The 56,365-nt window shown below is 65.9% G+C and carries 46 protein-coding genes, 2 tRNA genes, 3 rRNA genes and 1 pseudogene (1 of these 52 cut by a window edge); 30 read left to right on the top strand and 22 right to left on the bottom strand.

Going from position 1 to position 56,365, the window contains the following annotated elements:
• The first annotated feature begins 38 nt into the window (after positions 1-38).
• The 3 genes from zds to H8F24_RS02345 are packed head-to-tail and all read left to right on the top strand — an operon-like array spanning position 39 to position 2,526.
• Complete coding sequence (zds, locus tag H8F24_RS02355; protein ID WP_197170789.1) at positions 39-1,541, top strand: 9,9'-di-cis-zeta-carotene desaturase; 1,503 nt, start codon at positions 39-41, stop codon at positions 1,539-1,541.
• An 18-nt stretch (positions 1,542-1,559) separates the two neighbouring features.
• Positions 1,560-2,039, top strand: coding sequence for an SRPBCC family protein (locus tag H8F24_RS02350; RefSeq protein WP_197158615.1), 480 nt, complete (start codon positions 1,560-1,562; stop codon positions 2,037-2,039).
• Complete coding sequence (locus tag H8F24_RS02345; RefSeq protein WP_197158616.1) at positions 1,960-2,526, top strand: hypothetical protein; 567 nt, start codon at positions 1,960-1,962, stop codon at positions 2,524-2,526. Before H8F24_RS02350 ends, H8F24_RS02345 begins: the two co-directional genes overlap by 80 nt.
• Before the next feature lie 9 nt (positions 2,527-2,535).
• On the opposite strand, the gene H8F24_RS19045 is transcribed toward H8F24_RS02345, so the two are convergent.
• The 5 genes and pseudogenes from H8F24_RS19045 to H8F24_RS02325 all read right to left on the bottom strand — a co-directional run bounded on the left by H8F24_RS19045 (position 2,536) and on the right by H8F24_RS02325 (position 6,929).
• Positions 2,536-3,306 (bottom strand): uroporphyrinogen-III synthase, encoded by a 771-nt coding sequence (locus H8F24_RS19045; RefSeq protein WP_370594809.1) that lies wholly within the window; start codon positions 3,304-3,306, stop codon positions 2,536-2,538.
• An 885-nt stretch (positions 3,307-4,191) separates the two neighbouring features.
• Positions 4,192-4,536, bottom strand: a pseudogene (locus tag H8F24_RS20060) (glycosyltransferase family 2 protein); the annotation flags it as partial.
• Positions 4,537-4,627: 91 nt separating this feature from the next.
• Positions 4,628-6,304 (bottom strand): glycoside hydrolase family 3 N-terminal domain-containing protein, encoded by a 1,677-nt coding sequence (locus H8F24_RS02335; protein WP_197170787.1) that lies wholly within the window; start codon positions 6,302-6,304, stop codon positions 4,628-4,630.
• Positions 6,301-6,720, bottom strand: a complete 420-nt coding sequence (gene rbfA, locus H8F24_RS02330; RefSeq protein WP_197170785.1) for a 30S ribosome-binding factor RbfA — start codon at positions 6,718-6,720, stop codon at positions 6,301-6,303. The genes H8F24_RS02335 and rbfA overlap by 4 nt, the downstream gene beginning before the upstream one ends.
• Before the next feature lie 2 nt (positions 6,721-6,722).
• Positions 6,723-6,929: a DUF751 family protein gene (locus H8F24_RS02325; RefSeq protein WP_197158619.1), complete on the bottom strand. Its 207-nt coding sequence runs from the start codon at positions 6,927-6,929 to the stop codon at positions 6,723-6,725.
• A gap of 127 nt (positions 6,930-7,056) precedes the next feature.
• Here H8F24_RS02325 and H8F24_RS02320 point away from each other — a divergent pair, with 127 nt between their 5' ends.
• Positions 7,057-7,776, top strand: a complete 720-nt coding sequence (locus H8F24_RS02320) for a glutathione S-transferase family protein (protein WP_197171934.1) — start codon at positions 7,057-7,059, stop codon at positions 7,774-7,776.
• On the opposite strand, the gene H8F24_RS02315 is transcribed toward H8F24_RS02320, so the two are convergent.
• Entirely contained in the window at positions 7,733-8,434 is a 702-nt protein-coding gene (locus H8F24_RS02315) for a DUF6816 family protein (protein ID WP_197170783.1), read from the bottom strand. The genes H8F24_RS02320 and H8F24_RS02315 overlap by 44 nt on opposite strands.
• Between H8F24_RS02315 and H8F24_RS02310 the strand changes: the two genes are divergently transcribed.
• The gene (locus H8F24_RS02310; RefSeq protein WP_197158621.1) at positions 8,433-8,699 is read left to right on the top strand and encodes a chlororespiratory reduction protein 7; all 267 of its coding nucleotides are present in this window, start codon (positions 8,433-8,435) and stop codon (positions 8,697-8,699) included. The genes H8F24_RS02315 and H8F24_RS02310 overlap by 2 nt on opposite strands.
• Positions 8,700-8,721: 22 nt before the next feature.
• Here H8F24_RS02310 and H8F24_RS02305 read toward each other — a convergent pair whose 3' ends face one another.
• On the bottom strand, positions 8,722-9,426 hold the full coding sequence (locus H8F24_RS02305) for a shikimate kinase (protein WP_197170781.1): 705 nt from the start codon (positions 9,424-9,426) through the stop codon (positions 8,722-8,724).
• A 76-nt stretch (positions 9,427-9,502) separates the two neighbouring features.
• On the opposite strand from H8F24_RS02305, the gene H8F24_RS02300 reads away from it, so the two are divergent.
• From H8F24_RS02300 to H8F24_RS02290, 3 genes are all read left to right on the top strand, one after another.
• Complete coding sequence (locus H8F24_RS02300; RefSeq protein WP_197170779.1) at positions 9,503-10,495, top strand: 6-carboxytetrahydropterin synthase; 993 nt, start codon at positions 9,503-9,505, stop codon at positions 10,493-10,495.
• 11 nt (positions 10,496-10,506) lie between these two features.
• Positions 10,507-11,241, top strand: coding sequence for a dihydrofolate reductase family protein (locus H8F24_RS02295; RefSeq protein ID WP_231598044.1), 735 nt, complete (start codon positions 10,507-10,509; stop codon positions 11,239-11,241).
• Positions 11,242-11,345: 104 nt separating this feature from the next.
• Entirely contained in the window at positions 11,346-12,299 is a 954-nt protein-coding gene (locus tag H8F24_RS02290) for an IS1595 family transposase (RefSeq protein ID WP_197170777.1), read from the top strand.
• On the opposite strand, the gene H8F24_RS02285 is transcribed toward H8F24_RS02290, so the two are convergent.
• Positions 12,290-12,766, bottom strand: a complete 477-nt coding sequence (locus tag H8F24_RS02285; RefSeq protein WP_231598043.1) for a hypothetical protein — start codon at positions 12,764-12,766, stop codon at positions 12,290-12,292. The genes H8F24_RS02290 and H8F24_RS02285 overlap by 10 nt on opposite strands.
• 69 nt (positions 12,767-12,835) lie before the next feature.
• On the opposite strand from H8F24_RS02285, the gene H8F24_RS02280 reads away from it, so the two are divergent.
• Together H8F24_RS02280 and H8F24_RS02275 are read left to right on the top strand one after the other, a co-directional pair.
• On the top strand, positions 12,836-14,017 hold the full coding sequence (locus H8F24_RS02280; RefSeq protein ID WP_197158624.1) for a GNAT family N-acetyltransferase: 1,182 nt from the start codon (positions 12,836-12,838) through the stop codon (positions 14,015-14,017).
• Between the two features lie 9 nt (positions 14,018-14,026).
• A complete protein-coding gene (locus tag H8F24_RS02275; protein WP_197158625.1) occupies positions 14,027-14,425 on the top strand; it encodes a DUF4346 domain-containing protein in 399 nt (132 codons plus the stop codon).
• A gap of 55 nt (positions 14,426-14,480) precedes the next feature.
• Here H8F24_RS02275 and H8F24_RS02270 read toward each other — a convergent pair whose 3' ends face one another.
• Positions 14,481-16,088: a B12-binding domain-containing radical SAM protein gene (locus H8F24_RS02270; protein ID WP_197158626.1), complete on the bottom strand. Its 1,608-nt coding sequence runs from the start codon at positions 16,086-16,088 to the stop codon at positions 14,481-14,483.
• Between the two features lie 152 nt (positions 16,089-16,240).
• Between H8F24_RS02270 and H8F24_RS02265 the strand changes: the two genes are divergently transcribed.
• The gene (locus H8F24_RS02265; RefSeq protein WP_197158627.1) at positions 16,241-16,333 is read left to right on the top strand and encodes a cytochrome B6; all 93 of its coding nucleotides are present in this window, start codon (positions 16,241-16,243) and stop codon (positions 16,331-16,333) included.
• A gap of 37 nt (positions 16,334-16,370) precedes the next feature.
• Here the strand turns inward: H8F24_RS02265 and H8F24_RS02260 are convergent, their stop codons facing one another.
• Together H8F24_RS02260 and rimO are read right to left on the bottom strand one after the other, a co-directional pair.
• Positions 16,371-17,591, bottom strand: a complete 1,221-nt coding sequence (locus H8F24_RS02260) for an MFS transporter (protein WP_197159063.1) — start codon at positions 17,589-17,591, stop codon at positions 16,371-16,373.
• A gap of 101 nt (positions 17,592-17,692) precedes the next feature.
• Complete coding sequence (gene rimO, locus H8F24_RS02255; protein ID WP_197158628.1) at positions 17,693-19,087, bottom strand: 30S ribosomal protein S12 methylthiotransferase RimO; 1,395 nt, start codon at positions 19,085-19,087, stop codon at positions 17,693-17,695.
• A 138-nt stretch (positions 19,088-19,225) separates the two neighbouring features.
• Between rimO and H8F24_RS02250 the strand changes: the two genes are divergently transcribed.
• Positions 19,226-20,140 (top strand): vitamin K epoxide reductase family protein, encoded by a 915-nt coding sequence (locus H8F24_RS02250; RefSeq protein WP_231598042.1) that lies wholly within the window; start codon positions 19,226-19,228, stop codon positions 20,138-20,140.
• Positions 20,141-20,252: 112 nt separating this feature from the next.
• On the opposite strand, the gene nadB is transcribed toward H8F24_RS02250, so the two are convergent.
• The 3 genes from nadB to H8F24_RS02235 all read right to left on the bottom strand — a co-directional run bounded on the left by nadB (position 20,253) and on the right by H8F24_RS02235 (position 23,255).
• Positions 20,253-21,896 carry an L-aspartate oxidase gene (gene nadB / locus H8F24_RS02245; protein WP_231598208.1) on the bottom strand — a complete coding sequence of 548 codons (1,644 nt, stop codon included), beginning with the start codon at positions 21,894-21,896 and terminating at the stop codon, positions 20,253-20,255.
• A 153-nt stretch (positions 21,897-22,049) separates the two neighbouring features.
• Positions 22,050-22,427 (bottom strand): photosystem II complex extrinsic protein PsbU, encoded by a 378-nt coding sequence (psbU, locus tag H8F24_RS02240; RefSeq protein WP_197158631.1) that lies wholly within the window; start codon positions 22,425-22,427, stop codon positions 22,050-22,052.
• Between the two features lie 165 nt (positions 22,428-22,592).
• Complete coding sequence (locus tag H8F24_RS02235) at positions 22,593-23,255, bottom strand: DUF3120 domain-containing protein (RefSeq protein ID WP_231598207.1); 663 nt, start codon at positions 23,253-23,255, stop codon at positions 22,593-22,595.
• Positions 23,256-23,489: 234 nt separating this feature from the next.
• Here H8F24_RS02235 and H8F24_RS02230 point away from each other — a divergent pair, with 234 nt between their 5' ends.
• The 10 genes from H8F24_RS02230 (at position 23,490) to rrf (ending at position 36,299) form a co-directional block, all read left to right on the top strand.
• Complete coding sequence (locus tag H8F24_RS02230) at positions 23,490-24,368, top strand: undecaprenyl-diphosphate phosphatase (protein ID WP_197171926.1); 879 nt, start codon at positions 23,490-23,492, stop codon at positions 24,366-24,368.
• Positions 24,369-24,436: 68 nt separating this feature from the next.
• Complete coding sequence (locus H8F24_RS02225; protein ID WP_370594785.1) at positions 24,437-25,864, top strand: TIGR03279 family radical SAM protein; 1,428 nt, start codon at positions 24,437-24,439, stop codon at positions 25,862-25,864.
• A 255-nt stretch (positions 25,865-26,119) separates the two neighbouring features.
• Positions 26,120-27,694, top strand: coding sequence for a TolC family protein (locus tag H8F24_RS02220; RefSeq protein ID WP_231598041.1), 1,575 nt, complete (start codon positions 26,120-26,122; stop codon positions 27,692-27,694).
• Positions 27,695-27,711: 17 nt separating this feature from the next.
• The gene (locus H8F24_RS02215; RefSeq protein ID WP_197158632.1) at positions 27,712-29,106 is read left to right on the top strand and encodes a BCD family MFS transporter; all 1,395 of its coding nucleotides are present in this window, start codon (positions 27,712-27,714) and stop codon (positions 29,104-29,106) included.
• On the top strand, positions 29,103-29,906 hold the full coding sequence (locus H8F24_RS02210) for an inositol monophosphatase family protein (RefSeq protein WP_197170769.1): 804 nt from the start codon (positions 29,103-29,105) through the stop codon (positions 29,904-29,906). The genes H8F24_RS02215 and H8F24_RS02210 overlap by 4 nt, the downstream gene beginning before the upstream one ends.
• A gap of 870 nt (positions 29,907-30,776) precedes the next feature.
• Positions 30,777-32,262: ribosomal RNA gene (locus H8F24_RS02205) — 16S ribosomal RNA — on the top strand.
• Between the two features lie 262 nt (positions 32,263-32,524).
• Positions 32,525-32,598: transfer RNA gene (locus tag H8F24_RS02200), tRNA-Ile, on the top strand.
• A gap of 9 nt (positions 32,599-32,607) precedes the next feature.
• Positions 32,608-32,680: transfer RNA gene (locus H8F24_RS02195), tRNA-Ala, on the top strand.
• 467 nt (positions 32,681-33,147) lie between these two features.
• Positions 33,148-36,029: ribosomal RNA gene (locus H8F24_RS02190) — 23S ribosomal RNA — on the top strand.
• Between the two features lie 153 nt (positions 36,030-36,182).
• Positions 36,183-36,299, top strand: a 5S ribosomal RNA gene (rrf, locus tag H8F24_RS02185).
• The 16S, 23S and 5S rRNA genes sit together here with 2 tRNA genes alongside, the layout of an rRNA operon.
• A gap of 188 nt (positions 36,300-36,487) precedes the next feature.
• On the opposite strand, the gene mtnC is transcribed toward rrf, so the two are convergent.
• The 4 genes from mtnC to H8F24_RS02160 form a co-directional block, all read right to left on the bottom strand.
• Positions 36,488-37,498 carry an acireductone synthase gene (mtnC, locus tag H8F24_RS02180; protein WP_370594784.1) on the bottom strand — a complete coding sequence of 337 codons (1,011 nt, stop codon included), beginning with the start codon at positions 37,496-37,498 and terminating at the stop codon, positions 36,488-36,490.
• The gene (gene mtnB, locus H8F24_RS02170; RefSeq protein ID WP_231598040.1) at positions 37,491-38,171 is read right to left on the bottom strand and encodes a methylthioribulose 1-phosphate dehydratase; all 681 of its coding nucleotides are present in this window, start codon (positions 38,169-38,171) and stop codon (positions 37,491-37,493) included. The genes mtnC and mtnB overlap by 8 nt, the downstream gene beginning before the upstream one ends.
• A gap of 84 nt (positions 38,172-38,255) precedes the next feature.
• The gene (locus tag H8F24_RS02165) at positions 38,256-39,104 is read right to left on the bottom strand and encodes a DNA-formamidopyrimidine glycosylase (RefSeq protein WP_197170765.1); all 849 of its coding nucleotides are present in this window, start codon (positions 39,102-39,104) and stop codon (positions 38,256-38,258) included.
• Between the two features lie 369 nt (positions 39,105-39,473).
• Positions 39,474-39,683, bottom strand: a complete 210-nt coding sequence (locus H8F24_RS02160) for a photosystem I reaction center subunit IV (protein WP_197158835.1) — start codon at positions 39,681-39,683, stop codon at positions 39,474-39,476.
• A 129-nt stretch (positions 39,684-39,812) separates the two neighbouring features.
• Here H8F24_RS02160 and H8F24_RS02155 point away from each other — a divergent pair, with 129 nt between their 5' ends.
• From H8F24_RS02155 to H8F24_RS02125, 7 genes are all read left to right on the top strand, one after another.
• The gene (locus H8F24_RS02155; protein WP_197170763.1) at positions 39,813-40,844 is read left to right on the top strand and encodes a hypothetical protein; all 1,032 of its coding nucleotides are present in this window, start codon (positions 39,813-39,815) and stop codon (positions 40,842-40,844) included.
• A 391-nt stretch (positions 40,845-41,235) separates the two neighbouring features.
• On the top strand, positions 41,236-42,801 hold the full coding sequence (ggpS, locus tag H8F24_RS02150) for a glucosylglycerol-phosphate synthase (protein ID WP_197158837.1): 1,566 nt from the start codon (positions 41,236-41,238) through the stop codon (positions 42,799-42,801).
• Positions 42,802-42,833: 32 nt separating this feature from the next.
• Positions 42,834-44,093, top strand: coding sequence for an ABC transporter substrate-binding protein (locus H8F24_RS02145; protein ID WP_370594685.1), 1,260 nt, complete (start codon positions 42,834-42,836; stop codon positions 44,091-44,093).
• Positions 44,090-44,965, top strand: coding sequence for a carbohydrate ABC transporter permease (locus H8F24_RS02140; protein ID WP_197170761.1), 876 nt, complete (start codon positions 44,090-44,092; stop codon positions 44,963-44,965). The genes H8F24_RS02145 and H8F24_RS02140 overlap by 4 nt, the downstream gene beginning before the upstream one ends.
• A gap of 168 nt (positions 44,966-45,133) precedes the next feature.
• Positions 45,134-45,895 carry a carbohydrate ABC transporter permease gene (locus tag H8F24_RS02135; RefSeq protein ID WP_370594699.1) on the top strand — a complete coding sequence of 254 codons (762 nt, stop codon included), beginning with the start codon at positions 45,134-45,136 and terminating at the stop codon, positions 45,893-45,895.
• A 62-nt stretch (positions 45,896-45,957) separates the two neighbouring features.
• A complete protein-coding gene (locus H8F24_RS02130) occupies positions 45,958-46,941 on the top strand; it encodes an ABC transporter ATP-binding protein (RefSeq protein WP_197170754.1) in 984 nt (327 codons plus the stop codon).
• 138 nt (positions 46,942-47,079) lie between these two features.
• Positions 47,080-48,699, top strand: coding sequence for an alpha-amylase family protein (locus H8F24_RS02125; protein WP_231598355.1), 1,620 nt, complete (start codon positions 47,080-47,082; stop codon positions 48,697-48,699).
• Between the two features lie 22 nt (positions 48,700-48,721).
• On the opposite strand, the gene H8F24_RS02120 is transcribed toward H8F24_RS02125, so the two are convergent.
• Positions 48,722-50,317 carry a glycerol-3-phosphate dehydrogenase/oxidase gene (locus tag H8F24_RS02120; protein ID WP_197170750.1) on the bottom strand — a complete coding sequence of 532 codons (1,596 nt, stop codon included), beginning with the start codon at positions 50,315-50,317 and terminating at the stop codon, positions 48,722-48,724.
• Between the two features lie 96 nt (positions 50,318-50,413).
• Positions 50,414-51,943 carry a glycerol kinase GlpK gene (gene glpK, locus H8F24_RS02115; protein WP_197170748.1) on the bottom strand — a complete coding sequence of 510 codons (1,530 nt, stop codon included), beginning with the start codon at positions 51,941-51,943 and terminating at the stop codon, positions 50,414-50,416.
• Positions 51,944-52,119: 176 nt separating this feature from the next.
• On the opposite strand from glpK, the gene H8F24_RS02110 reads away from it, so the two are divergent.
• Positions 52,120-53,703, top strand: a complete 1,584-nt coding sequence (locus H8F24_RS02110) for an ATP-dependent DNA helicase RecQ (RefSeq protein WP_197170746.1) — start codon at positions 52,120-52,122, stop codon at positions 53,701-53,703.
• Positions 53,704-53,727: 24 nt separating this feature from the next.
• Here H8F24_RS02110 and H8F24_RS02105 read toward each other — a convergent pair whose 3' ends face one another.
• Both H8F24_RS02105 and H8F24_RS02100 read right to left on the bottom strand, forming a co-directional pair.
• Complete coding sequence (locus H8F24_RS02105; protein ID WP_197158845.1) at positions 53,728-55,032, bottom strand: LysM peptidoglycan-binding domain-containing protein; 1,305 nt, start codon at positions 55,030-55,032, stop codon at positions 53,728-53,730.
• A gap of 129 nt (positions 55,033-55,161) precedes the next feature.
• Positions 55,162-56,365 carry the 3' portion of an aldehyde dehydrogenase family protein gene (locus H8F24_RS02100; protein WP_231598039.1) on the bottom strand. 197 nt of this gene lie beyond the right edge of the window, so 1,204 of the gene's 1,401 nt are visible here — the last part of the coding sequence; the start codon falls outside the window, past its right edge; its stop codon occupies positions 55,162-55,164.

The following is a 56,365-nucleotide window of genomic DNA, read 5'->3' as shown; positions in this document are numbered from 1 at the left end:
CGTCTCCATAGAGTCGGCCCAGTTTGGGAATTCAGAGGGTGAGGGTCGCCATCGTGGGAGCGGGGCTGGCGGGACTCTCCGCGGCAGTGGATCTGGTCGATGCCGGTCACCAGGTGGATCTTTACGAGGCCCGGCCCTTCATGGGTGGCAAGGTGGGCAGCTGGGAAGATCCCGAGGGCAACCACATCGAGATGGGGTTGCATGTGTTCTTCTTCAACTACGCCAACCTCTTCGCCCTGATGCGCAAGGTGGGGGCGTTCGAGAACCTCCTGCCCAAGGACCACACCCACCTGTTCGTGAATGCGGGTGGGGATCTGCGCGAACTCGATTTCCGTTTTCCGATCGGCGCCCCCTTCAACGGTCTCAAGGCCTTCTTCACCACCCCCCAGCTCGACTGGATCGACAAGCTGCGCAATGCCCTGGCCCTGGGCACCAGCCCGATCGTGCGCGGACTGGTGGATTACGAGGGGGCGATGCAGGTGATCCGCGATCTCGATCGGATCAGCTTCCAGGAGTGGTTCCTCGGCCATGGAGGCAGCCTGCGCAGCATCGAGCGCATGTGGAATCCGGTGGCCTACGCGCTGGGTTTCATCGATTGCGCCACGATCTCGGCTCGCTGCATGCTCACCATCTTCATGATGTTCGCGGCCAAGACCGAGGCCTCCAAGCTCAACCTGCTCAAGGGGTCGCCCCATCGCTGGCTCACCGGCCCGATCCTGGCCTATATCGAAGCCCGTGGCGGCCGCCTGCACCTACGCCACCGCGTCAAGGAGGTGCACTTTGAGGAGGCACCCGCAGAGCCCGGTGATCCCGCCGTTGCTCCGCTCACCCGGGTCACGGGGCTCACGATGGGAACACCGGCGGGGGATCTGAACGTGCAGGCCGATGCTTATCTCGCCGCCTGTGATGTGCCCGGCATCCAGCGCCTGCTGCCGCAGGCCTGGCGCTGCCACGAGGCTTTTGATGCGATCTACCGGTTGGAGGCCGTGCCGGTGGCCACCGTGCAGCTCCGCTACGACGGCTGGGTCACCGAATTGGGCGATTCCGCCGAGGCGACCGGTCGCCGGGCCGACCTCGCCCATCCGGCCGGTCTCGACAATCTCCTCTACACGGCAGACGCCGATTTCAGTTGCTTCGCGGATCTGGCCCTGGCCAGCCCGGTGGACTACCGCAGGCCTGGCCTGGGCTCGCTGCTGCAATGCGTGCTCACCCCGGGCGATCCCTGGATTCCCAAAAAGACCGAGGAGATCGTGGCCGCCACCGATGCCCAGGTCCGCAGCCTCTTCCCCTCGGCCCGCAACCTGACGCTGGTGTGGAGCAACGTGGTCAAGCTGGCCCAGTCGCTCTACCGCGAGGCGCCAGGGATGGAGCCGTTTCGCCCGGATCAGCGCACCCCGGTGTCCAACTTCTTTCTGGCGGGCAGCTACACCCGCCAGGACTACATCGATTCGATGGAAGGCGCCACCATGAGCGGGCGTCTGGCTGCGGCCGCGATTCTGGACCGCCCGGTTCAGCTCGCCAGCAATGCGGCCGTGGCCTGACCCCTTGCACCTTTCCCCATGGGCCGTTGGCTTGAGCACAGCGTCACCACCGAGATCCAGGCCCCCGCGGATCGGGTCTGGGTGGTGTGGAGCGATCTCGAGGCGATGCCGCGCTGGATGCGCTGGATCGAGTCGGTCAAGACCCTTGATGACCCCGATCTCACCGACTGGACCCTGGCGGCCCAGGGATTTCGTTTTCATTGGAAGGCTCGCATCACCCAGCGGGTCGAGGCCCAGCAGCTGCACTGGGAATCGGTGGGGGGATTGCCGACCCGGGGGGCGGTGCGCTTCTATCCCCAGGGTCCCGGATGCACCACGGTCCGGCTCAGCGTCAGCTATGAGCTGCCGGGGGTGCTTGCACCCCTGATGGAACCCACCATCCTGGGGGGCATTGTCACCAAGGAACTGCAGGCCAACCTTGACCGTTTTCGCGACCTGGTCGAAATCTCCAGCGGCCCTGGCGCTGACCTTGCTGCTGACGGGCTGTCAGGGGATTGAGCTTCCCTTCTCGATCCCCGGCTTTGGCGGCGGCCCTGCATCTGAGGCGCCTGCTCCCGATCGCCAGCCGCCAGCCCGGGAGAACCCTCTGTCCGAACCTCCGCTCGACTCTGCCGGCCTGACTCCCCTGCTCAAGCCCCAGGCCGTGGTGGCTTCCATGGTGGTCGGCCGCCTGGATCCCTTTAGTTCGCCGTTGCTCAGTGCCAACGGCCAGCTCATCTCTGGCCTTCCAGGAGCTCCTGGAACGGAGGTGCGACCTCCACTGCTGTTGCCCGAAGCCTTCCGCTTCAATGGTGTGGTGGCATCCAGTGGTCGGCCGAAGGCTCTTGTCCAGTTCGAATCTGTGAGCGGCAGTCTTGCTCCCGGGGATCAGGGTGGCCGCTCCACCGATCTTCTGCCGCCTGGTTGGTCTGTGCAGGCGGTGGACGTGCAGCAGGGGCGTCTGGTGCTGCGCCAGGCCGACCGCACGATCACGGCTGAGCTTTGAGGGGTTGCCTCAGCCTTGTTCGCTGAGGGCCCTGCAGCAGGCCGCCACCAGTCCGTTGAGGTCATGGGGGTCCGCTTCGGCGTCCACCCGGCCCAGCTCCTGGCGGCAGCGGGCCGTGGTCTGGGGGCCGATCGAAATCACGGCCACGCTGTCCAGCCGCTGGCGCCAGTCGCTCCCGAAGTGGCGCTGCAGCAGCTGGCAGGTGTGGCTCACCGTCTTGCCGCTGCTGAAGGTGATCGCATCCAGGTGGCCGCGCTCCAGAGCCAGCAGGGTCTGCGAGGGCAGGGCCTCAGGGCAGCGCGTTTCGTAGGCGGCCACTTCCACCACCCGGGCACCGGCTTCGCCGAAGGCCTCCGCCAGCACGGTGCGGCCGCCGCTCTGCACCCGTGGCAGCAGCAACCGCAGGCCCCAGGCTGAGACAGGGAAGTGCTCGATCAGGCTGTCGGCGACATAGGCAGGAGGTACGAAGTCTGCAGGGGCGCCGAGATCCTCCAGCTGCCGGGCCGTCTTGCGGCCCACCGCGGCGATGTTGAGGCTGCCGGGGAGGTGCGCCAGGTCGCCGCCGCGGCGGCGCAGCCGCTGCTGCACCGCCTCCACCCCGTTGGCGCTGGACAGGATCAGCCAGTGAAAGTGCTCCAGTTCCGCCAGGGCGTCGTCGAGCGGACCCCATTCATCGGGGGGACCGATCACGAGGGCCGGCAGATCCACGACGCGCGCTCCCATCGCCTCAAACAGAGCGCGAGCTTCCCCCAGCTGTTGCTCCGCCCGGGTCACCGCCACGGTGCGGCCCGTCAACGGGCTGGCAGGCTCCAGCTTCACCAGCGAGGACGCCTGCTGGCGCAGGGCCTCCGCTGCCGAGGTCTTGCCCTGGCTGGTAAGCAGGGCGATCGCCTGACGGAAGCCCTCGCGGGCTGCGGGGATGTCGCCCATCAGCAGGGAAACCACTCCCAGGTTCTGGTGGGCCCCTGCCTGGCTGCTATCGCAGGTGATCGCTCGGCGGTAGGCCGCGGCGGCGGCCTCCAGGTGACCGCAGCGCCGTTCGATCAGACCGAGCTGGATCCAGCCCGGCGCCAGTTCGGGAGCGGCGCCGGTGGCGGCACGGGCCAGTTCGAGGGCTTCGCTCAGGTCGGATGGCGTGGCTGAGGGTCCAGCGTTCTCGGCTTGTTGCAGCAGCAGCGCCGCCAGATTGTGAAAGGCCGCCAGTCGGACCCGCGCCGGCAGGGGCTGGGTGAGGGCTTCGCGATACAGCGTGGTGGCCCGCTGCGGCTGGGATGGCGCCGTGGCGATGGCGAGATGGAGCAGCAGCTCGTAGCGCTCCGCCACCGCTTCAGCGGGGCACTGGGCCAATCCCTGCTCCAGCAGGGACAGCCCCCGTGCCGCGTTGCCGTCACTCACCTCGAGGGCGCCCAGCTTGGCGCAGGCGTAGGGGTCGCCGGGCTTGCGGCGCAGTTCCTGCTCCATCGCCTGGCGCAGGCGCTGGGCCTTGCGTCCATCGGCCAGCAGTTCCGGCCGGTAGCCGTCGTGCAGCAGGGCCGGTTCCGGACAGTCGGCAATGCGCCAGTGGGGTTCCTGCGCCATCAGCGCCATCACGCTGTCGTCCACCAGGGAGTGGTAGGCCTGGCTCCAGTGGATCGCCGGATGGCGGCGGAACAGGCGGCTGACACTGGAATAGGGCGACTGACTGGCCCCCTGCTCCCGTCGCAGCAGGTTGATCAGCAGCAGGTCGGGCTGCTCCATCAGTTGCCGCAGAGCGGGAATGGCCTCGGGGAGCAGCACCTCGTCCGCATCGAGAACCAACACCCACGCGCCCCGGACCCACTCCAGGGCGCGGTTGCGTGCCGGTGCGAAATCGCCGGGCCAGGTGATCGGGTGCACCACGGCGCCACACCGCTCGGCGATCGCCACCGTGTCATCGGCTGAGCCGGTGTCCACCACCACCATCTCGTCGACGAAGTCCCGTACCGAGGCCAGGCAGCGCTCCAGGCAGGCGGCCTCATCGCGCACGATCATCGAGAGGCTGAGCTGAGGCTCGGTGCCCATGGCGGTGGGTAGGGACTTGGTCACGGTTGGTCTGGAGCGAGGCGGAGGGTTGCCAAGGCGCTCAGTCTGTGAAGGACCCAGCCTGGCTTCCTTCTCCCAGGCCGATGGCCTCCAGGGCGTAGCGCTGGGCCAACGGTGTCTGGGCGGGGCAGTAGGCGGCTGGAATCTGCGGGTCGAGCTCCGCCACCAGGCTGTCCCAGCGATAGGGGCTGCCGTAGACCACCAGGGCAGCCAGCCGGCCGAGCTCCTGAAGTTGCTGGATCGCCTTCTCCCACGGCTCCTGACCGCCGGCGCCGCCGGTGAAGGGATTGCCGCGCAGGAACAGCTGCAGCAGCACCGCTCCACTGCCCAGGCTCTCCAGGTTGAGCGGATGGCGGGGATCCTGGCTCCAGGGGGAGGGGCTGCGAGGTTCGAGCAAGCGGCTCCGGAAGCCCGCTGCGGCCGGCAGGTTCAGGGCTGGTGCCCCCAGCGGCAGGGCAGGGCATTGCAGGGCGTTGTCGATACGAATCAGGTTGCAGCCTGCCGCGCTCGGTGTGCCCTGCGGGCGGACTGTCAGGCGGCCGCCGCGATGCTGCAGACCGCCCTGCACCAGCTCCCTGGCCAGTGCCCGGTGCTCAGCCCGGGGCCCCTCACCCAGGCGCTGGAGTGGCAGGGCCGCGTCTGCGGCGGACGTCTGCTGAGCCGCGGGTTCCGCGACCGAGGCCAGGGCGCGTCGCCGCCGTTGCTGGCTGGCTGCCAGCCGCTCTGGCGACAGGCGGCCCTGCTGCACGGCCTCCAGGATTGCGTCGATGGCCGCGTCGGCGTTCTCCGGCATCAGCACCAGATCCGCCCCGGCGACCAGGGCCAGCACGGCGGCCTCGGCCCCGCCGGTGCGGGCCGCAATCGCCTCCATCACCAGGGCGTCGGTCACGATCAGGCCCTTGAAGCCCAGCTCCCGGCGCAGCAGTCCGTCCAGGACGGCCGGCGACAGGGTGGCAGGCTGCTCCCTGTCCAGCTCGCTCAGCAGCAGGTGGGCGGTCATCACCGAGGCCACACCAGCGTTGATCGCGGCCCGGAAAGGCGGCAACTCCACCTGCTCCAGCCGGGTGCGCTCGTGGTCGAGGCGGGGCAGTTCCAGGTGGGAATCCACGGCCGTGTCGCCGTGCCCCGGGAAGTGCTTGGCGCAACACAGCACCCCCTCGGCCTGGGCGCCGCGCAGGAAGGCCGTGGCCAGGGCCGCCGCGGTGGCGGGAACCTCCCCCCAGGCGCGCAGGTTGATCACCGGGTTGGCGGGATTGTTGTTGACATCGCACACCGGCGCCAGCACCCAGTTGAGGCCCAGCTCCCGGGCTTCGGCGCCCGTGCAGCGGCCATAGCGCTCGGCAAGCTCCTCGGCTCGCCCTGGCTCCCGCTGGTAGAGGCGACCCAGGGTGAGGGGTGGTGCCAACCAGCTGGCCCCCTCGAAGCGCTGCCCCACCCCCTCTTCCACGTCGGCGCAGAGCAGCAGTGGCTGGCCTGACCAGGCCTGGAGCTGGCGGCAGCGCAGACCCAGCTCGGCGGCGCTGCCGCCCAGCAGGATCACGCCCCCCACCCCCTCAGCCAGAAGGCGCCGCAGGGTGGCGTTGTCGAGCTCCCAGCGGGGATAGCGCCGCTGATCGTCGCTGAGGTGGCCGCTGCAGCGCACCACCAGCAGCTCGGCCACCAGGCGCCGCAGGTCCTGCTCCGTGGCCGTTCCAGCGCCAGCCCCGGCCGCCGTCATGGCGCAGTGCCGTTCTGGTCCTCGGGGGCCTCAGTCAAGGGTGGCTCACTGTCTTTGCTCAGCCGTTCTTCCCCAAGGCGGTTCAGCAGACTCAGCACCGTGGTCCCGCGTTCGAGGCCACGATCCAGTTGGAACACCACCTCGGGTGTTCGGCGCATCTTCAGCCGGCGGCCCAGTTCGCCTTTCACGTAGGCCGCGGCCGACTGCAGGCCGGCCATCGCCTGGATGCGGTCGTCGTCGCTGCCGAACACGCTCACGAAGATCTTGCAGTGCTGCAGATCGCCGGCCACATCCACATGGGTGACGCTCACCATGCCCTGGCTGACCCGTTCGTCCTTGATGCCCGTGATCAGGAGCTCGCTGATTTCGCGGCGGATCAGGGCCGCCACCCGTTCCACCCGTCGGCCCTGTGCCATGGCTATGCCAGAGGTGCTGTGGTCACCATCGCACGCAGCACCAGGCCCAGACTGAGCAGGCCGCTGATCAGGGCCCCCACCAGGGCCACCGCCGTGACCGGATTGCTGCGTCGCCGTGCCAGCGGCTCCACCACCGAATTGATCACACCGAGGCTGAAGGCGATCAGATAACGCGGGTACCGCGTTACGTTCACGAAAAAGTCCTTCATGGCCGCCGTGCACCGCGCTCGCAGGTGCTCGCTACTCTGCCGCCCGGAGGTTGGCTCTGTCGCATTCCGGCCGCGGATCCCTCCCGCCGCATCCCGCCAGTCCCCCTTGCCCCCGGAGTCACCGCCGATGGAACTGCATCAGTTCAGACATTCGGCCTTCTGCGAGAAGGTGCGCCTGATCCTGGCGGCCAAGGGTCTCGATTACACCGTTGTGGAGGTGACGCCAGGCCTGGGCCAGCTGGAGGTGTTCCGCCTCTCGGGTCAGCGGCAGGTGCCGGTGCTGGTGGATGGCGGTGAGGTGATTGCTGATTCCACTGCCATCGCCCTGCATCTGGAGGATCGCTACCCCACGCCGGCCCTGCAACCCGTCGATCCGGTCGAGCGGGCCCGCCTCTGGCTTCTGGAAGACTGGGCCGATACCGCCCTGTCCGCAGGCTGTCGCCTCGCCCTGGTGCAGGCCGCCGCCGCCGATCCGGTCTTGCGCACGGCCCTGCTGCCGGATCGGTTGCCCGGCCCGCTGCGCAGCCTGGTGGGTGCCCTGCCGGCCGAGGCCCTCTCCTCCCTCACCGGTGCTGTTGGCGAGGCGATCGCCGGTGAGGCGATGCAGCAATTGCGCCGCAACCTCGAGCAGCTCGCCCTGCTGGTGGAGTCCACTCCCTATCTGGTTGGTGATGCTCTGTCCATTGCGGATCTGGCCGTGGCGGCCCAGCTGTCGCTGCTGAAGTTCCCGGCCAGCGCCGGAGCACCCCTGGCGGGCCGTGGCGTCACCGGTATCGCCGACAACCCCCTGCTGGAGCCCCTGTTCAGCTGGCGGGACCGGATTGTGGCCGCAGCGGGACGAGCCTGAGCTCGTACTGGGCGAGGCTCCTGGGGCTGGCCATCAGGCCCTCGGTCGGGGAGGGGTAGGTGGCCAGCCATTGCTCGCCCCTGATGGTTCCATCCGCTTCAAGCTGGTAGTGGCTCAGCACCTCCACCCGGCTGACCCTGGGTGCCGCCTCACCATGCAGCACCTGCAGGCTGAGTTCGTCGGCCAGGAACTGGTCGGGTGGCAAGGTCAGCACCTGCCGACCGATCACGCGGGTTTCCAGCAGGGATCCGTCGCGCAGGCGGGCCAGCTGGCGGTTCGGGTTCGCGGGGTCGTCTTCCACGCTGACCAGACGATGGCCCAGCACTGCCCGGCCGATCGCAGCGGCGTTCGCGGCCCGGGCGCCCACGATGCGGCCCCGGCGATCGGCGATGAAGTCGACGCGGTAGTGCAGCGGTGGCTCCTGGGCTGGCCCCGCAGGCGTTGCGGTGTCGCCCTCAAGGCTGTGGCTGGTCACCTCCCAGGCTCCCGCAAACCAGTGGGGATAGATCAGGTCGCCTCGCCCCGGCCGCGGCAGGGGGACCGGCAGCCGCCACTGCGGCCAGCTGCTCAGGCGCTCCTGCACAACCGTTCCAGGGGCGGCTGCGACCGGCAAAGCCAGCAGGATCGCCAGGATGGTGCCCAGCAGCGTTGCGGCCATGTCTGATCCCCTGATGCGGGAGCTTGATCATTACGTGGTGCTCGAGCCGGGGCGGCCTCAGGAGATCCTTGATGTGGGCGCCGCGTTGGGTTGGTTGGCGGCCCACCTCGAGCGTCTGCCTGCGGTCCCAGAGGATCTGGCCGGCCTCGCCGATGCCCGGGCCCAGGCGGAACGCCTGCTCGACACCGCCTGCGAGTTGGAGCTGGCACCGGGGCTGGCGATCCAGTGGTTCGCGGTGCGTCTGGAGCCCGGCGGGCACCGGTGAGCCGTGGTCGGCTGAGCGGTGGTCAGTTGAGCGAGGGAGTGATGGCTCCGTCCGCGTTGATCAGCGTCAGCGGTTCGCTGGGGCCGGCCTGGCGTTCCTTGAGGATCGAGGGGAGCCCGTCCAGCACCTGGAGCGCCACCTGCTCCGGCGTGCCGCTGCCCTGCACGATGTGCAGGTCGGCCTGGGCATAGAGGGGGCGGCGCTGCTCCAGCAGCTCCAGCAGCCGTCCGTGCGGGTCGGGGCCGGCCATCAGCGGGCGCGGGGTTGGGTCGGCGCTGAGCCTCTGCAACAGCACCGCATCGGCGGCATCCAGCCACACCACAACCCCCTGGTGCAGGTGGCCCCAGTTCTCCGGCCGTGTCACGGCGCCGCCGCCGGTGGCCACCACGAGGGAGTGCCAGCTGGCGATGCGATCGAGCACCGCGGTTTCTAGGGCACGGAACCCCGCCTCCCCCTCCTGCTCGAAGATCGCCGGAATCGGCTGGCCGGCCACCTGTTCGATCGTGGTGTCGGCATCGAGGAAGCGGTAGCCGAGCGCCGCGGCCAGGGGCCTGCCCACCGCGCTCTTGCCCGCGCCCATCATCCCCACCAGATAGATGTTGATCCCCTCCAGCCGGCGGGCGAGGGAGCGGTGGGTGGTGCGATCGGCGGCTTCCCTGCTGATGTCTGAGGCAGAGCCCCTGAATCCGTCACGGCCATCGGATCCGGAGGAAGCGGCGGGGGGCATGGGCGGCGGGCGTCGAGCGCGGCAGTGCTTGGGATCCGGTTTCTAGGATGCACGCTCTACACAGGCATGGGCGAAAATGGCTACCGGCTTGCGTGCGCCCACCCTGGCCCCACCGGAGTCGGCTGCGCTGCGGCCGGCGTCTGCGGCATCCGTGCCCGATGGAACGGCCTGCCCCCACGGCCGGGGCCGCCCCTGTGTGATCACACGGCGGGCCACCTTCAGTGCCAGCCACCACTACTGGTTGCCGGAACTGGATGCGGCCACCAACCAGGAGCGCTTCGGTCCCTGCAGCATCGCCCCCGGCCATGGCCATAACTACGAGCTGGTGGTGGCCATGGGTGGCGATCTCGACGCCGATGGCATGGTGCTCAATCTCTCGGATGTGAAGCACGCCATCCGCCGTGAGGTGACCGGACAGCTCGACTTCCGCTACCTCAACGAGGTCTGGCCGGAGTTCGATCTCTCCACCCCAGCCGGTTGTCTGCCGACCACCGAAGCCCTGGTGCGGGCGATCTGGACCCGCTTGGCCCCCCATCTGCCCCTGATGGGGCTGCGCCTCTACGAAACCGCCAACCTCTGGGCCGACGTGATCGGCGACACCATGGAAGCCTTCCTCTCGATCCGCACCCATTTCGCCGCCGCCCATCGCCTGGCCCGCCCCGAGCTTTCCCAGGCGGAGAACGAGGCGATCTACGGCAAGTGCGCCCGGCCCCATGGCCATGGCCACAACTACCTGCTGGATGTGACCGTGCGCGGCAGCATCGACCCCCGCACCGGCATGGTCTGCGATCTGGCGGAGCTCCAGACCCTGGTCCAGGACCTGGTGGTCGAGCCCTTCGATCACACCTTCCTCAACAAGGACGTGTCCCACTTCGCCGCCTGCGTGCCCACCGCCGAGAACATCGCGCTGCATATCTGCGATCTTCTGGCGTCACCGATCGCCGCCACCGGCGCCTGCCTGCACAAGGTCCGCCTGCAGGAGAGCCCCAACAACGCCGCCGAGGTGTTTGCCGAAACCGCCCAGCTGGGCATGCTGCCCCGTGGGCTTGAGGTGCTGGCGGCGGCCTGAGGCCTGTCGCCGTGGTTGCCCTGTCGTCTGGCCGGAGCCGACCACTGCTGAGGCTGGTGCTGGCCGTGAGCCTGGATGGACGGCTGGCGCCGGCAGCGGGAGGTGCGGCCCAGATCGGCGGCCGCGGCGATCGGCGGGTGCTGGAAGAGTCGCTGGCCTGGGCAGACGGCTGCCTGATCGGCGCCGAGACGTTGCGGCGCCACGGCACCACCTGCCTGATCCGCCGGGCCGACCTGCTGGCCCAGCGCGCTGCCGCCGGCCGTGAGCCCCAGCCCCTGGCGGTGGTGGTGAGCCGCAGTGGTGTTGTGGAGGCCGGTCTGCCTTTTTTTGCCCAGCCCCTGCGGCGTTGGCGGCTGGATCCTGGTGGCGATCCGGCCGGCCTGGCGGCTGGTCCTGGTGCCCCCGCCGGGGATCGAGCCTCCGCGCCCGCTGGTTTTGAGCGCCAGCTGTGTTGTGGCGGCTGGCAGGAGGCGTTGGAGCAGCTGGCGTTGGCCGGCCTGGAGCGGCTGGTGGTGCTGGGCGGCGCACGGCTGGTGGCCTCCCTTGTGGCCGAAGGCTGGCTCGATGAACTGCAGCTCACCCTGTGCCCCCAGCTCCTGGGGGGGGCGCACAGCTGGTTGCCGGCGACATCGCCGGTGATGGATGCTCTGCGGCGCGGCTGGCGGCTGCAGGAGCAGCGCCTGCTTGAGGACAACGAGCTGCTGTTGCGTTATGACCGCCCCAGCCTTGGTGGCGATCGCGCGTAGGGCGTGCCGTTCAGGGCGTACGGCTTCGGTCTTCTTGATTACCCAGCTCGCTCCGCGCAGGCCATTTGTCCCGACTAGAGTGGTACACAGATACTGTTCTGGCCATGGCGCGCAACGGCATCCAGTTCCAGAAGGGCCTGTCTCTGCCTGAGTTCCAGCGGCTCTACGGCACAGAGGAGCAATGTGAGGCTGCTCTGGAGAAGGCTCGCTGGCCGGATGGGTTCCGGTGCCCTCGCTGCAATGGGCATGAGCATGGCCTGGTTTACGGCCGACGACTCAAGCGCTACCAATGCCGCAACTGCGGCCATCAGACAACACTCACGGCCGGCACGATCCTGCAGGCCACCAAGCTCCCTCTGACAAACTGGTTCCTGGCCTTTTATCTGATCGGCCAGGCCAAGAACGGGATCTCCTCGCTGGAATTGAGTCGTCACCTGGGCGTCAACTACGACACCGCCTGGCTGCTTCACAACAAGATCCTGCGGGCGATGAGCGAACGGGAGGAGGAGTATCTGCTGCGGGGAAAGATTCAGATAGATGATGCTTACCTCGGCGGAGAACGCACTGGCGGCAAGGTGGGTCGCGGATCAGAAAACAAGATTCCGATCGTGGCAGCCGTCTCGTTGAACGAGTCCGGCCATCCGATCCACGCAAAGATCGCGCCGGTGAATAGCTTCAGTTCAGAGGCGATCGCTAACTGGTCCTTGAATAATCTGACTCCCGGTAGCGATGTACTCTCCGATGGCCTGGCCTGCTTCCGCGCCGTGACAACGGCCAACTGCCACCACAAGGCGAATGTCACCACCGGCAAGCACCCCAACGACCTGCCGCAGTTCCGCTGGATCAACACCCTGCTGGGCAACCTAAAGACCAGCTTCAACGGCACCTTCCATGCCTTCAACTTTGACAAGTACGCCAAGCGCTACCTGGGCGGCTTCTGCTTCCGCTTCAATCGGCGCTTTGCCATGGCTGAGATGACCGAGCGCATCGCCAATGCAGTCTGCTGCTGCATGCCTTGCACGGAGCGGGATCTCAGGCTTGCGGAGGCTTATGGGTAATCAAGTCGGTCTTTGCCTGTCCCCGCGCTCTGACCGAAGCGTTTGGCCAGCTCCTCCAGCGGCACCTCCTGCAGGCTTTCGGGTTTCAGTCCCAGCAGACGGGCCAGGCAGCGTTTCACCACCCATTCGCTGTCGTCGCCGAAGCGGCCCTGCACCAGTTCGCTGACCACGCCGAGGCTGCGGCCACTGCGGTCAGTCTCTTCGATCAGGCAGGCACTGGTGGGCCCGGCCAGCTGGCGGCAGGGATCCTTCAGTCTGCGGGCCAGATCGCTCTGCCCTCCAGAGGCGGTCTCCACACAGACCCGGGCGAGCCGCTCCTCCAGCTGCGGTTTCATCATCATCAGCAGCGGCCGGGCCAGGCCAGCCCGGGCCGGTGGCGCTGCGCCCAGCCCGCCCAGGCCACCCAGCAGTGCGGCGGCCAGGGGCAGCAGCAGGGATCGGTGCGATCGTCGCTGGGGCTGGCGCATGACAGACCGCCGTGGCTGGAACAGTCCCGTTAGTTTTGCGCCCGAACACTCGCCACCGCGGCCCGCTCCATGGCTGAGTTGCACGCCCGCTGGCACCAGTCGATGGCGGAGCTGCCTTCCGAACAGTGGCAGGCGCTGGTGGGCCAGCACCTGCCGTTCTATGGCTGGGACTGGCTGCATCAGCTCGAGGCCAGCGGCAGCATCGTGCCGCGCCAGGGCTGGCAGCCCTGTCACCTGGGTCTGTGGCGCGGCGACCTGCTGGTGGCGGTGGCACCGCTCTATCTCAAGGGTCACAGCTATGGCGAATTCGTCTTCGACCAGGCCTTCGCACGCCTCGCCGACGACCTGGGGCTGCGCTACTACCCCAAGCTCGTGGGCATGAGTCCGGTGAGCCCGGTGCAGGGCTACCGCTTCTGGTTCTCCCCCGACGAGGACGCCGCGACACTGACCGGGTTGATGCTGGAGCTGATCGACGCGTTCTGCCGCCGCAATCATCTGCTCAGCTGCAACTTTCTCTATGTCGATCCCGCCTGGCAGCCCCTGGCCGAGGCGGCCGGCTGCGCCACCTGGATCAATCAGCAGAGCCTCTGGCACAACCCCGGCTATCGCAGCTTTGCTGATTACCTGGCCAGCTTCAACGCCAACCAGCGCCGCAACATCAAGCGGGAACGCAAGGCTGTCGCCAGTGCGGGTCTTCAGGTCACGCCTCTGGTGGGGGCGGAGATTCCCCCCCGGATGGTGGGGCGGATGCACGACTTCTATGCCCAGCACTGCAGCCGCTGGGGGCCATGGGGCAGCAAGTACCTCACCGAGGCGTTCTTCACGGCGGCGGCTGAGCAGTTGCGGCAGCATCTGGTGCTGTTCAGTGCACACCGCGGTGATCCCTCGGAGCCGGTGGCGATGTCGCTGTGCGTGCGCTCCGAGCAGGAGCTCTGGGGTCGCTACTGGGGCAGTGATGTGGACCTCGACAATCTTCACTTTGAGGTCTGTTACTACGCGCCGATTGAATGGGCGATCGCCCAGGGCATCCGCAGCTTCGATCCCGGTGCGGGGGGCAGCCACAAGCGTCGTCGCGGTTTCCTGGCCGAGCCGCGGGCCAGCCTGCACCGCTGGAGTGATCCCCGCTTCGATTCGATGCTGCGCCAGTGGCTGCCCCGGGCCAATGCGTTGATGCGCGAGGAGATCGAAGCGATCAATGCGGAGTTGCCCTTCAGTGCGACTCCGCTGCCTCTCGACCAGCGGGCGGCTTAACTTGGAGCCATGGTTCTGTTTTCCCCCGCCAGCGCCGCCGATCAGCGCCGCAGCCTGGATGAGCAGCTCTCGCAGCGCCAGATCGCACTGGATCCGGCCGGTTATTTCCTGATCAAGCTGGATGCCGAGGCCGGTGAATTGGTGGCCGAGCACTACGGCAACGGCATCAATGACCAGGGGCTGGCCACCGATCCGGAAAGCGGGGAGGTGTTGAGTTGCCGCGGCGCCGGTCCCCATGCCCCCCTGGCGGTGTTCCGGGGCCGCACGGCCAAGGAGCTGGGTGTGGCTCTCACCGAGGGGCCTGGGCCCCATCCGCTCAGCCGTCTGGATCATGCCCTGTATCTCGGGCGTGAACTGCAGAAAGCGGAAGCCTGCCTGCTACAGGGAATCCCCTACATCCAGGACTGAGCGTCAGCCAGGCCGTGCGTCAGTCAGGCAGTGAATGAGCCAGACACTGCTGTCTTCAAGCAGGCTGCAGCTGACGATCGGCCACCTGGCTGCGCGGCGGTTCGGGGGGAAGGGCCGAGAGCTGGTCCTGAATTTCCCGAGTCACCACCTCGCGATATTCCTGGAAGTGCTCGTTGTGGGCCAGGGTGACGAGGAACTGTTCGAGGTTGTCCGGGTTGCAGCGGGCGATCTTGACAATGGAGCGCCAGAAACGGAAGCGGGTGTCCCGCTGAAAGCCCTGACGCCAGATCACGATCAGCAGGGCACGCACATCGGTCCAGGTGGGGAGGGAGGCCTTGCCGAAGGCTGCGGCCTTCACATATTGCTGCCAGCGTGGTTTGCCCACCTTGGTGTAGTAATGCGTCACCCGATCGATGTAGGCGTTCGGCTCGTAGAGACGGCAGAACGCATCCACATATTCGTTGGCGATGTCGCGGATCGGCCGGGTGGGCACGAAGTTGAGCAGATTGGTCTGGTTCACGCCCTTGGCGTCGGCCTTTTCCTGGATCAGCCGATTTTCCTTCTCAAGGCGATGCCAGAGCCCGGTATTGGGCAGGGCCTGCAACATGCCCATCATCGCGGCGGGGATGCCGGTGCGGCTCACGAACGTCACGATCCGATCGCCTGCGCCCTTCTTCTCACCGTCGAAGCCGATGATGAACCCTGCCATCACCCGGATGCCGTAGGACGTGATCCGGTCGACGGATTCCTCCAGGGAACTGCGGGTGTTCTGGTGCTTGCCGGCGATCGAGAGGCTGGCCTCATCGGGGGTTTCGATGCCGAGGAACACCGAATCGAAGCGGGATTCGGCCATCATCAGCATCATTTCGTCGTCTGAGGCCAGGTCGACCGACGCTTCAGTGGCAAAGCTGAAGGGATAGCCATGCTCGATCTGCCACTGCTTCAGAGCAGGCAAGAGCAGCTTGGCGTTGCGCTTGTTGCCGATGAAGTTGTCGTCCACCAGGAAGATGGAGCGGCGCCAACCCAGGTCGTAGAGATATTGGAGCTCGGCGATCAGCTGCTGCGGTGTTTTGGTGCGCGGCTTGCGGCCGTAAAGCACGATGATGTCGCAGAACTCGCACTGGAACGGACAGCCCCGCGAGAACTGAACGCTCATCGAGTCGTAGGCATCGAGCTCGAGCAGGTCGAAGCGGGGAATCGGCGTGCCCGTCACATCCGGCTTTTCCCCCTCGGAGCTGAAGCGACCTCTGGATTCACCCCGCTCGATCGCTTCGATGAACAGAGGCAGGGTGATCTCACCTTCATCCAGCACCTTGTAGTCGGCCAGCTGCAGCTCGGGTGCATCCGGAGTGGAGCTCGCAAAGGGCCCGCCAACCGCCACGGGCAGTCCCCGGGCCTTGGCCTTGGCGATCTGGGCGGCCATGTCCGCCTTCTGGACGATCATCCCGGAGATGATCACCAGTTCAGCCCAGGCCCATTCAGCCTCGCTCACCTCGCGCACATTGCGGTCGACCAGCTTCATCTCCCACGTCTGGGGGAGCAGGGCTGCCACGGTGACCATGCCCAGGGGGGGCAGCAGCACCTTGCGATTCACCAGCTCGAGAATCTTCTCGTAGCTCCAGAAGGTTTTGGGAAATTCCGGGTAGATGAACAGGGTGCGCATGCTCGGGGGGGAGGGAGGTGTGGAAAAGGTGCTTGCGCAGTCGGCGTCCGGGTCGCCTGGTCAATGGTGCTGGCCACCCTAGGTGCATCCAGCTGGGAGCGCCGATCTCGGGCCTTCTGCTGTAATGGCACCCAAACGCTTCAATCACGGCCATGGGTGCGGCAATCTATCTGGGTCTGGTCGGTGGTGGCCTTGCTGCCGCGTTCATCGCCGCCGTGGTGCTGCGCGGCATCCGGCTGATCTGATCCGCCTGAGCTGAACCCAGCACGCCAACCCTGCGCGTCAATCGACGGGTGGTGGAATGCGCAGGCCGGCGCGCTGGGTCAGTTCCCAGAGCCCCAGCAGCACGCCGATGCCACCCAGCCAGGCAAAGGTGGCGGCCAGCCCGATGGTCATCGACAATCCGGCGGCGATCAGCCCGCTGAGGCCGCCGCCACCGAGGAAGGCGATCTGACCCAGGCCGGCCATCCGGCCGCGCAGCACCATCGGGCTGCCCACCTGGCTGATCAGATTCACCCCGGCCAGCAGCGATGCGGTCCCGGCGCCGATCACCCACGCCATGGCCAGTGCAAAGCCGGTGGATGTGCTGACGCCCATGCCCACCTGGGCCGCTCCGGTGGCCAGCACACACGCCCCCATCAGCAGGGCGGGGCGTTGGCTGAGCCAGCTGCTGTTCCGCTGCAGCACCACCCCTCCGCAGATGCTGCCGGCCGCCAGCACGCTGGTGAACAGGCCCAGGGCCTGGGGTGATGGGCCGAGGATCTCCGCTGCCATCAAGGGGGCCAGGCCAGGGTGGAAGAAGCCCGCCAGGCAGGCCAGGGCGGTGAAGCCGAGCACGTGCCGCAGGGGACGGCCGCAGTCCTTCCACGCGCTGATCAGGCTGGCTTTCTGACCCGGTCGGCTGCGCTGTTCCATCGCCCGGTTGGGCCGCAGCAGCCAGACAACGGTCGCAATCGGCAGCAGGTAGGTGGCGGCATCGATGGTCAGGGCCGCCAGGGGGCCGGTGGCCGCCACCAGCCAGCCCCCCACGGGCGGGCCCACCAGCTTGCCCACGTTGAACACCACCGAGAAACTGGTGATGTAGCGGGCCAGCTGGCCGGGATGGTCGACCACGAGGGCGCAGTACTTGTTGCGGGCCGTGAGTTCGAAGGAACTGGCGATTCCGGCCAGCATGGTGCTGAGCATCAGCAGCACCACCTGCATCGTGCCGGTCTGCAGCGGAATCGCCAGGGCGCCGAGGGTGCCGGCCAGAAACAGTCCCCACTGGGCGCGGATCAGCACCGTTTCGCAGCCGAGCCGATCGGTGAGCACCCCGGCCGGCCCGCTCACCAGCAGGCTGGGCAGGGCCAGCACGGCGAAATGCAGGGCCAGCACCATGGGGTTGCCGGTGCCGTGCATCAGGATCCAGCCCTTGGCGGTGATCCCGGCAAAGGATCCGGCGGTGCTCACGCCCGAGGCGATCAGGAAGGTGGTGCGCTGATGGCGGTGCAGCGTCTCCAGCAGGCCAGCTGGATCGTGTCCCGGGGGCTCAGGGGGCCGCCCGGACGCCCGGCTCGCCGCCGGAAGAACGGCCCGGGGGGCCTGGCTGGAGCTCTCCCTAAGGCTCAAGCGCCGCTCCGGTGGGCGGCGAGGGCGTCGCCCACCATGGCCCTGGCTCCTACAACTTCGCCCTCCAGGTCGTAGATGTCTGCCGCGGTGATCCGGACCGGCACCATGGTTCCCGGAGCGGCGCACAGACCCCCCACGCCTGGCCTCACCCGCACCTCGCCGTCCACCTCGGGGGCGTAGCGGGCGCAGCGGCCAAGCATCTCACCGGTGGATGGATTCTCCTGCTCGATCAGCACGTCCACGATCCGGCCCACCCAGGCGGCATTGCGCTCGGCAGAGATCGGTTGCTGCAGGGCCATCAGCCGGTCCTTGCGCTCCTGGGCAAGCTCGGGAGGCACCGGGTTGGGCAGGGACGCGGCGGCGGTGCCCTCCTCAGGGGAGAAGGTGAACACGCCCACGTGGTCAAAGCGTTGCGCGGCCACAAAGTCGAGCAGGTGCTGGAACTGTTCCTCGGTTTCACCGGGGAAGCCCACGATGAAGGTGGTGCGCAGAACGGCTTCGGGCAGCTGCTCGCGGATCCGTTGCAGCAGGCCCGCGGTCACATCGGCCTGCCAGGGGCGATTCATCGCCCGCAGCACCTCCGGGTGGCTGTGCTGCAGTGGCAGATCCAGGTAGGGCAGCACGTTGGGAACCTCCCGGTAGGCCGCCAGCACCTCGGGGGTGAGGCCGGTGGGATAGGCGTAGTGCACCCGGATCCAGGGGATCTCCACCTCGCCCAGGGCCCGCAGCAGCTCGGCCAGCTGGGGTTTGCCGTAGAGATCCAGGCCGTAATTGGTGGTGATCTGGCTGATCAGCACCAGCTCCTGCACCCCCTGAGCGGCCAGCTGCCGGGCCTCGGCCACGATCGATTCGATCGGCCGCGACCGCTGGTCGCCGCGCAGCTTCGGGATGATGCAGAAGGCGCAGCGGTAGTCGCAGCCCTCCGCCACCTTGAGGTAGGCCACCGCCTCGGAGGTGGTGCGGTAGCGGGGCAGATGTTCATCACCCACGAAGGTGGGGACGGCGCTCACCTGGTTCACCCGCTCGCCGGCTTCCACCCGCTCCAGCACGCTGACGATGTGCTGATAGTCGCCGGTGCCCACAATCGCTTTGGCCTCCGGCAGGCTCTCGAGCAGTTCCTCCTGGAAGTGCTGGGCCAGGCAGCCGGCGATGATCAGTTCCTTGCCCTGTTCCGCCAGTTCCACCAGGGTGCGCACCGATTCCTCGCGGGCGTCCTGGATGAAACTGCAGGTGTTGACCACCACCACGCTGGCCTCGCTTTCATCGGCACTCACGCCGTAGCCGGCCTGGGCCAGCAGGCCGAGCATGTGCTCGGTATCCACCCGGTTCTTCTCGCAGCCCAGGTGGGCGAAGGCCACGGTCTTCCGGCTGGACTGGCTTGGCGGGGACATGGAGGTCGCTGGGTTCAGGGTGGGCCGGATGGGTGAGAGATGGGCCAATCCACCACCCTATGCAATGGCAGAGGGTGTCAGGGGCCTTCGGCGCGTCGCCAGAGGACTGCCACAATTCCGTCAGCGCTTTCTGCCCCCGTGACGTCGAGTCTTCTCAGCAGTCGCCTCAGCAGCCGGCGGCCCAGCGAGCCCAGCCGGCGCTGGGTGTGGGTGGTGATGGCCGTGCTGGCCACCGTTGGCGTGATCGATACCGGCTCCATCACCCTGAAGCGGTGGGGGCTGCTCGGACCTTTGGTTTGCCCGGGGGGCGCCGAGGGTTGCGACAAGGTGCTCAACAGCGCCTGGGGCACCGTGCTGGGTCAGCCCCTGTCATTGCTGGGCTTCCTCGCCTATTCCAGCGTGCTGGTGCTGGCGGTGCTGGCGTTGGTGCTGCGCGGCGATCTGCGGAGCCGGTTATTGCCGGTCGGTCGCTGGGGACTGTTCCTGATCGCCACGGGCATGGCGGTGTTCAGCCTGCTGTTGCTGGGGCTGATGGTGTTCAAGATCCAGGCTTTCTGCTTTTTCTGTCTGCTGTCGGCCAGCCTCAGCCTGGCTCTGTGCGTCTTCAGCCTGCTGCAGGGGGGCTGGGAAGACCGGGGCCAGCTGCTCTTCCGTGGGGTGCTGGTGGCCCTGGTCGTGGCCCTGGTGGGCCTGGGCTGGGCGGCGTCTGTGGATCGGCCCGCCGCCGTCGACACCCGTGGCACTCCGCCAGCCGTCATCGCCGCCAGCACGCCGGAGTCCATTGCCCTGGCTGAACATCTCACCGCCACGGGCGCCGTGATGTACTCCGCCTACTGGTGCCCCCATTGCCATGAGCAGAAGGAGCTGTTCGGCAAGGAGGCCACCACCAAGCTGAAGGTGATCGAATGCGCCGCCGATGGCAAGAACAGTCAGAAGGAGCTGTGCGACAGCAAGAATCTGGAAGGTTTCCCCAGCTGGGAGATCAAGGGCAAGCTCGATTCCGGTGTCAAGTCGCTGGAGCAGCTCAAACTGATCAGCGGTTTCTCGAGCTGATCAGGGGCTGAATCCGTCTGGATGAACAGCGCCTTCAGTCGTCTGAGGTTCAGGGCTGCGTTTCTAGGCTTCAGCTCAGTGCGATGGCCTGCCTGCTGGGGCATCCACGTGCTCACCGGTCCTGTGCAGCTCCGCTGTCCACGTTGACGGGATTCACCAGCTGCCCCACCGGAGCTGTCTGCACCGGATGCCCCAACCTCTGGACGCTGTGGCGTTGCCAGAAGGGCTGGGGCGCAGGAACATCGGTGCGGAAGTGGCCGCCACGGCTTTCCTGGCGAAACAGGGCCGCCTCGATCAGGCGTTCGGCCAGCACCAGCCGCTGCTGCAGGTTCTGGCCACGCTGCAGGGCGGCAGCGGCACTCGGTTCGAGGCCGAGCCGATCGCCTGGCTCCAGATGGGCCAAGCGCCCATCCAGGGAGCCGGAGGGCCAGAGCCCGGCCCGTTCCTGCACCCAGGCCAGGGCGCGTCGGAGACCGCTGCCGCTGCGCTCCACCCCGGCCTCCTGCCAGCAGAGCCTCCGCAGTGCCTGGATGCGCGCTCGCAACACATCCGGATCGGGCAGCGTCAACCCTGGTGCCAAGGCTTCCAGGCTGAACCGGCGCCCATGGGCGGTGATCGGGGCCGTGGCCCCGTCTGAATCCGCGGGCTGGAGTTGCCTCAGCTGCCGGGCAAACACCAGGCATTCCATCAGGGAATTGCTGGCCAGGCGGTTGGCGCCGTGGACGCCGGTGCAGGCCACCTCTCCCACCGCATAGAGCCCGGGCAGGCTGGTGGCGGCCTCCAGGTCGGTGGCCACGCCTCCCATCCAGTAGTGGGCGGCCGGCGCCACGGGGATCGGGTTCCGGGTCGGCTCCAGGCCCAGTTCGCGGCAGCGCCGCAGAATCGTGGGGAACTGTCGTTCCAACCGTTCGCCGCCCACTGGGCGTAGATCCAGCCAGAGATGGTCGGTGCGCAGCTCCCGCATCCGCCTGGCCAGAGCGCGGCTCACCTGGTCGCGCGGGGCCAGATCGCCGCCACTGAGCCCGGCCACCGGACTGGCCCCAGCGCCATCGAGCAGCCGGCCCCCTTCGCCACGGACGGCCTCCGAGATCAGGAAGTGGGGAGCATCCGGCAGCATCAGGGCGGTGGGGTGGAACTGCACGAACTCCAGGTCCCGCAGTTCCGCCCCGGCCCGCCAGGCCATGGCGACGCCATCGCCACTCGACTGCGACGGGTTGGTGGTGTGGGCAAACAGGTGGCCACCGCCGCCACAGGCCAGCACCACAGCCCCGCTGCGGATCCAGCCCAGCTCCTGCTGGTGCAGGACCTGCAGCCCCCGGCATCGGCCGGCGGAAACCCATAGCTGCAGCGCCACGGCTCCTTTGAGGCAGCAGAGCCCCGGTCGCTGCAGGGCCCTCCGCTCCAGGGCTTCCACCAGGGCGCCACCGGTGCGGTCCTGGGCATGCAGCACGCGCCGATGGCTGTGGGCGGCCTCCAGGGTGGTGCTGAGCTCGGCGCCATGGCGGTCGAAGGCCATGTCCAGGCTGAGCAGGCGTTCGACGCAGGCTGGGGCCTGGCGCACCAGCAGCTCCACCGCCGCGGGATCACAGAGGCCGGCACCGGCCTTCAGGGTGTCGGCGATGTGACTGGCGAAGCTGTCATCCGGCCGGGTCACGGCGGCGATTCCACCCTGGGCCCAGCGGCTGGCGGAGCGGGGCTCGCTGTCTTTACTGAGCAGCAGCACCCTCAGCTCAGGCGGCAATTCCAGGCAGGCCATCAGGCCGGCGGCGCCGCTGCCGACCACGACCACGTCCCAGGAGCGTTGGAAGGGCGACCGCTCGCTCGAATCGTCTGCTTGCGTCACGGCATCGCCCATGAAAAAAGCCGCCGGGAGGGCCCGACGGCTTTCACCTGAGGCTGATGGTAAGGCTCAGCGGTAGACGCCGTCATTGATGCGATCGAAGCCTTCATTCAAGGCGATCGAGGGCGGGGTCACGGTGAAGTTGTCCTTGTACTTGTCGAACAGTTCCTTCTGGCGTTCGGTCAGATCCAGCTGAAGAACGTCGTCGACGCTCTCGTAGGGACCTCCCAACACGATTTTGCCAGCCAGGGTCGGATACATGCCGGGATACTGCTGGAAGCGGCGCACTGAAGCATTGTTGAGATCAACTTTGCCTGCAGACTCGGCGATCTTGTCGTCGGCCACATTGCGCAGCTCATCGGCCCAGGCTGCAGGGGGCAGCACCAGCGAAGCCATCAGCCCGATCATGGCAACCCCGCCCATCAGCCAGGCAACCAGCCGTTTCATCTCCACTCTCCGTTGAATACGGGACATTGAATCCGGGACCTGAGGCGACAGAAAGCCACCAGGCCAACAACGTTACAGATCTCTCCTTCCGCCAACCCCGATGGGGCCGGTGGCTTTTGCAGAACTTCAGCTTTGCCTGGCGCCGGAGGCCTGGGGCCAGCCGGCTCAGACCAGACCCGAGACATGGGGGGCGAGCAGCGCCGCCAACAGAAACAGCCCATCAACCACCAGCGTGGTGAGCAGGCTGGAGGCGGCCACTCGCCAGGCCGTGCCCCGCTGCCAGATCTGACGGCAAAGCAACCCGATCGCAACGGCCGCCAGCAGCACAGTGCAGAGGGGCAGTGGCTGAAGCACCTGGCGTGCTGCGTCCTGGAGCAGCAGCGGGGCCTGCTCCGGACTGGCCTGCAGCACGATCGTCCAGTGGGCCATGACTCCCGTCAGGGCCATCACGGCATCGGTGGCGGCGGTGCCGAGCAGGGATCCGAGATAGAAGGCACAGGCCAGCCGCCAGCGACCGGCCAGGCCGGTCAGGGCCAGCGGCAGGGCGAAGGCCTCAATCGGCAGATGCCAGAGCGGGTGGAGGCGGCACCAGCCCCAGAACAGGGAGCCGGCCAGCCAGCTGCCGCTGAACCCCACCAGCAGGGCGCCGGCCTGGCTCGATCGTTCCTGCGCCTGACGTTCCAGTACGAGTCCCACAAGGAGCAGGACGCCGGTGAACAGGGCCGAGCTGGCCGGGGCGACACGCACCCAGGGAGCCTGCAGAAACACTGGCAGACTCACCAGCAGGGCCGCCAGCCAGGGCGCAGACGTGGCCTGGATGGAAGCCAGACCAGGCCTCCGTGGCTCGGGGCGCTCCAGATTCCGCAGCAACGGGCTCAGGCTGAGGGGACCTACGCCGGAGGGGGATTGCAGGCTGGAGGGAACCCCGATCACCAAGGATGTGAAGAAAGTTGGCCAACCTTAAAGGTGAAGCCGCCCCCGGTGAGGGGCTGCTGGCCGCCATAGGGTCGGCATTGGTGCTCGTCTTCCTGCATGGCCTTCTCCGGCATGGCTTTCGGCGGCATGCCCTTCGGCGTCGCTGTCGACCCCGCCGGGGCCGGCGCCCTCGACCTCTGGACCGCCTGCTGGCATGCGCTGGTGCTCGGGGTGGTGCAGGGACTCACGGAATTTCTGCCGATCAGCAGCACCGCCCATCTCAAGGTGGTTCCTGTCCTGCTGGGCTGGGGAGATCCCGGTGTCGCCGTCACGGCGGTGATTCAGCTCGGCAGCATCGCGGCGGTGCTCGCCTACTTCCGCGATGACCTCCGGACCGTGGTCCTTGGAATGGTCGAGGCCAGCCGCCGCCGCGATTGGAGCGATCCTTCCGCTCGACTGGGGGTGGCGATTCTGGTCGGCACCGTGCCGATCGTTGTGGCGGGTCTCTCGATCAAGCGCTTCTGGCCGGGCTACGAGACATCCGTGCTGCGCAGCCTTCCCTCGATCGCCATCGTTTCGATCGTGATGGCCCTGCTGCTCGCCCTGGCCGAGCTGCTCGGCCGCCGCCGCCGCACCATCGACGACACCTTCCCCCGCGATGGTCTCGTGGTGGGACTTGCCCAGGCCCTGGCGTTGATTCCCGGTGTCTCCCGCTCCGGCAGCACTCTCACTGCCGCCCTGTTCGATGGCTGGCAGAGGCCTGCCGCCGCGCGCTTTTCCTTCCTGCTCGGCATCCCGGCCATCACCCTGGCGGGCCTGGCCGAGATCAAGGGCGCCCTGTCGGCGCCGGCCGGTGGCGGTCTGGTGCCGATGCTGCTGGGCATTCTCTCGGCGGCCCTGGTCTCCTGGTTGGCGATCGCCTGGTTGCTGCGTTTCCTGCAGCGCCACAGCACCTGGATTTTCGTGGGGTATCGGCTGCTGTTCGGTCTGTTTCTGCTGCAGTGGGTGTCTCGCTCCGGTTTCTGAACACTGCTCTCTGGGGCAGGTTTGCTCCGCTGCCCCAACCTTCTGACCCCTACCCCCTGGATTGAGTCGTGTGGACTGAACTGAGTGCCGAGGCCACTGCGGCGGCCAGGGAGCGAGAGCCTGCAGGTGTCGCCGGTGAGATCGGCGGGATTCCGGGCCGCCAGCCGATGCCTGCGGAGGTGGCCAGCGTCGAGCCCGGCTCGATTGCCGAGGAGCTTGGCTTCCAGCCGGGGGATCGCCTGGTCAGCATCAACGGGGTTCGGCCGCGGGATCTGATCGATGTGCAGTTTCTCTGCGGTGACGAGGACCTGGCCCTTGAGGTGCTCGATCCCGATGGAACCAGACATCTCGTGGAGTTGGAGAAGGACGCCGACGAGGGGCTGGGCCTGGGCTTCACCGAAGCGCTGTTCGATGGCCTGCGCCAGTGCAATAACCACTGCCCCTTCTGCTTCATCGATCAGCAGCCGCCAGGCCGGCGCGACAGCCTCTATCTCAAGGACGACGACTACCGGCTCAGCTTTCTTTACGGCTCCTATCTGACGCTCACCAACCTCACGGCCGCTGATTGGCAGCGGATCGAGCAGCAGCGCCTCTCGCCTCTCTACGTCTCGGTTCATGCCACCGATCCGGAGCTGCGCAGTCGCCTGCTGATCAATCCTCGCGCCGCTCTGCTGCCGCAGCAGCTGAGCTGGTTTGCCGAGCGGCAGTTGCAGATCCACGCCCAGGTGGTGGTCTGCCCTGGTCTCAACGATGGCGATGCCCTGGAGCGCACCCTGCGGGATCTGGCTGGTTTCGCCGCCGGCGACTGGCCTGCCGTGCTCTCCGCCGCTGTTGTGCCGGTGGGGTTGACCCGCTTTCGGCCGGCTGGGGATTCGCTCGTGCCGGTGGATCGGGCCTGTGCCCGGGCTGTGATCGAGCGGCTGGAGCCCCTGCAGCGCGAGTTCGCCGGCCGGCTGGGCAGCCGCTTTGCCTGGCTCTCGGATGAGTGGTATCTGATCGCCGGCTTGCCCCTGCCGCCAAGGGCCACCTACGAAGATCTGCCCCAACAGGAAAACGGCGTCGGCAGTATCCGCGCTTTTCTTGAGCAGCTCGATGCCGCCACCACGGCCCTGCCGGCGGCGGTGACCCCCGCCCGTCACTACAGCTGGGTGGTGGGCAAGCTCGTGGCCGAGGCCCTGCAGCCGGTGGTGGAGCGGCTCAATGCCGTCGCGGGGCTCACTCTGACCTTGCACGGCCTCCCCAGCCCCTACTGGGGCCAGGATCAGGTGGTCACCGGGCTGCTCACCGGCTCGGATCTGCTCGACGGCGTGGCGGATCGTCTTCTGGGCCAGGCGCTGCTGCTGCCGAGGGTGATGCTGCGCCAGGGCGAGCCGGTCTTCCTCGATGACATGACCCTTGATGAGCTGTCGGCCCGGCTGCCGGTGCCGGTCCATCTGCTGGAAGGGGTGGACGATCTGGTGTCTGTCTGCCTCGGCAATCCGGTGGGAGCTGCTTAAGCTGCGGCCGACGGATTGGATTGGACAGACGGCGTGACGCGCTCCTTGTTCCTGCGTGCAGTTCTCATCGCGATTGTAGGCCTCCCTGCAGGGGCTTCGGTGGCGGATGCGGAGTCACAGTCTGCGGCGGCTGCACCGCCCTCGACCTCGATCGCTGCTGGTGGGAGTCCCCCGGGGTCTGCGACGGATGCTGCGCTGGCTGCGGAGCCTGTTTCGGCCGTTGACACCGTTCCGTCCGAACAGACAGGCGATCCGGTGGTTCAAGCCCAGCCCGAGCCCCTGCCGCTGGCACCGGATGTCAAGGGTCCGCGGCCCAAGTCCGATCCCTCTGTCTTGCCTCCGGCCGCGACCACCCTTGATCCGGCCCTTCAGCCCCTGGCGGCCCCTGAATCCCTCGGCCTGCCGATCAAGACCGATCAGGTCCGCATCAACGAGCTCCGGCCCCTCGGACTCGGCGACGTGGAGCAGCTGGCGGAGGTCAACAATCCCAACCTCAAGGCCCTGGCCAGCCAGGTGGAGCAGGCCCAGTCGAATCTGCGCGCCCAGATCGCTCTGTGGTACCCGAATCTCAACCTCAACGCCGGCGCCCTGCCCACCTACACCGGCGGCCAGCAGTACAGCTCCAGCATCACCGGCACGGGCGAGGAGAGGGGCAACACAATTACCAGCATCTGGAACATGGAGGCCAGCCTTCAGGCCACCTGGTCCCTGATCAACCCCACCAGGGTGCCCCAGATCGCCGCAGCACGCGACCAGTTTGAGCAGGCCAAGAACCAGTACCTGATCGGCCTGCGAGACCTCAGATTGCAGGCGGCACAGGCCTATTTCGATCTGCAGGAATCCGATGAACAGGTGCGCATCGGCCAGGAGTCGGTGCGGGCCTCTGTGGTGAGCCTGAGAGACGCCCGGGCCCGGTTCCAGGCTGGTGTGGCCACCAAGCTGGAGGTGCTGGAGGCCGAGACCCAGCTGGCCCGCGACCAGCAGCTGCTCACCGCTTCCCTGTCCGCCCAGTCGATCGCTCGCCGCACCCTGGCCTCCCTGCTGGATCTTCCCCAGACCGTGACCCCTACGGCGAAGGATCCGGCTCGGGTGCTCGGCACCTGGCTACCGTCCCTTCAGGAGAGCATCATTGCGGCTTATGCCTTCCGCGAGGAACTCGATCAGGCTCTGCTGGACATCTCGATCGCCAACAGCCGTGCCAACGCCCAGCTTGGCGAAGTCCAGCCCTTCCTCAACATTGTCAATACGTTGCGGGCTGGTCGCTCCAGCGGCTACCAGTTTGTGACACAGCCGATCCCGAACGAGATCGGTTGGAACGTGGATAACAGCATTGGCCTCAACCTCAGCTGGAATCTCTTCGATGGGGGCCGCGCTCGTGCTCTTTACCGGCAACAGAAGCAGGTAGCGGAGGAGAGCCGCTTCCGGTTCGCTCAGCAGCGTGATTCGATTCGTCAGGAAGTGGAAGTCAGTTTTTACGAGCTGCAGAAGAATAACCGCAATATCCTCACCACAACCCGCGAGGTTGTCTCCGCTCGGGAGGCCCTTCGCCTGGCCCGTCTCCGCTTCCAGGCCGGTGTGACGACCCAGCGGGAAGTTGTTGATAACCAGCGCGACCTCACCAACGCCGAAGTTCGCTACGCCAGTGCCATCAGCGATTACAACCGCAGACTGGCCGAGATGAGGCGCCGCACCGGCCTCGATCAGATTGCACTCTGCAAGCCCCAGGCTCTGCCCGCTGAGAAGCCAAGCAACACCGGCGAGATTGTCGTTCCTGTGGAACCACAGCCGCTTGAGCCGGCCTGTGCCTTCAACGCCAATCCGGTCAATTGAGTCGTTTCCCCTGAGTCATGGCCTCGGCCGCTCCGCCCCTTTCGCCGCTCCGTTGGATCGATGTGCTCCGGCTGAGCCTCTTCCAGGGCTGCGTTGGGGCCATGGCGGCGGTGTTTGTGGGGATGCTGAATCGGGTGATGATCACCGAGCTGGCCTTGCCGGCCCTGCTGGTGGGAGGCGCCCTGGCGTGTGAGCAGTTTGTGGCGCCCAGTCGTGTGCTGTTCGGCCACCTCTCCGACAACCACCCGATCGCCGGTCGCCACCGACTGCCCTACATCCTTCTGGGGGCGGTTCTGTTCAGCCTTCTCGCCCTGCTTTCAGTACCGCTGGTCTTCCATACCGCCCGCCTGCTCGACGGTGGCATCGGACTGACGGCAGGGTTTTCGATCGCCGCCATCGCCGGTCTGTTCGCCCTGTACGGGCTGGCTGTCTCCATGGCCACCACCCCCTATCTCGCCCTGGTGATCGATCGCACCACCGAAAGCCAGCGGCCCCGTGCGGTGAGCCTGCTGTGGTGCATGCTCACGGTGGGGATCATCGTGGCCTCGATCGCGATCCGCCTCTCCCTGCGCTCCCTTGATGGGGTCACCGATCCTTCGGTGCTCGAGCCGGTCCTGGCCGGATTCATGCAGCGTCTGGTGCTGGTGGTGCTGGCCCTCACCCTGCTGGCCATCGCCGGCATGGAGCCTGCTCGGCTTCCCCAGAGCGTGGCGTCATCGCGCGACGATGCCATCACCCTGGCTCAGTCCTGGGCCCTGATCACCTCCAGCCGTCAGGTGGCCGTGTTCTTTGGCTTCCTCGTGCTGTTCACCCTGGCTCTGTTCATCCAGGACCCCATCCTCGAGAGCTTCGGGGGTGAGGTGTTCTCCATGCCGATCTCCGCCACGGCCCTGCTCACCACCTTCTGGGGGGTCGGTACCCTGCTGGGGCTTGTGATGGCGGGACTCTGGGTGGTGCCGAGATTGGGCAAGCTGCCCACGGCCCGGCTTGGCTGTCAGCTGATCCTGCTCAGCCTTCTTCTCCTGATGGTCAGTGGCGTGCTGGGCCAGGTGGCCTTTCTGAAGGTTGTGATGCTGATCTTCGGCCTGGCATCCGGCATCGCCACCAACAGCGCCCTCTGTCTGATGCTCGATCTCACCCTTCCCCAGGCCGCCGGCACATTTGTGGGGGTCTGGGGTCTGGCCCAGGCTCTCTCCCGTGCCCTGGGCAAGCTGGTGGGTGGTGGTCTGCTCGATCTGGGTCGGTTGCTGTTTCCTGGCGCTCCTGCCCTGGCGCCGTACCTGCTGGTCTTCGGGATCGAAGCGCTGGTGGCCTTTGCCGCCATCCTGTTGCTGAGTCGCGTCAATCTGCGCCAGTTCAGGGAAGATACGGGACGAAGCCTGAGCAGGGTGCTCGCTCTGGAGCTCGGATGACCGCATCCCCCGTCCTCTCCTCCCACCTGGATCCGGCCCTTGATGCCTTGGTCGATCGGGTGGCAGACCGGCAGCGGCGGGATTTCGGGCACATGGCCTCTGATCTGAAGGCCGACGGCACCCTGATCACGGCGTGTGATCGCTGGAGCGATGCCACCCTGGTGGAAGGCCTGCAGTGGATCTATCCCGAGGATGGAGTTCTCAGTGAGGAGGGCCGTCAGGTCGTTCCCGACACCCCGAGCTTCTGGGTTGTGGATCCGCTGGATGGCACCACAAACTTTGCTGCGGGCATCCCGTACTGGGCGATTTCGCTGGCCCGATTCGAACGGGGCCGCCCCGTGCTGGCGGTGCTGGATGTGCCCCCGTTGCGTCAGCGCATCGTGGCGATCCGGGGCGAGGGAGCCTGGCGCAATGGCAAGCGGCTGGAGCCGCCTTCCTTGCAGGCCCGCACGGCGGGATGCGCGTCTCTGTGCAGTCGATCGATCGGGGTGCTGCAGAAGCTGCCGAATCTCCGCTTCCCCGGCAAGATCCGCCTGCTGGGGGTCGCGAGCCTCAACCTGGTGAGTGTGGCCATGGGGCAGACCGTGGCGGCGCTGGAAGCCACCCCGAAGCTCTGGGACCTTGCCGCGGCCTGGCTGGTGCTGGATGAATTGGCCTGCCCGCTCCGCTGGCTCGATGCGGAGCCCCAGTTGCTCAAGATCGGCAGCGACCAGGCCACCCAGGACTATCCGGTGCTGGCCGCGGACAGCGAAGATAGTCTGGAGAGATTCCTCCCGTGGGCTGAAGCCCTGCTGGATTGATCTTCTCGTGCAGACCCTCTGCCTGGCCCTGGTGCTGGTGGTGCTGAGCCTGGCGGGCTGAAGCTGCCCGCGGCTCCATCAGTGGGAGCTTGCGGGATCGAAGGTGAATGGGGTATGGTTTTGGACTGCGCGGCACACCGGGAGCGAGAGCACCGGTGGAAACGCAGAGTCTTCGGTGCTGCGAGGCACTGAGGGCGAGTGCCGTTTGCCTGGAAGGGTGAAGGGTGCGTGCTTACGACGAAGGAGGCGCGAGCCACCGGTGTTGTAGGTTTCCTGAGTCGCTGAGAGGCGACGCGCCGAGACGACCCGGAGCCGAGAGGCCAAGGGAGTGGAGGCAGCACCTGGACAATTGAAAAGTTTAGGAACTGACGCTTCTACCGCGTCATTCTGATCGGATCGAACGGTTCTGAGTTCGCAGTGGACCAGCCTTGTGCTGGCGCCAGTGTGGAGTCAAAGCCCGTTGGATGCGGTGTCGAGGATGACGAAACGAGCGGTAGAGGTGTGAGGTCCCGTCAAACATTTTAAGCGACGGGAACCTGCAGTGATGTGGTGCTGCCTTGAGGTCTCACGCCTTGGGTCAGAACTGGGTGAAAACCAGCTGTGGGTGACTGAAGCGAACCGGATCTGAGATCTGGGAAAGTCACGGGATTGTGAAGCGAACCGAAAGGAAAGAACCATGAGGAGAGATCCAAATGGAGAAGTCCAGAAGGAAGGCTAAATAATTGTGTGCACTCTCGAACCCTTTCGGTCAGTCGAAAGGTGGTCCCAACTGAAGACTGTGCGCCAGTGCAGGATTTGGGTGAGCGACAAACTTCTCTGCGATGAAAGCTCAAGCGAAAGTTTAGAGCTGACGTTTAAAGGGGGAAGACTACTACGGAGAGTTTGATCCTGGCTCAGGATGAACGCTGGCGGCGTGCTTAACACATGCAAGTCGAACGAACCTTCGGGTTAGTGGCGGACGGGTGAGTAACGCGTGAGAATCTGCCCTCAGGAGGGGGATAACGGCTGGAAACGGCCGCTAATACCCCATATGCCGAGAGGTGAAATGAATTTCGCCTGAGGATGAGCTCGCGTCTGATTAGCTAGTTGGTGGGGTAAGAGCCTACCAAGGCTTCGATCAGTAGCTGGTCTGAGAGGATGATCAGCCACACTGGGACTGAGACACGGCCCAGACTCCTACGGGAGGCAGCAGTGGGGAATTTTCCGCAATGGGCGAAAGCCTGACGGAGCAACGCCGCGTGAGGGATGAAGGCCTCTGGGCTGTAAACCTCTTTTCTCAAGGAAGAAGATCTGACGGTACTTGAGGAATAAGCCACGGCTAATTCCGTGCCAGCAGCCGCGGTAATACGGGAGTGGCAAGCGTTATCCGGAATTATTGGGCGTAAAGCGTCCGCAGGCGGCCTTGAAAGTCTGCTGTTAAAGCGTGGAGCTTAACTCCATTTCAGCAGTGGAAACTACAAGGCTAGAGTGTGGTAGGGGCAGAGGGAATTCCCGGTGTAGCGGTGAAATGCGTAGATATCGGGAAGAACACCAGTGGCGAAGGCGCTCTGCTGGGCCATAACTGACGCTCATGGACGAAAGCCAGGGGAGCGAAAGGGATTAGATACCCCTGTAGTCCTGGCCGTAAACGATGAACACTAGGTGTCGGGGGAATCGACCCCCTCGGTGTCGTAGCCAACGCGTTAAGTGTTCCGCCTGGGGAGTACGCACGCAAGTGTGAAACTCAAAGGAATTGACGGGGGCCCGCACAAGCGGTGGAGTATGTGGTTTAATTCGATGCAACGCGAAGAACCTTACCAGGGTTTGACATCCTGCGAATCCCTTGGAAACGAGGGAGTGCCTTCGGGAGCGCAGTGACAGGTGGTGCATGGCTGTCGTCAGCTCGTGTCGTGAGATGTTGGGTTAAGTCCCGCAACGAGCGCAACCCACGTCTTTAGTTGCCAGCATTGAGTTGGGCACTCTAGAGAGACCGCCGGTGATAAACCGGAGGAAGGTGTGGATGACGTCAAGTCATCATGCCCCTTACATCCTGGGCTACACACGTACTACAATGCTACGGACAAAGGGCAGCAAACTCGCGAGAGCTAGCAAATCCCATAAACCGTGGCTCAGTTCAGATCGTAGGCTGCAACTCGCCTACGTGAAGGAGGAATCGCTAGTAATCGCAGGTCAGCATACTGCGGTGAATACGTTCCCGGGCCTTGTACACACCGCCCGTCACACCATGGAAGTTGGCCACGCCCGAAGTCGTTACTCCAACCCGTAAGGGAGGAGGATGCCGAAGGTGGGGCTGATGACTGGGGTGAAGTCGTAACAAGGTAGCCGTACCGGAAGGTGCGGCTGGATCACCTCCTAACAGGGAGACAAACTGATTGTGATGTCTGAATACTTTATTTTCAGGCCATGATCCTGTCACTCTAGGTCGATCGGTACCTCAACTGTGGAAGCGGAATGGCAACATGTCCGTCCAAGCAGGTTCAGTTCCTAAACTTTGTCTAGGTCACACCCCAACGATTTTTGTTGAGGCGGTGTTGAAACCTGAAAGATGAAACGGTAGCGATACTGAATCATCAATCAGGTCAGACACAACTTTGACGCGATCGCGAGGTCGAACTCCTGGGCCATTAGCTCAGGTGGTTAGAGCGCACCCCTGATAAGGGTGAGGTCCCTGGTTCAAGTCCAGGATGGCCCATTCGTGTTTGGGGGTTTAGCTCAGTTGGTAGAGCGCCTGCTTTGCAAGCAGGATGTCAGCGGTTCGAGTCCGCTAACCTCCATTCCACACTGACGAGCGCCCTCACGGAAGCAAAGGAGAGATTTCTTTGGTGTGATCCTGACGTCTTGGTGACGATTCCAGCCTGCTTTCATTCCCTGAGTGGTTGAAAGCATGCTGGATTCCCTGTCCGCAAGGATGGGCATTCAGCAAGAACCTTGACAACTGCATAGGAAAAGTCTGGAAAAGAAAGCATCTCATAGACGCTGACTTTCCGGTTCTCTCTGGTCGCGGCCTCGGCTGCGGCATCCCAGCGAAAGCGAAGGGAAGATTGAGGTGCAAGCCTCAATCTGAGAGAAACAGGAAAGCCAGTGATTCTTGAGTTAGAGCCGAGTACAGCTCGTGTCTTCTGTCTGGCATGGCCACAAGCCACCAAGCAGGAGTTTGATTCTGGCTGTCTGAGATCTCTTGATTGAGAGCTTAGACACCGGAAGAATAGCCTTCAACAAGCTAAACGCGAGTTGTGATTATGGTCAAGCTACAAAGGGCTCACGGTGGATACCTTGGCACACAGAGGCGATGAAGGACGTGGTTACCTGCGATAAGTCTCGGGGAGCTGGAAACACGCTTTGATCCGGGAATTTCCGAATGGGGCAACCCCTAGAACGGCCGCCTGAATCCATAGGGCGGCGCGAGCCAACCCAGCGAACTGAAACATCTTAGTAGCTGGAGGAAAGGAAAGTAAAAACGACTCCCTCAGTAGCGGCGAGCGAACGGGGAAGAGCCTAAACCGATGGGTTCGCCCATCGGGGTTGTGGGACAGCAACGTGGACCAGGGACGTTAGAGGAAGCGTTTGAATGGCGCGCCAGAGAGGGTGAAAGCCCCGTACTCGAAAGCGAAACTGGCCTAGCTGTATCCCGAGTAGCACGGAGCACGTGAAATTCCGTGTGAATCCGCGAGGACCACCTCGTAAGGCTAAGTACTCCTGTGTGACCGATAGCGCAACAGTACCGCGAGGGAAAGGTGAAAAGAACCCCGGGAGGGGAGTGAAATAGAACATGAAACCGTGAGCTTACAAGCAATGGGAGTCCTACTCATAGGATGACCGTGTGCCTGTTGAAGAATGAGCCGGCGACTTATAGGCACTGGCAGGTTAAACCGGGAATGGTGGAGCCATAGCGAAAGCGAGTCTGAATAGGGCGATCGTCAGTGTTTATAGACCCGAACCCGGGTGATCTAACCATGGCCAGGATGAAGCTTGGGTGATACCAAGTGGAGGTCCGAACCGACTGATGTTGAAAAATCAGCGGATGAGCTGTGGTTAGGGGTGAAATGCCAATCGAACCCGGAGCTAGCTGGTTCTCCCCGAAATACGTTGAGGCGTAGCGTCTAGTGCTCCAGCAGGGGGGTAAAGCCACCGTTTCGGTGCGGGCTGCGAGAGCGGTACCAAATCGAGACGAACTCTGAATACCCTGTGTGTAACTAGGCAGTCAGACTGTGGGGGATAAGCTCCATGGTCGAAAGGGAAACAGCCCAGACCGCCAGCTAAGGTCCCCAAATCAATGCTGAGTGATAAAGGAGGTGGGATTGCCCAGACAACCAGGAGGTTTGCCTAGAAGCAGCCATCCTCAAAGGAGTGCGTAATAGCTCACTGGTCGAGCGATCCTGCGCCGAAAATGAACGGGGCTAAGCATTGTACCGAAGCTGCGGATTTGAATCGTAAGATTCCGATGGTAGGGGAGCGTTCCATGTGGGGTGAAGCGTTAGCGTAAGCGGGCGTGGACTGCATGGAAGTGAGAATGTCGGCTTGAGTAGCGAAAACATGGGTGAGAATCCCATGCCCCGAAACCCTAAGGGTTCCTCCGGCAGGCTCGTCCGCGGAGGGTTAGTCAGGACCTAAGGCGAGGCCGAAAGGCGTAGTCGATGGACAACAGGTCAACATTCCTGTACCTGTCATGTTTTGGGAAGGGGGACGGAGAAGGCTAGCCCAGCCAGATGTTGGTTACTAGTCCAAGCGTTCGAGGCGTTGAGAGCTGGCGAAAACAGCTTGAGCTGAGGCGTGAGTGCGAGCGGCTACGGCCGCGAAGTGGGTGATGTCAAGCTTCCAAGAAAAGCCCTATACCCGTTAAGGCATGATGGCCTGTACCCGAAACCGACACAGGTGGGGTGGTAGAGAATACCGAGGGGCGCGAGGTAACTCTCTCTAAGGAACTCGGCAAAATGGCCCCGTAACTTCGGGAGAAGGGGTGCCACCGCAAGGTGGTCGCAGTGAAGAGGCCCAGGCGACTGTTTACCAAAAACACAGGTCTCCGCTAAGTCGCAAGACGATGTATGGGGGCTGACGCCTGCCCAGTGCCGGAAGGTTAAGGAAGCTGGTCAGCGCAAGCGAAGCTGGCGACTGAAGCCCCGGTGAACGGCGGCCGTAACTATAACGGTCCTAAGGTAGCGAAATTCCTTGTCGGGTAAGTTCCGACCCGCACGAAAGGCGTAACGATCTGGGCGCTGTCTCGGAGAGAGGCTCGGCGAAATAGAATTGTCTGTGAAGATGCGGACTACGTGCACCCGGACAGAAAGACCCTATGAAGCTTTACTGTAGCTTGGTATTGTGCCCGGGCTCTGAATGCGCAGGATAGGTGGGAGGCTTTGATCCATGGCTTGCGGGTCATGGTGAGCCAACGGTGAGATACCACTCTTTCAGAGCTAGGGTTCTAACGGTCACCCGTCATCCGGGGACCGGACAGTATCAGGTGGGCAGTTTGACTGGGGCGGTCGCCTCCTAAAAGGTAACGGAGGCGCGCAAAGGTTTGCTCAGGCTGGTTGGAAATCAGCCGACGAGTGCAAAAGCAGAAGCAAGCTTGACTGTGAGACCTACAAGTCGAACAGGGACGAAAGTCGGCTTTAGTGATCCGACGGTTCTGAGTGGAAGGGCCGTCGCTCAACGGATAAAAGTTACTCTAGGGATAACAGGCTGATCTCCCCCAAGAGTTCACATCGACGGGGAGGTTTGGCACCTCGATGTCGGCTCATCGCAACCTGGGGCTGAAGTCGGTCCCAAGGGTTGGGCTGTTCGCCCATTAAAGCGGTACGCGAGCTGGGTTCAGAACGTCGTGAGACAGTTCGGTCCATATCCGGTGCACGCGCAGGAACATTGAGAGGATTTCTCCCTAGTACGAGAGGACCGGGAGGAACGCACCTCTGGTGTGCCAGTTATCGTGCCAACGGTAAACGCTGGGTAGCCATGTGCGGAGTGGATAACCGCTGAAAGCATCTAAGTGGGAAGCCCACCTCAAGATGAGTGTTCCCATGGCATAAGCCAGTAAGGTCACGGGAAGAACACCCGTTGATAGGCTCTACGTGGAAGCCGGGTAACCGGTGAAGCGGAGGAGTACTAATAGACCGAGGGCTTGACCATTCCATCCCTTGCCATCCTGACCGGATGACACAGGGATCACGCGCTCAAAGCTTTTGGATCCAGACCGGTTGCTTGTCAACCGCTCCTATGCAGTTCTCAGGGTTCAACCTGGGGGCAAAGACCGGCAAGGGGCCTGAAGAGGCCGTTTGCTTTCCTGGTGTTCATGGCGCTGTGGACCCACTCCGATCCATCTCGAACTCGGTTGTGAAACGCAGCAGCGGCAACGATAGTTGGAGGGTAGCCTCCTGCGAAAATAGCTCGATGCCAGGTCAAACTTTGCTCCACGACGACGCCCCCGATGGCAGCCTGATGGCTGCGATCGGGGGCGTTTTCGTGTGCCTGGGGATCGATGGCCTCCCCGCTTGACGGCCTCCCCAAGAGCAGCCTCCCCAAGCAGCAGCCTTCCCTAGAGAGAGTCTGCTGACTCAGATGGCTTTGCCTTCAGGGATTCGGAACTGTTAGGGCATCATGATTGATCGGATAGCGTCAAAACGCTTGATGCTTGTGTACGGATGGCAGGGTTGCGGCGGATTTCCCTCACGTTCGCTAATCAGCACTGCATACCCAGCCTCTGCTGCGGCATCCAGTTCGAAGGTGACATCGCTGATGAAAAGGATCCTGCTGGGATCCGTCTGAAGTTCGGTGCAAATGGATCGATAGCTCTCTGCTCTTTGTTTCGCACCTATGCGAGTGTCGAACCAAGCCGAAAACCAAGGGCGCAAATCTCCAAAGCAGCTGTATTGGTAGATGAGTTGCTGTGCACGGACAGAGCCGGAAGAATACACTGCGATTTGTAGTCCCTGATTCTTCCAGTCACGCAGGGCTGGTGGAACATCGGCGTAAATGGGCCCCTGTAAACTCCCATTGGCATAGCCGTGCTCCCAGATCAGTCCTTGAAGCTCCTTGAGAGGGGTGAGTTTGCGATCCTGATGAATCAGCCATTCCAGATAGGGTACGAGCGCATGGTTTCTTGTTGCGTTGAGGCTTGAAGAATTGAATTCACCGGTGAAAGCGCTTCCGGATGTCTGATTGTTGACAATCTCACTAGGGCCAGAGTCAGGGCTGGTAGTAACACTGCTATTGCTATTGCTATTGCTATTGCTATTGCTATTGCTATTGCTATTGCTATTGCCATTGTTAGCAATAACAGGTTCTGTTGTCATTCCCGTTCCAGGGTCTGGATCCTTGCCTGATGACTTCCTGCGCAGTTGCACTGCTTCGGGGTCACTCTCCAGGTCCCAGGCTTGCTGCAACTCCTGTACCAGCTCTATGACGGCTGGCTGTTGACCTTGGCATTTCAGAAAAGATGCGAGGTTGGACCTGGCATAGGGAAACAGCACTTCGCTGACAAAGCTCACCGGGCAGGTGGTCCCTTCAATGTCCAGCAGGATGTGTGTCGTCGTGTCGGGCAAAAGCACGCCAGGGGCTCCGCTGGCTTGGTTGTTGGTGGCGCGATTGGGTTCAGGCATGGTTTGTCTCCTTCTGAACGTCGTGTCGCTGTGTGATGGTTGCGTCGGAATGCTCACGGCCGGGCATGGGGGGCATCAGGCTCTGCAGCAGCAGGCGTCGCCACCGCTGTTCGAGAAGAAATTCGAGGATCTCAAGATGGCGCTGGGCCTCGCCCAGATCCCTGCCCCAGGCGTAGAGCCCGTGACCTCCGATCAACAGCCCATGCGGTGCCTGGGCCAGGTGTGGCCGAGCGGCTGAGCTGAGGGACTGCAGGTCCTGATCGTTGGGAAGCACGGGGATGTGAATGGTGGTGGCGTGGGTGCTGACGCCTTGCAGGCCTTTGAGCATCTCCAGGCCGCTGATCGCCAATGCAGCGCAGCCTGATTCCGCCCTCTCCTCCTGGCCCAGAGCCCAGGATGAAAGCAGGGTGGCCGCCTGGGAGTGGGTGTGCAGCACGGCCCCGGCGCCAGCCTCGGCGACGATCGCCAGATGCAGCAGGGTTTCGGCACTGGCTTTGCCGTGTCCGCTGATCACGCGTGCGTTCCCATCGACGAGGATCAACTGTTCGGGCTCTACCGAGCCCTTGTCCACGCCGCTGGGTGCCATCAACAGCTGCAGGGGCTCCTGCTGCCTGACACAACTGAAATTGCCTCCCGTTCCATCGCACCAACCGCGCTGGTGGATGGCAACCATGGCCTCAGTGAGTTGGGTCGCCAGGGACTCCAAACCGGATCGTTCGGAAACTCCATCCATCCAAGCGCGTCGCGGCGCCCGGGTTCACTGCTGGCAGAGCGGGCACCAGTGGCTGCTGCGCCCGGCCAGCTTGTCGCGGCGCAGCACGGTGCCGCAGCGGCGGCAGGGTTCGCCGCCGCGTCGATAGACCCAGGCCACACCGCCATAGTTCCCATTGGTGCCTGTGAGATCACGGAAGTCGCTGAAGGTGGTGCCGCCGGCGCCGATGCTGGCCCGCAAAATCCTCAGCAGGGCCCCATGCAGGCGTTCCAGCTGAGGACGCTTCAGCTGGCCAGCGGGTGTGTGGGGACGGATTCCAGCTTCGAACAACGATTCATCCGCGTAGATATTGCCCACACCGGCCACCAGACGTTGATCGAGCAGGGCGTTCTTGATCGGTCGAGACGAACCCTGCAGGGCCCGTTGCAGATGGCTGGCGGTGAACTCAGGGCTGAAGGGTTCTGGCCCGAGTCGCTGCAGGCCACTGATCACCTCCGCAGGAGCCTGATCGGGTGGCACCCACCACATCTGTCCAAAGCTGCGGATGTCGACGTAGCGGAGTTCATTGCCGTGTGGATCAAAGAACCGCACCCGTGTGTGGCGGCAGGGCTCTGCTGACTCTGGAAGCCAGAGGAACTGGCCGGTCATGCGCAGATGCACCCCCCAGGTTCCGGCGCTGACACCTGCTCTGTCCGTCAGGGTCGCCAGCAGGTACTTGCCGCGCCGTTGCCAATGCTGCAGGCTGCAGCCCTGCAGTGCGACACAGAAGAGCTCGGCAGGCTGGGGGTGGGCGATGGTGCGCGCAAGTCGCACCTCAACAGCGGCGACCGTCATGCCGCGGGTCTGCTGATCCAGGCCTCGGCGGACGGTTTCGACCTCGGGCAGCTCCGGCACGGGCGCTTGGTGGTGATCGGTCTGCGCTGTGACGCAGGGATGGCCTCATCGTGCCACCCAGCGCTCTGCTGGCGGGTTCTTCTGGTGGATGGCTCTGCCTGCCTTGGGCCGCAGGATGGACATCCAGAGCAGTCAGTGTGAGGCGGACACAGTGCCGCGAAACAGTAAAACAGCCTGCCTGGAATTCCAGACAGGCTGACCCTGCTTCGGTTGTGATTGAGGGGTCTAGAGGTGATTCAGGCTGAATGCCCGGCGCTGATGGCGCCTCCCGCTCCGGGGTCAAGCGGAACGGCTTTGCTGGGCCGACCTGCCCTGAAGACGGATCAGCGCATTGGGCGAAGACGTGCTGGGAAGGGATCTCCCTGGCACTCAGGCCTTCTCGAGTTCGTACTCGGCGAAGTTGTTGGTGTTGATGCCGCCTTCGGAGCCGCTGTAACCGTTGTAGTTGACTTTCTCGAAGCGCACAATCACGGGATAACGGATCCCGGAGGTGTCGATCGACGCCACGGTGCCGACGTCGTTGAACCAGTAGGACTCAGGGCGCTTGATGCGCACCTTGTCGCCGCGGGAGATGGCCATCGCTGCGCGTGAAGTGGGTGGCTGTCAACGGGACGTTACCCGTGGGCCGTGGCGCTGGCGGAAGCGCGTCACGATTCGTCGCCGTCCTGGGGCCGTGGCACGATCGCCTCTTGCCCCCGTGTTCGTGTCATGGATCCGATCGAGGCTCCCGCGCTCAGCCTCGAGCTTCCGGATCCGGACTCCGACGCGATCAGCACCATGGAATTCCTGGCCCGCCTCGAGGCGGCCTGGCAGGTGTGCGATCGCTTCGACCTGCAGACCGAAATCTGGCGCGGCAGGATCCTCCGGGCGGTCCGCGACCGCGAGAAGCGCGGCGGCGAGGGTCGCGGCACCGGTTTCCTGCAGTGGTTGCGGGAGCAGGAGATCAGCAAGACCCGGGCCTACACCCTCATCCAGCTGGCCGAGTCTGCCGATGGACTGGTGGGTGGCGGCTTGCTGGAGGAGGCCAGTGTCAACCTCTTTTCCAAACGCGCCTTCCTCGAAACGGCCCAGGCGGAGCCGGAGGTACAGCAGATGGTGAGCGAGGCCGCCAATGAGGGGCAGCAGATCACCCGCAAGCAGGTGAAGCGCCTTGCCGACGAATTCACGGCCGCCACCAGCCCCTTGCTGCCTGAGGAGATCCGCCAGCGCACCGCCGAAAACCTGCTGCCGCCCCGGGTGGTGGCTCCGCTGGTGAAGGAGCTGGCCCAGCTGCCCGAGGAGCAGCAGCAGGATCTGCGGCGCGTGCTTCAGGACGAGCCCGAGCTGGATCGGGTCAAGGATGTGACCCTCACAGCCCGCTGGCTGCGCAAGGCTGCCGAAGCCGGATTGGCGGTCCGTGCGTTTCAGCACGACCATCTCGATCTGGAAAAGGCGATGCAGGAGGCGCAGCGCCTCGATGCCCTCGGCCTGCTGGCTGATGCGGTGGGGCAGGCCCAGCAACTGGAGGCGGCGGTGCTCAAGCTCCACACCAGCTGGCGTCGGCTGGGAGGGTTGTACGAGCGCCTCTGGGTGGAAAGCGGCAGCAGCACGCCCCACCTGCGTGAGCTGCTGAATGCGTTGCAGACCCTCAGCGGCAGCACCCTGCGGGTGTCCCTCGGCGAACTGGCCGGCGGGAAGCGGCTGCGGCTGCAGCTGGTCGAGGAAGCCCCCGATCAATTGCAGCCCCCGCCGATGCCCTGAGCCGACACGATTTGACAGCCGCAGGAACGTGTGTTCTGGTGGAACGAAGAGATGGTGTCGTTGTTGTGCCTCGAATCCACCCGGTTCCGCCATCGCGTCCAGCCTGTTAGGCCAGATCCGTGGTGCGATCTGGTCGTGTCATTCGGCCCACTCGGCTGCTGTGCGACTCGACGTCAGGCTCCGCCCCTCACCGCCTGGATTCCCCAGGTTGCGAGTTCGAATGAGCACACTCGGGATGTGGGCCCTGCTCTGTTCGCAGCAGCACCTGGCGCTCTAAGGGATGCCGATCTCAGGCTCTGTCTATCCAGCCTTCCAGCGCCTTCCGACCAGTCTGTCTGAACCCTGCTGTTCAGTTGTTGAACCAGTTTCGATTCTATTGTCTTTTTTCAACATGACTGTTCTCGATTCAGCTCGCCATCCGGCGAATCCCGCCAGCGAAGGCAGCAGCCCAAGTGGCAGCACCTACGCAAGTGGAGGCATCAACGGCCAGAGCGACTTCGTGCTGGTGTATCATCGCTCGCCCTACGACGAGCAGATCGACGTCGACGGCACCCGCCACTGGGTGGATCAGACCAGTCCGAACGGCATCATTCCCACCCTGCGGAATCTGTTCCGTGAGCAGCCGCGGGGAACCTGGATCGCCTGGCGCAAGGAGGCGGACGAGGGGGTCGTCGTTTCGGATGAGCGTCTGCAGATCCGCGCATCGGTGAATATCACCTTGCGGCGGCTGCCGCTGACCGAGGCGCAGATCTCAAGCTTCTATCATGTGACATCGAAGGAGTCGTTCTGGCCGATCCTGCATTCCTTCCCTGGTTATTTCAGCGTTGATAATTCCGATTGGCAGATTTTTGAGCAGGTGAATGCTTCGTTCGCCAGGGCGGCCTGCGAAGAGGCGGCTCCGGGGGCCACCATCTGGGTGCATGACTACAACCTCTGGCTCGCACCGGCCTTCATTCGGCGTCAGCGGCCGGATGTGCGCATCGCTTTCTTCCATCACACGCCTTTTCCCTCGTGTGATGTGTTCAGCATCCTTCCCTGGCGCGACGCCATCGTCGACAGCCTGCTCTGCTGCGATCTCGTGGGCTTCCACATCCCGCGCTATGCCAATAACTTCGCCCATGCGGCCATTTCCCTGCGCGGCGCCACGGCTGGGGCAGCCGTGGCGGTGGAGGACAAGTTCCGGCGGACCGGCAGTGCCCTCGCTGAACCGATGGCCATCCCCTGGCTGGAGCATCAGGGCCGGCAGGTGCGTCTGGTGTCCTCACCGGTTGGAACCTCCCCCGACCTGATCCGGGCCCTGGCCGACAAGCCGGCGGTGCAGGCCACAGCGCGCACGATCGCCGAACAGCACGAGGGCCGCACCCTGATCCTCTCGGCCTCGCGGGTGGACTACACCAAGGGCAACGAGGAGATGCTGCTCACCTACGAGCGCCTGCTCGAAAACCAGCCCGACTGGCATGGCCGTGTCGAGCTGTTCCTGGCCTGCGTGGCTGCCGCCAGTGGCATGCGCATCTATGACGAGATCCAGCGCTCGGTGGAGGAAGTGGTGGGTCGCATCAATGGCCGCTTCGGCCGGATCGATTGGACACCGGTGCGTTTGTCGACGGTGCGGACGCCCTACGAAGAGTTGGTGGCCTGGTTCGGACAGGCCGACATCTGCTGGATCACCCCGCTGCGGGACGGCCTCAACCTGGTGGCCAAGGAATATGTGGCGGCTCGCCGCGGCCAGGCAGGGGTGCTGGTGCTCTCGGAATTCAGTGGTGCTTCGGTGGAGCTGCAGGACGCCCTGCTCACCAACCCGTATTCGCACCGCAGCATGGATGAGGCGATCGCGGCGGCTCTGGTGATGCCGCTCGAGGAGCAGCGCCGCCGCATGGACGGCATGACCGGCGCCGTGGAGACGTTCACCGTGCAGCACTGGGCTGAGGAGCAGCTGGGCGTTCTGCGGGCCTTGTGACCCGGCCGTCTCGCGAGCTCTGGGCTCGGCGCTTGGCGCTGGCGCTGTTGGCGGCCCTGGTGGTGGCGCTGTTGCTGCCGGTGTCCATCGCCGTGGCCCGGCCCGCGGTCACGATCCGGGTGCTGATGCCGGCGCCCTTCGTCGATGCCACCGCCGCCACGGTGGAGGCCTTCAACCGCAGCCATCCGCGGCTGACCATCGCCGTGACCCGTGGTCCCTTCGAGACCGAATCCGTCTCGGATCTGGCGATCAGCAGCCTGCTGCTGGGCGACAGCCCCTACGACCTGCTGCTGATGGATGTGAGCTGGACGGCCAAGTACGCCGCCGCCGGCTGGTTGTTGCCCCTCGACGATCGGCTCGGTCCCGATCCCCTGGCCGGTGTGGTGTCCGGCGCGCGGCAGGGCAACGTGATCGATGGCCATCTCTGGCGGGTGCCGATGGTGGCCTCGATGGGGCTGCTCTACTGGCGCACCGATCTGATGGAGCGCCCACCCCGGACGCCCGCCGAACTTGTGGCCGTGTCTCAGCAGCTGCAGCAGCAGGGTCGGGTGCGTTGGGGCTTTGTCTGGCAGGGGCGCCAGTACGAGGGCCTGATCTGTGATTTTCTGGAGGTGCTGCACGGCTTTGGCGGTCGCTGGGAGCCGGATCTGACGCCGGGCCTGGGGCTGGAGCAACCCGAGGCGGCGGCAGCGGCGGGCTGGTTGCGGCAGCTGCTCGTCGACGGCATCAGCCCGGCGGCGGTGGCCAATTTCGCTGAACCGGAGACCCTGCAGGCGTTTGAGACCGGCGACGTCGCCTTCATGCGCAACTGGCCCTATGCCTGGAGCGAGCTGCAGAAGCCGGGCAGCCGCGTGGCCGGCAAGGTGGGGGTCACCACCATGGTGGCGGAGCCTGGCCAGTCCCCCGCCGCGACCCAGGGCAGCTGGGGCCTGTCGGTGTTGCGCGGCAGCTCCCATCCCGATCAGGCGGTGGAGGTGCTGCAGGCCCTCACCGGAGCCGACAGCCAGCGCCGGTTGGTGAAGGACTGGGGCAACACCCCCACCCTGACGGCCCTGTTTGAGGATCCGGAGCTGCTGGCCGCCTCCCCAACCCTGCCGGAGCAGCTGCGGGCCCTTGAATACGCCGTTCTGCGGCCGATCACGCCGGCCTACGCTCAGTTGAGCGACATCCTGCAGCGGCAGCTGAGCGATGTGATCACCGGCGGACTGCCGGCCGCTCAGGCCATGGGGCGGGCGGGCCAGGCCAGCACCCTGTTGCTGGAGTCCACCGGTGGAGAGGCGAAGGGGGCATGAGCCGAACGTTGCGCGCCAATCTCGTCACCCTGGCGTTGATCGCCCCGGCGCTGCTGTTGCTGCTGGCGGTGTTCGTCTGGCCGATGGGCTACTACGGCTGGCTGAGTCTGCAGGCCCAGTCGGTGTTCACGGGCCTGGAGCCCGTGCCGGTGGGCCTGGCCAACTGGCAGCGGCTGCTCGGGGACGGCCGCTTCTGGCAGGACGCCGGTCAGACATTGCGCTTCTCCGGCGTTTCCGTGGGACTGGAGCTGCTGCTTGGCCTGGCCATTGCCCTGGTGCTGCATCAGCGCTGGCCGGCACGGGGGGTGGTCAGAAGCCTCACCCTGCTGCCCTGGGCCCTGCCCACCACGGTGATGGCCCTGGGCTGGCGCTGGATCTTCAACGATCCCAACGGGCCGATCAACGGCTTGCTCCAGAGCGTCGGGCTGGCCACGCTGCCCTTTCTGGCGTCTCCCCAGCTCGCCTGGATCGCGGCGGTGGTGGCGGACGTCTGGAAGACGACCCCGTTCGTGGCTCTGGTGTTGCTGGCGGGGTTGCAGATGATCCCCGCCGATCTCTACGAAGCTCTGGCGCTTGAGGGTGGTACCAGTTGGCAGGCCTTGCGGCGCATCACCCTGCCGTTGCTACGGCCCTACATCTTTCTGGTGCTGCTGTTTCGACTCGCCCAGGCCCTGGGCGTGTTTGATCTGATCGCGGTGCTCACCGGCGGTGGGCCAGCGGGCAGCACCGAGAGCCTGGCGGTGTACGCCTATCTCAATGCCATGCGTTTCCTCGATTTCGGCTACAGCGCCACCGTGATGCTGGGCATGTTCCTGCTGTTGCTGCTTTCTGCCCTTCTGCTGTTGCTGTGGCGGCGAGCCGCCGAGGCCTGAACGCCGCTGATCTCCGCCATGACGTCTCCCTCTCGTTCCTCGGATCCCATGCCTGGAGGCCCCATGGCCAGAAGCCCCGTGGCCAGTGGTGCCGGTTCGATTCCCGCCTCAGCCCTTTTCGGCCGAGTCCTGGCGGTGGGGCTGCTGCTGTTCTGGAGCCTCGGGCCGATGGTCTGGCAGCTCTACACGTCGCTGCGCACTCCCGAAGCCCTGCTGGCGGGCTGGGCTGGATTGGCCCGCGGCTGGACGCTGGCGAATTACACCCAGATCCTCACGGGAGATCCTCCCTTCTGGCGCTATCTGCTCAACAGCACCTTGGTGGGCGGTGTCAGCACGCTGCTCACCCTGCTGCTGGCCATCCCCTGCGCCTATGGCCTGGCACGGCGTTCCGGGGCGCTGCGGCTGGTGATGGGGGGCACTCTGCTGGCCACGGCGGTGTTCCCTTACGTGTTGCTGTTCCTGGCCCTGCTGGAGGTGGCCCGTCACTTCGGGCTCGCCAACAACCTGCTGGCGCTCTGCCTGCCCTATGCGGGGTTGTCCCTGCCCCTGGCAGTGCTGTTGTTGCAGGCGGCTTTTGCTGAGCTGCCCCCGGAACTGGAGGAAAGCGCTGTGCTGGAGGGGCTCAGCCTGTTGCAGCGCCTGCGCTGGATCCTGCTGCCGCTGCTCGGTCCGGCGGTGTTCAGCACGGCACTGCTGGTGTTCCTGTTCAGCTGGAATGAGTTCCCCATCGCCCTCACCTGGCTGAGCCGCAGCGAGCTGCTCACCCTGGCGCCGGCCATGGCCCGCATCGCCGGCTCCTCGGTGTACACCGTGCCCTACGGAGCCTTTGCCGCCGCCACGGTGCTGGGCAGCGTGCCGCTGCTGGTGCTGCTACTGGTGTTCCAGCGGCCGATCGTGGCGGGGCTCACCCAGGGGGCGATCAAGGGATGACGACACCTACTCCGGCCACGCCTGCGTCAGTCACGGTGACTGCAGCGACAGCCAGTCCGGCCATGGCTGGCAGCCTGCGGCTTGAGCAGCTGCTGCGGCGGATCGGGACGCGCACGATCGTCGATCATCTCGATCTCACCGTCGCAGGCGGCGATTGCCTGGCGCTGCTGGGCCCCAGTGGATGCGGCAAGAGCAGCATTCTGCGATTGATCGCCGGCCTGGACTGGCCCGATGCGGGGCGGATCCTGCTGGCGGGCCGCGACATCACGACCCTGCCACCGGTGCGGCGTCAGGTGGGCATGGTGTTCCAGAGCTATGCCCTCTATCCGCATCTGAGCGTGGCGCGCAATCTGTCTCTCGGGATGGAGATGCGCGGGGTGGCTCGGGCCACGATCGAGCGCGAGCTGGATCGGGTGTTGGCGCTGCTGCAGCTCGAGGAGCTGCGTGGCCGGCGGCCGGCCGATCTGTCGGGCGGGCAGCGGCAGCGGGTCGCCTTGGCCCGGGCTCTGCTGCGCAGGCCGCAGGTCTTCCTGCTGGACGAGCCGATGAGCAATCTCGATGCCCAGCTGCGCGAGGAACTGCGGCCCCAGCTGCGCACGATCCTCTGCGGCGGCAGTGCCCCGGTGGTGTACGTGACCCATGACCAGCAGGAGGCGATGGGCATCGCCGATCGGATCGCCGTGCTGCGGGACGGCCGCCTGCAGCAGTGCGGCACCCCTCAGCAGCTCTACGAGCAGCCCGCCAACGCCTTTGTGGCCCGCTTCATCGGGCGGCCGGAGATCAATCTGCTTCCCCAGCCCGATGGATCTCTGCTGGGGGTGCGCCCGGAGCATCTTCATCCCGTTGCGGAGGGGGGGATTGCGGCCCGTCTGCTCAGCCGCGAATGGCATGGCGCCAGCCAGCAGCTGCTGTTGTCCACGTCCTACGGACCGTTGCGCTGGGTGTGCAACGGGGATCAGCCGGTGGAGGCTGAGCTGCGCCTGGGCTGGGAGCCCCGGCGGGTCCATCGCTTCGATGGCCGCTCCGGCCTGCGTCTGCCGGACTGATGAGGGCCGCGGTGGCCTGATCGTTCCCGTTCCTGCCCCACGATGTCGCCCCCCTCCTCCCGCCGCAGTCGCAAGGTTCCGCCCAGGCCGCTGGGCCGCGTGCCCCACTGGTGGGAAGGCTGCGTGATCTATCAGCTGATGCCGCGCAGCTTCGCCGACGCGAACGGCGATGGCATCGGTGATCTGGCCGGCATCATCGACAAGTTGCCGTACCTCGAGTGGCTCGGTATTGATGCCATCTGGCTGACGCCCCCCTATCCGTCTCCCTTGCGGGATGGCGGCTACGACATCACCGATTTCACGGCCATCCATCCGGACCTGGGCAGCCTGGACGACTTCCGGCTGCTGCTGGATCGGGCCCATGCCTGCGGTATTCGCCTGATCCTCGATCTGGTGCTCAATCACACCAGCGTGCTGCACCCCTGGTTTCAGCGGGCCCGCTGGGCGGCCCCCGGCACCCCCGAGCGGGAGTTCTTCGTGTGGCGCGACGACGAACGCGGCTACGCCGACGCCCCGGTGCTGTTCCGCCATTTCGAGTCGTCGAACTGGGAATGGGACCCGATGGCGGGCCAGTACTACCTGCATCGCTTCCTGCGTCACCAGCCCGATCTCAACTACGCCAACCCCGCCGTGGAGGAGGCCATGCTGCAGGTGGTCGACTTCTGGCTGGAACAGGGGGTGGATGGCTTCCGCCTCGATGCGGTGCCCTTTCTGTTCGAGGCCGAGCACAGCCGCTGTGAGGGCCTGCCCGAAACCCATGCCTTCCTGCGGCGCCTGCGCTCCCGGGTGGACGCCTGCGGCCGGGATGTGCTGCTGCTGGCGGAGGCGATCCAGCCGGTGCGCGAATCGGCGCCTTACCTGGCGGATGACGAACTCCATGCCGCCTTCGATTTCGCCCTCACGGCCCATCTGTTTGCCGCCGTGGCCCATGGCCGCTGCGACGACTTACTCCACTGCCTCAGCCATGCCCAGGAGATGGTGCCCGGCTGCCGCTGGGCGTTGCCGCTGCGCAACCACGACGAGCTCTGGCTCGGTGACGGTCATCTCGTGGAGCAGAGCGTGATCGAGGCGATCCTCAACGGCTTCCCGGAAGGGCGCGACCACTGGCTCAACTGGGGCATCAACCGTCGGCTCGCCCCCCTGCTGAATGGCGATCCCCGGCCCAACACCCTGCTGCATGGCCTGCTCTACAGCCTGCCCGGCCTGCCCTGCCTCTACTACGGCGATGAACTGGGCATGGGCGACTGGCCGGGGCTGCGGGACCGCGACGCCAACCGCACGCCGATGGCCTGGACCCGTGCCCCCAACGGCGGCTTTTCGACGGCTCCCGACCCGTTGCTGGTGCTGCCGCCGATCACGGCGCCGGGCTTCGACTACCGCATGGTGAACGTGGAGGTGCAGCAACAGCTCTCCGGCTCCCTGCTCAACTGGCATCACCGCATGCTCACCAGCCGGCGGCTGCTGCCGGCCCTGCGCCATGGCGACGTGGTGTGGCTTGAGAGCGGCCATCCCGGCGTTCTTTGTTATGCCCGCCATTGCCCCGAGTGCCAGGACGGGGACGCCCCCCAGCCATCGATGACCGTGGTGGTGGCGGCGAACGTGTCGTCTGCCGGTGCGTCCACCCAGCTGGAACTGGGGCGCTGGCAGGGCAGCCGCATGCGCGACACCCTCTGGGGCTGCGAATTCCCGGCGGCCAGCGACGCCTGGTTCGTGTATCTGCCCGCCTATGGCTTCTTCTGGTGGCTGGTGGGGGAGTGAGGCAGGCGGCTGGTCCCCAGCCCTATGACCCTGCGTGCACACCCTCCTCGTCCAGCAGCTGTCGCACCGGCTCCTTCAGCCGTTCCGCTTCGGCGGTGTCCACGAAGGCGAGGCGGCAGCGCCGCGCCAGCACGTCCTCAGGGTCGCGCACCCATTCGTGGCGGGCCATGTGGCGCACCTCCGCGGCTGTGAGCGGAATCACGCTGCTGAGCGGTTCCCGTTCCGCGGCATGGGAGGCGCAGGCCAGTACGGCCTCCGCCTCCAGCCCGTGGCTGGCCAGCAGATGGGCGCTCAAGCCGGCGGCCCCGGCTGGACCGAGCTGCTCCTGAAGGGTTTCCGTGAGCCTCTGCCGCAGGGCGGCGAGCCCGGTTGTGGTCTGGGCGGCAGCGGTGGCGCTGCCGACGATCGGCGCGGCCTTGGGGGCCGGCAGGGTCTGACCCAGTTCGGCGGTCACGGCGGCGAGCGCCTCCAGCGCCATCGTGCGGCAGGTGGTCCACTTCCCCCCCAGCACGCTGACCAGTCCGCAGGGCAGGCGCTCGACGCTGTGCTCCCGCACCACGCCGGCGGTGCTGGTGGCGGCCTCATCCGGCAGCAGCAGCGGCCGTCCGCCGGCCCAGCGGCTGCTCACCTGCGGGCTCTGAACCGATGGGAACCAGCGGCGCACATAGTCGAGCAGATAGGCCTCCCCTTCTGGGCTGGGCTGCTCGGCAGCGGCGGCGGGGCAGGCGGTGTCGGTGGTGCCCACCAGCGTGCGCCCGAAGAACGGCAGCATGAACAGGACCCGGCCGTCGTCGGTGGAGGGCACCAGCAGGCCGGTGCCGGCGGGACACAGGGCCTGCTCCAGGACCAGGTGCATGCCGCGACTCACCTGCAGCCGTGATGGCAGATCCGGCGCCGCCAGGCGCCGCACGGCGTCGGCGCCGATGCCGGCGGCATTGACCACCACCCGAGCCTCCACCTGGCAGCGCTGGCCGTCGGCTGCCTCCAGCACCGCGCCGCAGAGCCGGCCGTTCTTCTGCAGCAGCTCCACCACCGGCGTGTGGGGCCGCACCAGGGCCCCGTGGCGTGCGGCGGTTCGGGCGATCAGCAGATTCAGCCGCGCATCGTCGAACTGCCCGTCGCTGTAGAGCACGCCGCTGTGGCCAGGTGCCAGATCCGGCAGCAGCCGCTGCACCTCCTTCGCCTGGGCGCAGCGGCTGGCGCCGATCGATTCCCGGCCTGCCAGGAGGTCGTAGAGCCCCAGACCGATGGCGTAATAGGCCTGTGCCAGTGGTTGACGGGTGGGCAGCAGCAGCTCCAGCCGATGGGCCAGGAAGGGCACGGCCTTGAGCCAGTGGCCCCGTTCCGCCAGGGCTTCGCGCACCAGCCGCAGCTGACGCCGACCCAGGGTGCGGAAGGCCAGCTCCAGGTAGCGCACACCGCCGTGCAGCAACTTGGTGCTGCGGCTGCTGGTGCCGCTGGCGATGTCGCGGGCATCCACGAGGGCCACGGACAGGCCGCGGCGCACGGCCTCCAGGGCGAGGGTGGCTCCGGTGGCGCCGGCCCCGATCACCAGCAGGTCGTAGGGACCGGTCAGCGAACTCGCGTCTGGATCGATGGGCGGACGGTCGCTCGGCATGGGGATGGGGAAGGACGGGATGTCGGGAGACAGCGCGGCTGCGTGGCCGTGGTGAGGGGGCTGCGCTGGCCAGAGCCGTTCGGTGGCTTGCTTCGCTCAGCTCTGATCGTGTTCATGGTCTTGATCTGCCCAGCCCAGGCTGCGGCGTACCGCCTCGTGCCAGCGCTGCCGCCAATGGTGGCGCTGCTCCGGCGTCAGCTGCGGCTGGAAGCATCGGGGGGGGGGCTCGCCGGGCACCTGATTCCAGGCCTCCAGTCCAGGCACCACCCCGGCCATCACCCCCGCGAGCAAGGCCACACCGCGGCTGGTGCTCTCCAGGTCTGAGCGGCGGTACACCGTCAGGCCGGTGCTGTCGGCCTGGGCCTGCAGCAGCGGATCGGAAGCCGCCGCACCGCCATCGGCCACCAGGTTCTGCAGGGGGGCGTTCAGGGCGTCGCCGGCCAGTTCCACCAGGGTGGCCACCGCCAGGGCAATGCCCTCCAGTGCCGCCCGGGCCACATGGCCGCGGCTGGTGTCGCGACCCAGACCGATCATCAGGCCGCGGGCGAAGGGATCCCAGTGGGGCGTCCCCCAGCCCGTGAAGGCGGGCACCAGCATGAGGCCGCCACTGTCCGGCACGGAGGCCGCCAGGGCATTCACCTCCTCGGTCTGCTCAATCAGGCCGAGGCCATCCCGCAGCCACTGGATCACGGTGCCGGCGTTGAGCAGGCTGCCCTCGAGGCAGTAGGTGGGACTGCTCCCGGGCATGCTCCAGCCCCAGGTGCTGAGCAGGCCCTGGCTGGAGCGGCGGATCTCATGGCCGGTGTTGCTCACCAGGAAGGCGCCGGTGCCGTAGGTGCACTTGGCGGCGCCGGGCTGCAGGCAGCCCTGGCCCAGGGTTGCCGCCTGCTGGTCTCCCAGCACCGCCTGGACCGGAACCCCCGCGAAGGGCAACCCGGCCGCGATCGTGGTGAAGGCGTCGCCGCTTTGGTGCAGCTCCGGCAGGGCCTCTGGCGGAATTCCCAGCACTGCGCACAGCTCTGGATCCCAGCAGCCCCGTTCCAGGTCCATCAGCAGGGTGCGGCTGGCGTTGCTGCGGTCGGTGGCATGACAGTGGCCGCCGCTGAGGCGCCAGAGCAGCCAGCTGTCCACCGTGCCGAAGCAGAGGTTGCCGTTGGCGGCGGCCGAGGCGGCGGCGGCCTGGTGCTGCAGCAGCCAGACGATCTTGCTGGCACTGAAGTAGGGGTCCACCAGCAGCCCGGTGCGCTGCCTCAGCAGTGTCTCCAGCCCCTCCTGCCTCCAGTGGCTGCAGATCCCGGCGGTGCGCCCGTCCTGCCACACGATCGCCGGCCCCAGCAAGGCGCCGCTCTGGCGCTCCCACAGGAGGGTGGTTTCGCGCTGATTGGCGATGCCGGCCGCCACGACCGCCCGCCGCTGTTCCGGGGTGAGGGCCTGCTCCAGTTGCTGCAGGGCCGTGAGCTGGCTGATCCAGATCTCCTCCCCGTCCTGCTCCACCCAGCCATCGGCGGGGTAGCGACAGGTCAGGGGGGCGCTGCAGCAGAGCAGCCTCTGGCCGCTGGCGGTGTGGAGCGTGGCCCGGGAGCTGGTGGTTCCCTGATCGAGGGTGAGCAGGAGCGGTTCGGCCATGCTGGTGTCACCGTTCGCGTCCCTTGAACCGTGGTAGCGGCGGGACCCTGGGTTCTGCAGGGAATCGATCAGGAATCGATGGGCTTTGCAACGGTCGCTCAGGCACCTCGCTCAGGCCCTGGTTCAGGCCCCTGCCGGAGGGCGGCGGTAGCCTGTGTCACGGCTGAGCGGTGGCGATGGACACCATCCGGGCGGAGACGGCCGCAGGCGCCGCAGGTTCGATCGCTGCAACCGCCGCCGCAACTGCTGAAACGGCCCCGGACCCCCTCACCGCCACCCTGGCGCGTCATTTCGGCTGGTCCAGCTTCAGGCCCGGGCAACGGCCTGTGGTGGAGGCCCTGCTGGCCGGACGCGATTGCCTGGCGGTGTTGCCGACCGGGGGCGGCAAGTCGCTCTGTTTTCAGCTGCCGGCCCTGGTCCGAGGTGGCCTGGTGCTGGTCATTTCCCCCCTGGTGGCCCTGATGCAGGACCAGGTCGACCAGTTGCAGCGCCGCGGCATTGCGGCGGCCAGCCTGCACGGTGGAGTCTCCCTGCCGGAGCGGCGGGCACTGCTGCAGCGCTTGCGGGACAACAGGCTGCGGCTGCTCTATCTCGCCCCCGAACGGCTGCAGGGGGAGGCCAGCCGTCAGCTGCTCGATGAGGTGATGGGCACGGGCCGGGTGGTGGCCCTGGCGGTGGACGAGGCCCACTGCATCAGTGCCTGGGGCCACGATTTCCGGCCCGATTACCGCCGGCTGGGCCAGTTGCGGCAGCTCTGTCCCGGCGTTCCCCTGGTGGCCCTCAGTGCCACGGCGGCGCCCCAGGTGCGGGCCGACATCATCCGGCTGCTGCGGCTGCAGCGCCCCTTGATTCAGGTGCGTTCCGCCCGGCGCAACAACCTGGCCTACGCCATGCAGCGTCGCCGGGCCGATCCGTTGCCGCTGCTGCTGGAGGCGGTGCAGCAGGCCCGTGGCGCGGTGCTGATCTATGCCCGCACCCGCCGCTCCGTGGAGCAGTGGGCCGAGCGGCTGACGCTGGCGGGAGTGGAAGCGATCGCGTATCACGCCGGCATGGATCCGGAGAGTCGCCAGCTGGCGCTGGAGCATTTCCAGCGCTCCCCCCAGCCGGTGCTGGTGGCCACGATGGCGTTCGGCATGGGGGTGGATCGGCCCGATGTGGGCCTTGTGCTCCATCTCGATCTGCCCGCCAGTCCGGAGGGCTACCTGCAGGAATCGGGCCGGGCCGGCCGCGACGGTCTGCCAGCCCGCTGTCTGGTGCTGTTTGATCCGATCGATCGCACCAGCCTCGGCTGGGCCATCCGGGCCTCCACCCAGCAGGACCGGGGTGGGGTGTCAGGGTCGGGCCGCGAGCCTGAGGATCAGCGGGCGGAGCTGGCCCAGCGGCAGTTACGCCGCATGGAGGCGGTGGCGGAGGGGGAGGGTTGTCGCGAGCAGGCGTTGCTGATGGCGGTGGGAGAGATCAGCCATCCCTGCGGCCGCTGTGACAATTGCCTGGAGAAGCCCTCCCGGCAGGATTGGTCGGAGCCGGCGGTGCGTCTGCTCGGGGCTCTGCAGGAACGGCGGGGCCGGGATCTGCGCAGCCTGGTGGAAGACCTGGCCGAGGCCCATGGGGAGCCGGAGGACCGGTGGGCCTGGCTGGTGCGGCGGCTGGTGCAGGAGGAGCTGATCCACGAAAGTGACGACGGATCGCAGCGCCTGTGGCTGCGGGTCAGCGGCGAACATTTCCTGCGGGAGCCCTGGCCCCTCCCCTGGGCCGGCTGACGCGGATCGGCGGTTCAGGTCAGATCAGCTGGTGCGGGTCTTGCAAAGGTCGGTGATCAGCTGCTGTTCGAACTCGCTCTGGGGTGGGTCCCAGCTCTTCCACTGCCCCGACTGGCCGGTGGCGTTGAGCCGGCGTGCCGAACAGTTGATGGCCAGGTAGAGCGGCTGTCCCTCGCCATTGAGGCTGGGGGTCACGAAACTGCCGCCCATCGGTTGCCAGTTGGCCCAGTCCACCTGCAACGGCCCGTAGGTGCGCCAGTCCGGTTGGGATGGCTTTGCGGCGGCGGTTGCCGTTGTGGCCTTGGCCTGGATGGGTTGGGCGGCGGCAGGCTTCGCCGGGACTGGTTTCACTGCTGGAGTGGCAGTGGCGACCTGGGCTGCGGGTGCTGGCTGTGCAGCAGGAGCCTGTTGTGCTGCAGCGACAGGTTGTGACGCCGAGACCGGTTTTGCGGTGGCCGTGGAGGCGCTGGTCGTCTGTGGGCTGGTGCTGGCCTGGGAGGCCGGTGGTCTGGGGGCGGCGGCTGGTCGGGGCGCAGCCGGTTTGGGAGCGGGAGCGGCCGTGCCCTTGAGGCGCAGGCGGCTGCCTGCTTCCACGTGGTTGGGATCGGTGATCCGGTTGATGGCCACCAGGTTGGTCAGACTGATGCCATAGCCATCGGCGATCTGCGACAGGCTTTCGCCGCTGCGCACCACGTGTTCGCTGGCCTTGCGGTCATAGGTGCGAGCTGGAGCGGCGGGTTTTGCGGTGGCCTTGGTGACGGGTTTGGCGGGCAACACCAGCCTGGTGCCGGCCTCGACCCGATCGGGATCGGCCAGGCGATTGAGTTGCAGCAATCGGCTCACGGAGGTGCCGTGGCGATCGGCGATTTCTGAGAGGGTCTCACCCGGCTGCACGCTGATGCTGCTTCCAGCCGGAGGCGGCGCTGCGCTGCTGGAGCCGCTGCGGCTGGTGGTTGACGACAAGGCCAACCGGCGACCTGCTTCCACATGGTCGGCATTGCGGATGCCGTTGATCTGCATCAACCTGCTCAGGCTCACGCCATGGCGATCCGCGATTTCCGAGAGGCTCTCTCCTGGTTTCACGGTCACGCTGCCGCCACTGGCGGTGCTTCGCCCTGTCGATGGAGCGCTGGGTACGGTCAGCCGCCGGCCAGCTTCCACCTGATCGGCATTGCGGATACCGTTGATCTGCATCAGCCGCGTGAGGCTGATGCCGTGACGGCTGGCGATTTCGGACAGGGTTTCGCCCGGTTTGACCACCACCTCAGCCGCGAGCGACGGCATCGGCAGGGCCAGCGCGAGAACCAGGGCAGCGAGGGGGCGCCGCATGGCTGCACCAGAAACTGGCGGCACCTTAAGGGTCCCACCCGGTTCCGCCCAGTCCCAGGATTGATCACGTCTGCTGATCGTGAGATTGGCGGCTCAGCCTGCGTCTGCCTGCACAGCGCCGATCAGGCCCTATCCCATCAGCCGGCGTAGCCGGGCCAGCTTGTCGCCGTAGGGGGCGTAGCGAGCGGGCAGATCCAGCCAGAACGGACGCCGCAGCACGCTGCGGCGATGGGAAAAGGTGAGGAAGCCGCTTTCGCCGTGATAGCTGCCCATGCCGCTTGCCCCCACGCCGCCGAAGGGGAGATCGGGGATGCCCGCCTGCAACACCACATCGTTGAAGCACACCCCGCCGGAGCTGCTGCAGGCCAGCACCTTCTCCTGGCTGGCGGTGTCTTTGCTGAACAGGTAGAGGGCAAGGGGGCGAGACCGTCGGCGTACCAGGGTGAGAGCCTCCTCCAGATCCTCCACCGAAAGCACGGGCAGGATCGGGCCGAAGATCTCGTCCTGCATCAGCGGATCGTCCGGTCCGTTCACGGCCACCAGGGTGGGCTCGATCCGGCGATTGCCAGCATCGCTGCGGCCCCCCACCAGCACCTGGCCGCGGCTGCGGGCACCCTGCAGCAACGCCTCCAGCCGCTCGAACTGGGTGGCATTGATGATCCGGCCGAGGTCGGGGCTGGCCAGTGGATCGCTGCCATAGAGCTGGGTGATCGCCGCACTGATGCCCTGCAGCAGGGCCTCTCGCACGGGGGCCTGCACCAGCAGGTAGTCAGGGGCGATGCAGGTCTGGCCGGCGTTGAGTCCCTTGCCCCAGGCCAGCCGCCGGGCCGTGATCGCCAGGTCGGCGTTGGCCAGCACGATTGCCGGACTCTTGCCGCCGAGCTCCAGGGTCACCGGCGTGAGGTGCTGGGCTGCGGCGCCCATCACCAGCCGCCCCACCCGTTCGCCGCCGGTGAAGAAGATGTGATCAAAGCGTTCCTGCAGCAGGCGCGCAGCCACCGCGCCATCACCGAGTACCACCTGCACCACGGTGGGATCGAAGGTGTGCTCGATCAGGGTCGCGATCAGGGCCGCCGTATGGGGAGCGTGCTCGGAGGGCTTGAGCACCACACTGTTGCCGGCGGCCAGGGCGCTCACCAGCGGATGCAGGCAGAGCTGGAATGGATAGTTCCAGGGACCGATGATCAACACACAGCCCAGCGGTTCGGCCTGCCACCAGGCGCGCCCGGGTTTGATCGAAACGGGCGTCGCTACGCGATGGGGGGCCATCCAGCGCCGCAGCTGGCGCTTGCACAGCTTCAGTTCCTGCCGCACGGCCACCAGCTCGAAGAAC

Source organism: Synechococcus sp. CBW1002 (assembly GCF_015840915.1).
Classification (GTDB): Bacteria; Cyanobacteriota; Cyanobacteriia; order PCC-6307; family Cyanobiaceae; genus CBW1002.
The sequence above is the reverse complement of the archived record's forward strand: the minus strand, read 5'-3'. Positions and strand labels throughout refer to the sequence as shown.

Bases quoted from the DNA above. Each gene is read 5' to 3' on its own strand.
- H8F24_RS02335 (WP_197170787.1), bottom strand. From the start codon at position 6,304: ATGACGGCGGCCGGGGCTGGCGCTGGAACGGCCACGGAGCAGGACCTG.
- H8F24_RS02310 (WP_197158621.1), top strand. From the start codon at position 8,433: ATGTCTGATCCCCTGATGCGGGAGCTTGATCATTACGTGGTGCTCGAG.
- H8F24_RS02305 (WP_197170781.1), bottom strand. From the start codon at position 9,426: ATGCCCCCCGCCGCTTCCTCCGGATCCGATGGCCGTGACGGATTCAGG.
- H8F24_RS02270 (WP_197158626.1), bottom strand. From the start codon at position 16,088: ATGCGCACCCTGTTCATCTACCCGGAATTTCCCAAAACCTTCTGGAGC.
- ggpS (WP_197158837.1), top strand. From the start codon at position 41,236: ATGACTGTTCTCGATTCAGCTCGCCATCCGGCGAATCCCGCCAGCGAA.
- H8F24_RS02155 (WP_197170763.1), top strand. From the start codon at position 39,813: ATGGATCCGATCGAGGCTCCCGCGCTCAGCCTCGAGCTTCCGGATCCG.
- H8F24_RS02280 (WP_197158624.1), top strand. From the start codon at position 12,836: ATGGCTGAGTTGCACGCCCGCTGGCACCAGTCGATGGCGGAGCTGCCT.
- H8F24_RS02265 (WP_197158627.1), top strand. From the start codon at position 16,241: ATGGGTGCGGCAATCTATCTGGGTCTGGTCGGTGGTGGCCTTGCTGCC.
- H8F24_RS02160 (WP_197158835.1), bottom strand. From the start codon at position 39,683: ATGGCCATCTCCCGCGGCGACAAGGTGCGCATCAAGCGCCCTGAGTCC.
- H8F24_RS02320 (WP_197171934.1), top strand. From the start codon at position 7,057: ATGGAACTGCATCAGTTCAGACATTCGGCCTTCTGCGAGAAGGTGCGC.
- H8F24_RS02210 (WP_197170769.1), top strand. From the start codon at position 29,103: ATGACCGCATCCCCCGTCCTCTCCTCCCACCTGGATCCGGCCCTTGAT.
- rbfA (WP_197170785.1), bottom strand. From the start codon at position 6,720: ATGGCACAGGGCCGACGGGTGGAACGGGTGGCGGCCCTGATCCGCCGC.
- psbU (WP_197158631.1), bottom strand. From the start codon at position 22,427: ATGAAACGGCTGGTTGCCTGGCTGATGGGCGGGGTTGCCATGATCGGG.
- H8F24_RS02290 (WP_197170777.1), top strand. From the start codon at position 11,346: ATGGCGCGCAACGGCATCCAGTTCCAGAAGGGCCTGTCTCTGCCTGAG.
- glpK (WP_197170748.1), bottom strand. From the start codon at position 51,943: ATGGCCGAACCGCTCCTGCTCACCCTCGATCAGGGAACCACCAGCTCC.
- H8F24_RS02285 (WP_231598043.1), bottom strand. From the start codon at position 12,766: ATGCGCCAGCCCCAGCGACGATCGCACCGATCCCTGCTGCTGCCCCTG.
- mtnB (WP_231598040.1), bottom strand. From the start codon at position 38,171: ATGGTTGCCATCCACCAGCGCGGTTGGTGCGATGGAACGGGAGGCAAT.
- H8F24_RS02315 (WP_197170783.1), bottom strand. From the start codon at position 8,434: ATGGCCGCAACGCTGCTGGGCACCATCCTGGCGATCCTGCTGGCTTTG.
- H8F24_RS02325 (WP_197158619.1), bottom strand. From the start codon at position 6,929: ATGAAGGACTTTTTCGTGAACGTAACGCGGTACCCGCGTTATCTGATC.
- H8F24_RS02275 (WP_197158625.1), top strand. From the start codon at position 14,027: ATGGTTCTGTTTTCCCCCGCCAGCGCCGCCGATCAGCGCCGCAGCCTG.
- nadB (WP_231598208.1), bottom strand. From the start codon at position 21,896: ATGGCCTGCCTGGAATTGCCGCCTGAGCTGAGGGTGCTGCTGCTCAGT.
- H8F24_RS02350 (WP_197158615.1), top strand. From the start codon at position 1,560: ATGGGCCGTTGGCTTGAGCACAGCGTCACCACCGAGATCCAGGCCCCC.
- rimO (WP_197158628.1), bottom strand. From the start codon at position 19,087: ATGTCCCCGCCAAGCCAGTCCAGCCGGAAGACCGTGGCCTTCGCCCAC.
- H8F24_RS02135 (WP_370594699.1), top strand. From the start codon at position 45,134: ATGGTCTGGCAGCTCTACACGTCGCTGCGCACTCCCGAAGCCCTGCTG.
- H8F24_RS02215 (WP_197158632.1), top strand. From the start codon at position 27,712: ATGGCCTCGGCCGCTCCGCCCCTTTCGCCGCTCCGTTGGATCGATGTG.
- H8F24_RS02140 (WP_197170761.1), top strand. From the start codon at position 44,090: ATGAGCCGAACGTTGCGCGCCAATCTCGTCACCCTGGCGTTGATCGCC.
- H8F24_RS02105 (WP_197158845.1), bottom strand. From the start codon at position 55,032: ATGCGGCGCCCCCTCGCTGCCCTGGTTCTCGCGCTGGCCCTGCCGATG.
- H8F24_RS02110 (WP_197170746.1), top strand. From the start codon at position 52,120: ATGGACACCATCCGGGCGGAGACGGCCGCAGGCGCCGCAGGTTCGATC.
- H8F24_RS02130 (WP_197170754.1), top strand. From the start codon at position 45,958: ATGGCTGGCAGCCTGCGGCTTGAGCAGCTGCTGCGGCGGATCGGGACG.
- H8F24_RS02300 (WP_197170779.1), top strand. From the start codon at position 9,503: ATGGCTACCGGCTTGCGTGCGCCCACCCTGGCCCCACCGGAGTCGGCT.
- H8F24_RS02120 (WP_197170750.1), bottom strand. From the start codon at position 50,317: ATGCCGAGCGACCGTCCGCCCATCGATCCAGACGCGAGTTCGCTGACC.
- H8F24_RS02230 (WP_197171926.1), top strand. From the start codon at position 23,490: ATGCCCTTCGGCGTCGCTGTCGACCCCGCCGGGGCCGGCGCCCTCGAC.
- mtnC (WP_370594784.1), bottom strand. From the start codon at position 37,498: ATGCCTGAACCCAATCGCGCCACCAACAACCAAGCCAGCGGAGCCCCT.
- H8F24_RS02125 (WP_231598355.1), top strand. From the start codon at position 47,080: ATGCCGCGCAGCTTCGCCGACGCGAACGGCGATGGCATCGGTGATCTG.